Source organism: Arcicella rigui, assembly GCF_034929435.1.
GTDB classification, from domain to species: Bacteria; Bacteroidota; Bacteroidia; order Cytophagales; family Spirosomataceae; genus Arcicella; species Arcicella rigui.
Genome location: NZ_JAYFUM010000017.1, coordinates 57,672 through 115,342, shown reverse-complemented (window position 1 = coordinate 115,342; position 57,671 = coordinate 57,672). Strand labels below are relative to the sequence as shown.

Annotated in this window: 45 protein-coding genes (2 of these 45 cut by a window edge); 18 read left to right on the top strand and 27 right to left on the bottom strand. The window is 36.3% G+C overall.

The features are described from left to right. The 7 genes from VB248_RS14775 to VB248_RS14745 form a co-directional block, all read right to left on the bottom strand. Positions 1–533 carry the 5' portion of an RluA family pseudouridine synthase gene (locus tag VB248_RS14775; RefSeq protein WP_323297568.1) on the bottom strand. 187 nt of this gene lie to the left of the window's left edge, so only the first 533 of its 720 coding nucleotides appear in the window; its start codon is at positions 531–533; its stop codon lies beyond the left edge, outside the window. Between the two features lie 53 nt (positions 534–586). Beyond that, on the bottom strand, positions 587–1,471 hold the full coding sequence (locus tag VB248_RS14770; protein ID WP_323297567.1) for a PPK2 family polyphosphate kinase: 885 nt from the start codon (positions 1,469–1,471) through the stop codon (positions 587–589). Beyond that, positions 1,446–2,477 carry a ComEC/Rec2 family competence protein gene (locus VB248_RS14765; RefSeq protein WP_323297566.1) on the bottom strand — a complete coding sequence of 344 codons (1,032 nt, stop codon included), beginning with the start codon at positions 2,475–2,477 and terminating at the stop codon, positions 1,446–1,448. The genes VB248_RS14770 and VB248_RS14765 overlap by 26 nt, the downstream gene beginning before the upstream one ends. Before the next feature lie 16 nt (positions 2,478–2,493). Then, positions 2,494–3,030, bottom strand: a complete 537-nt coding sequence (locus tag VB248_RS14760; RefSeq protein ID WP_323297565.1) for a hypothetical protein — start codon at positions 3,028–3,030, stop codon at positions 2,494–2,496. Between the two features lie 147 nt (positions 3,031–3,177). Continuing rightward, entirely contained in the window at positions 3,178–6,015 is a 2,838-nt protein-coding gene (uvrA, locus tag VB248_RS14755; RefSeq protein WP_323297564.1) for an excinuclease ABC subunit UvrA, read from the bottom strand. 111 nt (positions 6,016–6,126) lie between these two features. Then, on the bottom strand, positions 6,127–6,642 hold the full coding sequence (locus tag VB248_RS14750; protein ID WP_323297563.1) for a PIN domain-containing protein: 516 nt from the start codon (positions 6,640–6,642) through the stop codon (positions 6,127–6,129). Between the two features lie 13 nt (positions 6,643–6,655). Next, positions 6,656–7,702 carry a helix-turn-helix domain-containing protein gene (locus tag VB248_RS14745; RefSeq protein WP_323297562.1) on the bottom strand — a complete coding sequence of 349 codons (1,047 nt, stop codon included), beginning with the start codon at positions 7,700–7,702 and terminating at the stop codon, positions 6,656–6,658. A gap of 202 nt (positions 7,703–7,904) precedes the next feature. Here VB248_RS14745 and VB248_RS14740 point away from each other — a divergent pair, with 202 nt between their 5' ends. After that, complete coding sequence (locus VB248_RS14740) at positions 7,905–8,564, top strand: hypothetical protein (protein WP_323297561.1); 660 nt, start codon at positions 7,905–7,907, stop codon at positions 8,562–8,564. Here the strand turns inward: VB248_RS14740 and VB248_RS14735 are convergent, their stop codons facing one another. Beyond that, on the bottom strand, positions 8,565–9,260 hold the full coding sequence (locus VB248_RS14735) for an AlbA family DNA-binding domain-containing protein (RefSeq protein ID WP_323297560.1): 696 nt from the start codon (positions 9,258–9,260) through the stop codon (positions 8,565–8,567). It abuts the gene before it with no gap. A gap of 299 nt (positions 9,261–9,559) precedes the next feature. On the opposite strand from VB248_RS14735, the gene VB248_RS14730 reads away from it, so the two are divergent. From VB248_RS14730 to VB248_RS14700, 7 genes are all read left to right on the top strand, one after another. Then, positions 9,560–10,249, top strand: coding sequence for a phosphoadenylyl-sulfate reductase (locus VB248_RS14730; protein WP_323297559.1), 690 nt, complete (start codon positions 9,560–9,562; stop codon positions 10,247–10,249). Positions 10,250–10,570: 321 nt separating this feature from the next. Next, complete coding sequence (gene cysD, locus VB248_RS14725; protein WP_323297558.1) at positions 10,571–11,512, top strand: sulfate adenylyltransferase subunit CysD; 942 nt, start codon at positions 10,571–10,573, stop codon at positions 11,510–11,512. A gap of 128 nt (positions 11,513–11,640) precedes the next feature. Next, on the top strand, positions 11,641–12,000 hold the full coding sequence (locus VB248_RS14720; RefSeq protein ID WP_323297557.1) for a four helix bundle protein: 360 nt from the start codon (positions 11,641–11,643) through the stop codon (positions 11,998–12,000). 76 nt (positions 12,001–12,076) lie between these two features. Next, on the top strand, positions 12,077–13,321 hold the full coding sequence (locus tag VB248_RS14715; RefSeq protein ID WP_323297556.1) for a sulfate adenylyltransferase subunit 1: 1,245 nt from the start codon (positions 12,077–12,079) through the stop codon (positions 13,319–13,321). Between the two features lie 84 nt (positions 13,322–13,405). Further along, entirely contained in the window at positions 13,406–13,636 is a 231-nt protein-coding gene (locus VB248_RS14710; RefSeq protein WP_323297555.1) for a hypothetical protein, read from the top strand. 205 nt (positions 13,637–13,841) lie between these two features. After that, on the top strand, positions 13,842–14,831 hold the full coding sequence (locus VB248_RS14705) for an AAA family ATPase (protein ID WP_323297554.1): 990 nt from the start codon (positions 13,842–13,844) through the stop codon (positions 14,829–14,831). Continuing rightward, positions 14,818–17,292 carry a S8 family peptidase gene (locus VB248_RS14700; RefSeq protein ID WP_323297553.1) on the top strand — a complete coding sequence of 825 codons (2,475 nt, stop codon included), beginning with the start codon at positions 14,818–14,820 and terminating at the stop codon, positions 17,290–17,292. Before VB248_RS14705 ends, VB248_RS14700 begins: the two co-directional genes overlap by 14 nt. Before the next feature lie 108 nt (positions 17,293–17,400). Here VB248_RS14700 and VB248_RS14695 read toward each other — a convergent pair whose 3' ends face one another. The 3 genes from VB248_RS14695 to VB248_RS14685 form a co-directional block, all read right to left on the bottom strand. Beyond that, positions 17,401–18,114 carry an endonuclease/exonuclease/phosphatase family protein gene (locus tag VB248_RS14695; protein WP_323297552.1) on the bottom strand — a complete coding sequence of 238 codons (714 nt, stop codon included), beginning with the start codon at positions 18,112–18,114 and terminating at the stop codon, positions 17,401–17,403. A 144-nt stretch (positions 18,115–18,258) separates the two neighbouring features. Continuing rightward, positions 18,259–19,488 carry an MFS transporter gene (locus VB248_RS14690; protein ID WP_323297551.1) on the bottom strand — a complete coding sequence of 410 codons (1,230 nt, stop codon included), beginning with the start codon at positions 19,486–19,488 and terminating at the stop codon, positions 18,259–18,261. 118 nt (positions 19,489–19,606) lie between these two features. Then, a complete protein-coding gene (locus VB248_RS14685) occupies positions 19,607–20,599 on the bottom strand; it encodes a toxin-antitoxin system YwqK family antitoxin (RefSeq protein ID WP_323297550.1) in 993 nt (330 codons plus the stop codon). A 193-nt stretch (positions 20,600–20,792) separates the two neighbouring features. On the opposite strand from VB248_RS14685, the gene fcl reads away from it, so the two are divergent. Next, positions 20,793–21,734, top strand: coding sequence for a GDP-L-fucose synthase (gene fcl, locus VB248_RS14680; RefSeq protein WP_323297549.1), 942 nt, complete (start codon positions 20,793–20,795; stop codon positions 21,732–21,734). 48 nt (positions 21,735–21,782) lie between these two features. On the opposite strand, the gene VB248_RS14675 is transcribed toward fcl, so the two are convergent. The 7 genes from VB248_RS14675 to VB248_RS14645 all read right to left on the bottom strand — a co-directional run bounded on the left by VB248_RS14675 (position 21,783) and on the right by VB248_RS14645 (position 30,932). Continuing rightward, positions 21,783–23,321, bottom strand: a complete 1,539-nt coding sequence (locus tag VB248_RS14675; protein WP_323297548.1) for a YifB family Mg chelatase-like AAA ATPase — start codon at positions 23,319–23,321, stop codon at positions 21,783–21,785. Positions 23,322–23,381: 60 nt separating this feature from the next. Further along, positions 23,382–24,914 (bottom strand): M20/M25/M40 family metallo-hydrolase, encoded by a 1,533-nt coding sequence (locus tag VB248_RS14670; protein ID WP_323297547.1) that lies wholly within the window; start codon positions 24,912–24,914, stop codon positions 23,382–23,384. 479 nt (positions 24,915–25,393) lie between these two features. Then, on the bottom strand, positions 25,394–26,386 hold the full coding sequence (locus tag VB248_RS14665; protein ID WP_323297546.1) for an aspartate-semialdehyde dehydrogenase: 993 nt from the start codon (positions 26,384–26,386) through the stop codon (positions 25,394–25,396). A gap of 34 nt (positions 26,387–26,420) precedes the next feature. Then, positions 26,421–26,918, bottom strand: coding sequence for a hypothetical protein (locus tag VB248_RS14660; protein WP_323297545.1), 498 nt, complete (start codon positions 26,916–26,918; stop codon positions 26,421–26,423). A 190-nt stretch (positions 26,919–27,108) separates the two neighbouring features. Then, positions 27,109–27,681 carry a 5-formyltetrahydrofolate cyclo-ligase gene (locus VB248_RS14655; protein WP_323297544.1) on the bottom strand — a complete coding sequence of 191 codons (573 nt, stop codon included), beginning with the start codon at positions 27,679–27,681 and terminating at the stop codon, positions 27,109–27,111. 167 nt (positions 27,682–27,848) lie between these two features. After that, the gene (locus VB248_RS14650) at positions 27,849–30,431 is read right to left on the bottom strand and encodes a M14 family metallopeptidase (protein WP_323297543.1); all 2,583 of its coding nucleotides are present in this window, start codon (positions 30,429–30,431) and stop codon (positions 27,849–27,851) included. Between the two features lie 120 nt (positions 30,432–30,551). Beyond that, positions 30,552–30,932, bottom strand: coding sequence for a TraR/DksA family transcriptional regulator (locus VB248_RS14645; protein WP_323297542.1), 381 nt, complete (start codon positions 30,930–30,932; stop codon positions 30,552–30,554). Positions 30,933–31,361: 429 nt separating this feature from the next. Between VB248_RS14645 and VB248_RS14640 the strand changes: the two genes are divergently transcribed. Then, the gene (locus VB248_RS14640) at positions 31,362–32,636 is read left to right on the top strand and encodes a Glu/Leu/Phe/Val family dehydrogenase (RefSeq protein WP_323297541.1); all 1,275 of its coding nucleotides are present in this window, start codon (positions 31,362–31,364) and stop codon (positions 32,634–32,636) included. A gap of 56 nt (positions 32,637–32,692) precedes the next feature. On the opposite strand, the gene VB248_RS14635 is transcribed toward VB248_RS14640, so the two are convergent. The 3 genes from VB248_RS14635 to ettA all read right to left on the bottom strand — a co-directional run bounded on the left by VB248_RS14635 (position 32,693) and on the right by ettA (position 36,462). After that, complete coding sequence (locus VB248_RS14635; RefSeq protein WP_323297540.1) at positions 32,693–33,352, bottom strand: hypothetical protein; 660 nt, start codon at positions 33,350–33,352, stop codon at positions 32,693–32,695. Further along, positions 33,339–34,685 (bottom strand): ATP-binding protein, encoded by a 1,347-nt coding sequence (locus VB248_RS14630; protein WP_323297539.1) that lies wholly within the window; start codon positions 34,683–34,685, stop codon positions 33,339–33,341. Before VB248_RS14630 ends, VB248_RS14635 begins: the two co-directional genes overlap by 14 nt. Before the next feature lie 106 nt (positions 34,686–34,791). After that, on the bottom strand, positions 34,792–36,462 hold the full coding sequence (gene ettA / locus VB248_RS14625; RefSeq protein WP_323297538.1) for an energy-dependent translational throttle protein EttA: 1,671 nt from the start codon (positions 36,460–36,462) through the stop codon (positions 34,792–34,794). Positions 36,463–37,122: 660 nt separating this feature from the next. Between ettA and VB248_RS14620 the strand changes: the two genes are divergently transcribed. Next, positions 37,123–38,403, top strand: a complete 1,281-nt coding sequence (locus VB248_RS14620; protein ID WP_323297537.1) for a DUF349 domain-containing protein — start codon at positions 37,123–37,125, stop codon at positions 38,401–38,403. A gap of 100 nt (positions 38,404–38,503) precedes the next feature. Here VB248_RS14620 and VB248_RS14615 read toward each other — a convergent pair whose 3' ends face one another. Beyond that, positions 38,504–39,880, bottom strand: coding sequence for an ethanolamine ammonia-lyase subunit EutB (locus tag VB248_RS14615; RefSeq protein WP_323297536.1), 1,377 nt, complete (start codon positions 39,878–39,880; stop codon positions 38,504–38,506). A gap of 203 nt (positions 39,881–40,083) precedes the next feature. Here VB248_RS14615 and VB248_RS14610 point away from each other — a divergent pair, with 203 nt between their 5' ends. Together VB248_RS14610 and VB248_RS14605 are read left to right on the top strand one after the other, a co-directional pair. Next, positions 40,084–42,894 (top strand): M16 family metallopeptidase, encoded by a 2,811-nt coding sequence (locus VB248_RS14610; protein WP_323297535.1) that lies wholly within the window; start codon positions 40,084–40,086, stop codon positions 42,892–42,894. Between the two features lie 93 nt (positions 42,895–42,987). Continuing rightward, the gene (locus VB248_RS14605; RefSeq protein ID WP_323297534.1) at positions 42,988–43,725 is read left to right on the top strand and encodes a LolA-like protein; all 738 of its coding nucleotides are present in this window, start codon (positions 42,988–42,990) and stop codon (positions 43,723–43,725) included. Positions 43,726–43,792: 67 nt separating this feature from the next. Here the strand turns inward: VB248_RS14605 and glpK are convergent, their stop codons facing one another. The 3 genes from glpK to VB248_RS14590 all read right to left on the bottom strand — a co-directional run bounded on the left by glpK (position 43,793) and on the right by VB248_RS14590 (position 48,068). Next, complete coding sequence (glpK, locus tag VB248_RS14600; protein ID WP_407652912.1) at positions 43,793–45,283, bottom strand: glycerol kinase GlpK; 1,491 nt, start codon at positions 45,281–45,283, stop codon at positions 43,793–43,795. Positions 45,284–45,342: 59 nt separating this feature from the next. After that, positions 45,343–46,710: a sigma-54-dependent transcriptional regulator gene (locus VB248_RS14595; protein ID WP_323297533.1), complete on the bottom strand. Its 1,368-nt coding sequence runs from the start codon at positions 46,708–46,710 to the stop codon at positions 45,343–45,345. A 158-nt stretch (positions 46,711–46,868) separates the two neighbouring features. After that, positions 46,869–48,068 (bottom strand): MFS transporter, encoded by a 1,200-nt coding sequence (locus tag VB248_RS14590; protein WP_323297532.1) that lies wholly within the window; start codon positions 48,066–48,068, stop codon positions 46,869–46,871. 245 nt (positions 48,069–48,313) lie between these two features. On the opposite strand from VB248_RS14590, the gene VB248_RS14585 reads away from it, so the two are divergent. After that, entirely contained in the window at positions 48,314–48,508 is a 195-nt protein-coding gene (locus VB248_RS14585; protein WP_323297531.1) for a hypothetical protein, read from the top strand. A gap of 71 nt (positions 48,509–48,579) precedes the next feature. Here VB248_RS14585 and uvrA (VB248_RS14580) read toward each other — a convergent pair whose 3' ends face one another. Further along, positions 48,580–51,465, bottom strand: a complete 2,886-nt coding sequence (gene uvrA, locus VB248_RS14580; RefSeq protein ID WP_323297530.1) for an excinuclease ABC subunit UvrA — start codon at positions 51,463–51,465, stop codon at positions 48,580–48,582. 268 nt (positions 51,466–51,733) lie between these two features. Between uvrA (VB248_RS14580) and VB248_RS14575 the strand changes: the two genes are divergently transcribed. From VB248_RS14575 to VB248_RS14565, 3 genes are all read left to right on the top strand, one after another. After that, on the top strand, positions 51,734–52,348 hold the full coding sequence (locus VB248_RS14575; RefSeq protein ID WP_323297529.1) for a hypothetical protein: 615 nt from the start codon (positions 51,734–51,736) through the stop codon (positions 52,346–52,348). A gap of 73 nt (positions 52,349–52,421) precedes the next feature. Then, a complete protein-coding gene (locus tag VB248_RS14570; protein WP_323297528.1) occupies positions 52,422–53,624 on the top strand; it encodes an anhydro-N-acetylmuramic acid kinase in 1,203 nt (400 codons plus the stop codon). Between the two features lie 196 nt (positions 53,625–53,820). After that, positions 53,821–54,528 (top strand): head GIN domain-containing protein, encoded by a 708-nt coding sequence (locus VB248_RS14565; RefSeq protein ID WP_323297527.1) that lies wholly within the window; start codon positions 53,821–53,823, stop codon positions 54,526–54,528. A gap of 53 nt (positions 54,529–54,581) precedes the next feature. Here the strand turns inward: VB248_RS14565 and VB248_RS14560 are convergent, their stop codons facing one another. Further along, complete coding sequence (locus tag VB248_RS14560) at positions 54,582–55,640, bottom strand: PorP/SprF family type IX secretion system membrane protein (RefSeq protein ID WP_323297526.1); 1,059 nt, start codon at positions 55,638–55,640, stop codon at positions 54,582–54,584. A gap of 513 nt (positions 55,641–56,153) precedes the next feature. On the opposite strand from VB248_RS14560, the gene VB248_RS14555 reads away from it, so the two are divergent. Then, on the top strand, positions 56,154–57,671 hold the start of the coding sequence (locus VB248_RS14555; RefSeq protein ID WP_323297525.1) for a T9SS type B sorting domain-containing protein. Its footprint extends 2,610 nt past the window's final position; only the first 1,518 of its 4,128 coding nucleotides appear in the window; it begins with the start codon at positions 56,154–56,156; its stop codon lies off the right edge, out of view.

Sequence of the window (57,671 nt, the reverse complement as noted above, 5' to 3'; positions counted from 1 at the left end):
TAAATGTATTCGCCACCATAAGTCGGATCGCAAACAATAGGAGCTTTCAAGCATACCAAGTGAATCCTGATTTGGTGCATTCTACCCGTGATAGGCATACATTCTACTAAGGTATGGTTACGATATACTTTGATAGAATTGAATATTGTTTCAGCCTCTTTTCCTTTCTGACGGTCAATCATTACTTGCGTTCCGTCTCTTTTCTGAGCGATAGGCAAATAAACAGAAATCATTTCAAAATCATGAGCACCATTTACGACAGCATGATAGCGTTTTTCTACTTGACGGTGTTCAAATTGCATGGCTAAATGACGGTACGCCGCAGGATTTTTGGCAATTGCCAAAGCACCAGAAGTTTCTTTATCCAAACGGTGAGCCAACTGAGCGTCGTCTGAGTACTCTTTTGCCAATCGCAAAATACTCTGCGAATTATCAGCCTGACGCTCGTCTAATGAAGCAATGTATGGAGGTTTGTTGATAATAATATAATCTTCGTTCTCAAATATAATTAAGTCCTTGAAATTCAGTCGCATGGTAATCTTTTTGTATTTAAGCCTGCAATTTACCAAAATAGTTTCACATTCGCCTATTCATTTTGTTGCTCGATTACCTTGATGAGTTGAAGCAAAGTAGCCTGTCGAGCTAAATCCGCCTCTGGAAACTGAATATCTAATTCCTTGATATGATGTAAAATAATACTGCTAACGATGAGTCGCATATTCTTTTTATCATCTGCTGGCACAACATACCAAGGAGCGTGTTTGGCGGCAGTTTGGTTTACCATTTCTTCATAAGCCGCTTGATATTCGTTCCAAAACTCACGCTCTTTCACGTCGCCTTCTTCAAATTTCCAGTTTTTAGTTGGGTCTTTGATACGTTCAATCAAGCGTTCAGCCTGTACTTTTTTAGACACATTTAAGTAAAATTTCAACACTACTGTACCATTTCTGTTCAAGTATTTTTCATAATTCCGAATATCTTCATAGCGTTGTTCCCATACTTTATCTAAATCTTTCGTAAATTCTTTGGGTATTTTTTGTGAATTTTTCAACAATTCAGGATGAACCTTTACCACCAATAATTCTTCATAATACGAGCGATTATGAAAAACCATTTTTCCTCTTTCTGGCATTTTCAAGACATTTCGCCACATAAAATCATGGTCCAATTCTTCCTGAGTTGGTCTTTTAAAACTATGTACAGAAATACCCGCAGGATTAATTCCCGAAAGTACCGCACGAACCGTTCCATCCTTCCCTGCCGCATCCGAAGCTTGAATAATCATTAACATTGCATAACGACTATCGGCATACATCATACTTTGGCGTTTATCAATTTTATCTTTAATCTCCGCCATCATCAGCTCATACTCCTCCGCAGATTCATAATAATCCTTAATTTTTGTAGGCGAGTTTTTGATTTTAAACTTCTTTTCACCGTTGTACTCAAAGTCTTTGATGTCTATTTTCATGATTGTTTTTTTGGGGGGTTTGGGACAATAAGTTGATTTCACCACTTTGACTAATCTTAAAGCAAACGTCCTTAGCTTGAATGGCAGCTCTTTTTTTACTAAAAATATCTAAAAGTTGACTTGTATGAATTGTACTACTGGATAGTATTTCTCCTTCTTGTGTAGTCAGTACCTGAAAACCTTTGGAAGTAAAATACTTCAATGTTTCCTTGGAAGGATGTTGATACGAATTTTCACCTACTGAAATGACGATTTTACTACCATTACTTGGTATGAATTGTTTCCAAAAAGCTTTACTGTGATTTCCTTTAGCTCCATGATGAGGGCTTTGAGCTAAAAATAATTGTTGACTTGCAAACTCCGTAGGATTATTTTTCCAACGATTTAATACTTTCTTTTCAACATCAGAAGTCAATAAAATTTGCCATTCAGAGGTGTATATTTTCAGAAAAGTTGACAGCCAATTAGCATTGGCATTACTATGAATATTTTCTTCATTACTTGTTACATTGATATTCGAAATATATGAATCGAATTCTAATGTAGTGGGAGCAAGAATTTTGAGATAAATATCAGTGTTCAAGGCTAAATCCCTTGTCATGTCGTCAATATAGCCTTGTTGTAGAATAATCTTATCCACTTTCCATAATTGCCGAACGTTTTTGAATAAAGTGGCTAATTCTCTTTGTGCAATAAAGGTTTTGTTAGCTGCTTTTAAATAGTCAGGAGTTTGCTGAGAGGTATGCAAAAATTTATGAATAATGATACGATGGGCAAGACAATAATCCAATAATTGATTAAAGCCCGAAAAATGGTCATAGTGAGGATGTGAAAGTATGATAAAATCAATTTCTTGATAATTTGAAGCTTTGATATGGTCAAGAATTGGGTTTTGATGATTGAATAAATTGCAATCAATAATTCCGACTTTTGTTTTCTGATTATCTTCCCACTCTATGATAATTGAATCTCCTTGTCCAACATTTTTAAAAGTTACAGATAACATCTAATAGGGTATTATTTTACTGAAAGTGTATATTTTCAAAATCTTCTAAATCGTCGAAGAGCTTAGATGTATCAAACAAAGCTTCCAAAGACGAATCGTTTAAATCACTGATTTCTATATGGATATTATTTGGTAATTGGTAGATGTTCAAATTAAATATTGAACCTTCTTTTAATCCTTTATACTTTTCGAAAAGGATAATAGGAAATTCTCTAAGCTCATAAATTTCATTGCTTTTATCAATCAAACATTCCATAACAAATTTTTGCTGATTGATTTCTACAATTTTTGAAGGAACAATCGTTGCAATACTTTTTTGATTGACACCCGAGTTATTTTTAAAATTAGATATTGAACTTTTAGAAACAGTAAAAGGCTTTCTTTTCCGCCCTTTGAAAATACTTGGTTTAGCAATAAAGTTGAGGTCTGGCAAATCATTTCTTGAAATTACTCTTTCAGTAACTTCAATAGAAGTTTTGGAGAGATTGTCTCCATGAGAATAATGGCGACCTTTTCCATTTGCCCTTTTATCTAAAACTCGTGAATTTCTCATTTGATTCTCAGATGATTATGTACATAAACATAACAAATCTTATTGAAAATTAAAACTGTTATTTATTTTAAAAATAGATGTCTGAAATAACAAGTTCTTGTTCGGCTGCGAAGACACAGCCGAACAAGAACAGCGAACACTTCTCCCTCAAACCAATTCATCTTTCAAAAACCTCGCTGTGTGGCTGCCTTTTACTTTGGCTACTTGTTCGGGTGTGCCTTCGGCGATGATTTGTCCACCTTTTTGACCACCTTCTGGACCAACGTCAATGATGTGGTCTGATACTTTTATTACATCTAAATTATGCTCAATAATCAATACAGTGTTGCCTTTATCCGCCAAACGGTCGAGTACTTCCAGTAATGCTTTAATATCTTGAAAGTGTAAACCTGTGGTAGGTTCATCCAAAATATACATGGTTTTGCCCGTATCTCTTTTTGAAAGTTCTTCGGCTAATTTTACTCTTTGTGCTTCGCCACCCGAAAGTGTTGTCGCTTGTTGACCAATTGTAATGTAGCCCAGACCTACTTCTTTTAACATTTGTACTTTTCGAGCAATTTTTGGCTGATTTTCAAAGTATTCTACGGCTTGTTCTACGGTCATGTCCAATACATCTGCGATAGATTTTCCTTTGAAACGTACTTCTAAAGTCTCACGATTGAAACGTTTTCCTTTACAGGTTTCGCAAGCTACGTGTACATCTGGCAAAAATTCCATTTCTATTTTCTTCATGCCTGCTCCTTCACAATCTTCGCAGCGACCGCCTTTTACGTTAAAACTAAAACGCCCAGCTTTGTAGCCTCTGATTTTTGACTCAGGCAATTCAGCAAAAAGTGTACGAATGTCCGTAAACATTCCTGTATAAGTAGCAGGATTTGAACGTGGCGTTCTACCAATTGGCGACTGGTCCACTTCTATTACTTTATCCAAATGCTCTAAACCTTCTACCGATTTATGAGGCATCGGCTCACGTTTTGCATTGAAAAAATGGCGATTCAAAATCGGGTACATGGTATCGTGAATCAACGAAGATTTCCCAGAACCACTTACACCCGTTACCGAAATCATTTTTCCAAGCGGTAATTTTAGCGTGACATTTTTTAAATTATTGCCTGTTGCTCCTTTGATTATCAAGAAATTACCATTGCCTTTTCTGCGTTGTTTGGGTACTCCTATCCCAATTTCTCCGCTCAAGAATTTAGCCGTTGTTGAATTATTCTTTAAAAATTCTTCAGGCGTTCCTTGTCCAACAATCGAACCACCATGACGACCCGCTCCTGGTCCAATATCAACTACATAATCAGAAGCCAACATCATGTCTTTGTCGTGTTCAACTACTAAAATTGAATTGCCCAAATCTCGTAAATCTTTCAAGGCTTGAATCAATTTTACATTGTCTCGCTGATGCAAACCAATACTTGGCTCATCCATGATGTACAAAACGTTGGTCAATTGCGTACCGATTTGCGTTGCCAAACGAATACGCTGTGCTTCGCCACCCGATAATGTTCTTAGTGAACGATTGAGCGTTAAGTACTCCAATCCAATGCCTGTTAAGAAACCAATTCTTTTTCTGATTTCTTTCAAAATCTCTTTGGCAATTACATTTTGGCGTTCGTTCATGCGGTCTTCTAAACCTACAAACCACTCCGCCAATTCAGCGATGTCCAATTCTGCTAATTGGGCAATATTTTTTTTATCAATCTTAAAATGAAGCGATTCTTTTTTCAAACGTAGCCCTTTACAATCTGGACAAGTATTCACGACCATAAAGTCTTTCAGCCACTCTTGAATTTTTTCTGAACCTGTTTCTTGCTGACGCTTCAAGAAAACAATAATGCCTTCGTACTTGGTATTCCAGTCTGTTCCTTCGTATTTTTTTGAAGGAACTGGCACGGGTTCATCTGTGCCATACAACATAATTTTGATGGCTTCTTCTGGAAACTTTTCTAAGGGAGTCGTCAGATTTACTTTGTATGGTTTCAGTAATACTTCTAATTGCTTGAAAATCCACATATCACGGTACTCGCCCAAAGGTGCAATTGCTCCTTTGCTGATACTGAGTGTTTTATCTGGCAAAATAGATTCTTCGGTAATTTCTTCTACTTTCCCCAAGCCCTGACAAGTAGAACACCAGCCATAAGGCGAGTTAAACGAGAAATTATTCGGCGAAGGTTCGTCGTAAGAAATACCCGAAATTGGGTCCATCAAGTACTTTGAAAAATTTCGTACTTCTCCTTTTTCATCACGAGTCATCATCAAACCTTTTCCTTGATTCAAGGCAGTTTGAACGGATTGCGACAAACGAAAACGTTCTTCTGTTTTTACGATAATTCTATCAACAACAATTTCAATATCGTGAATTTTGAAACGGTCGAGTTGCATTTTTGGCTGAATGTCCATCACTACGCCATCCACTCTTACTTTGGTATAACCCAATTTGGCAATTTGTACGAAGAGTTCACGGTAATGACCTTTTCTACCCTTTACGACTGGAGCGAGCAAAATCAATTTCTGATTTTGATAATCTTGCAAGATTACTTCAATGATTTGGTCGATAGACTGCTTAATCATTCTTTCGCCCGTTACGTAGCTAAAAGCCTCCGCCGCACGAGCAAACAATAAACGCATGAAATCGTAAATTTCCGTAACCGTACCAACCGTAGAGCGAGGGTTTTTAGAAGTAGTTTTTTGTTCAATAGAAATTACGGGCGAAAGTCCATTGATTTTATCCACATCGGGGCGTTCCATATTACCCAAAAAGCTACGAGCATAAGCCGAAAAGCTTTCCATATAACGACGCTGCCCTTCGGCATAAATGGTATCAAAAGCCAAAGAAGACTTTCCAGAGCCAGAAATTCCAGTGAAGACTACAAGTTTATTGCGAGGAATGGTTAAATCAATATTTTTAAGGTTATGTTCTCTTGCACCGAGAATCTCAATTTGTTCGTAACCTGTAATATCAGAATGTTTGTTGTCGGGCATAATTGTTGAAAATCGTGATATAAATTTAACACGGAATACAAGAGTAAAGTTACCAAAAAAGCCCATGTTTTTGGCATGGGCTGAGTGTTGTTATTTTCCTTTGATTTAAAACTAATCAATGTGTTGTCTTTTAGACCAAAATTCAATCCGCTGATTTTTAGGTACAGTCGGTAGTCTTGTATTCAACTGGTATAACTGATTTAGTTTATCAATTGCATCCTCAAAAGTAATTTTGTTTTGAAGAAGTAATATATCGAAAACAAATAAGATACCTTTTACTTCTACTCCATTTAAACTTGATTGTCGCCTAAGTTTTCCGTCTCCAGTGAGAAGAATACCATTCAATTTTTCTGCAAAATACCAAACCGAGCAGTCTTCAAAACTTAAACCAGATGTTCGAGCTTGAATATCCATTATTTGTAATAAATCATCCTCAAAAGATTCTAAAATTTCAAATTTTCCATCATTTATAAATATAGAAAAGACTAATTTCTGTTCTTCAAATAGCTCTTCAAAAACAAAGTCGGTAGTCTTTAAAGCTAAATTTTCTAATTGAAAAAATACATCAATAAGTTCTAAGCGTATCAAATCTATTAAAATATTGGTATCACTAATGATTAACTTCATTTTTGTAGAATTATTAGATTAATGACCGCTCTTTGATTACGTTGATATTTACATTCAATAATGATGATGCTTTGCTTGAACTTATTAATTCCTGCGATAATGCTCTATATACTAATTGTTCAAAGCGATTAGAGTTTTCAGGAGTTTCAAACCTTTCTTTATAGACTTCTCTTTTGAGGTCGGGGCTAAAATTTATTTTTTTGTAAAACTCTGCCTGCCTACCTTCTGAAAAAACTCCTGCGTCAACTAACCGATAAACAATAGCTGAAATACTGATTCCATACTTTTTCTGTACTTCTATCAACTCTGTTAATGAGATATTATCTCTTTTTATTCCAAATTCTTTGATTACTGATTTCATTGGAAATAAAAACTCTGCTGCAAATCTATTACAATAAGCTTCAATGGTTTTTACATCACATTCTGGTAAATCAAGCAACAAATGACCTAATTCATGAAGAAGAGTAAACCGCTTTCTTTCTACATTAAAGTTTTTATTAATGACAATAACAGGAAATTTGTCATTTACAATAGTCGCTAAACCATCAAATAAGTTTTCCTCTTCATCTATTTCAAGCACTTTAATTTCATTATCTTCTAACAATTGAATAATGTTGTGAATTGGGTCTAAGCCTATTTGCCACACATTTCTCAATGCAAATACTACAGTTTCAACTTCTTCAAGACTATTGACTTGTTGAGATTTTAAAGGATTTACAAACGAGTAATCAATTTGAAGAATTTCTTCTGTTTCAATATAACTTTCTAATTTTAACTTTATTAATTCTTTGAGAGCATTTTGTTTTTTAACTGAAAACTTACTCTTTTTTCTAAAATTAATTGTTCCTAATTCAATTTTATTAGTACTGAAAAAATAATCGACTTTCACATTCAGTGACTTAGCCAACTTAATTAGTGACGAACTTGCTGGAATAGAATCCCCATTTTCGTATTTACTAATCATTTGTTTTGAAACTCCAATCATATCCGCCAAATCTTGTTGAGATAGAGCGTTTATCACTCTGGCATTCTTTATTTTTTGCGACACGATTTCTTTCATCTTTATAGCTTATTGGTTGACATTTTTTACAAATTTGCAAAAAATGTCAACCAATCTCAAAAGAACTGCATATTAATTTTCATTTATAGTTCTTTAATACATCAGTCTTTCTAAAGCAAAAATATTTAAGCTAAAGAACTGACAAACAAACAACTAAATTTAATAAAAAGATGTATATTCGTTATGTATAACCCAAAACGATATGAAAAAACTACTACTGCTGTTGATTTTTTTTCCTTTCTGCATTAATGCACAGATTCAAGTGGGTACTGGGTTTAGTTATGTTACTGAACATTTTTCGAGCGATGAACCCGATTATACAGGTTCGGGCTTTGATATTAGCCTTCGCCAATATGTTTCTGAACGCTTCAAAATTGTGGCAAGTACTGGCATAAACGATATGCGTGTATCCTTGGCGGTGAAATCAAGATTCGATTATAGCACGATAATATATGGCTATTACTTCAAAAGAGTTATTCCTGTTTCTTTTGGCGGGGAGTATTATTTGTGGAATAAAAAGTTTATTAAACCTTTTGTGGGTTTAGAAACGGGTGTGTACTTTACCCAATATGGCAGTAAAGTTGACCCAGACTATCTTCGCTATACCCCAAAAATGCCTTCTGGAAATAGTATAAATTGGGGATTTTCGCCAACTGTGGGGATACATTTTCAAGATAATGCCGATAGAATGGGACTGTTTGTGAAGTTGAAACAAACGGGTATCATCTATGGAAAAGATGGATTTTCGAGTATAATCGGATTAAGTGCTGGACTTACTTTTAAATTTGGCAAGAAAATCGGTTGGAAACCGCCTGTAATCGAAGTACCTGCTGAAATTCCTTATTATGAGAAAAAGGAATAACTATGCTTGAATATAATAATCAGTCAGTTCGTTGGGCTGAATTTTCAGTACATTCGCCAATACCAACAAAACAAGTGTACGTGAAGCTAACCACAGTGGAATATTGGCAACTTTTGCAAATTCTGGAAGTGTAATTTTCTTGTTTTCAGCAAGATATGTCAGTAATACTTTTTCTTTTTCTCCAAACCTAAATTGGATTCCTTCTTCGTTCTCTCGCCTCAAAATTTGTTTCATTTCTTTACTTGCCTGTACCGAACGGTCGGCAACTCTTACGTAAGCTTTTGGATTATCGTCGTTATCAAGCTTTACATAATGTGGTTTTTCCAAGCTCATCGGAATCGAAAAAATCAATACTTCTCTTTCGTCAGTAATGTTAATTCTTTCAATTTCATAAAGAATGGGCGGAAAACAGTTTCTTTCAATAGCCCTTACCAACATATATTCTTCTTCATCGGCAAATTTCAATCCGGGAATACTTTTATCGTCGCCCACACCGATTAACAAAATACCGCCTTTGGTATTGGCAAAAGCTACAATTTCACGAACGATTTTCTCTGGGTGATTTGCTTTCAGCTTAAACTCAAGTTGAATACTCTCACCTTGTCGAACAAGGCTCTTTAAATCCTTCAATTTCATTCCCGACACACGACTGTGGCTTTCAGTCTTCTCAAAATAGGATACAAGTCCCTGATTCATACTATTTTATGATTTAGGTATGCTTATAAACAAAAACGGATTGATTTAAAGATAATAGAATTATAAGAACAAATCCTTTTTAGTAAAAAAAATATTTTAATTACAATCTACTCAATTAATAGACTTAATATGATTTTTTTAATAGACTTTGCCTAACTTTGTAGTCCTAATTACTTAGCTACCAGTTAAAACGTGTTGGTGAATGATAAACTTGTACGAAAGACAAACTGTTTATCGTGTGTAATTGTTAAAGATGAAATTTTACCAGAATCCGCAAAGGATAAAATTCAGGATTGCTTATGTCAGATTTAAGTCAATTAAAACAAGCCTTAGAAGGTCTTTCACTTAAAGAAGGGCTTAGTTATATGGCTGAAAACTACGGGAATGTAGTTTTTTCTTCATCTTTTGGTCAGGAAGACCAAGTTATCACGGATGCCATTTTTAAGAATAATCTTAATATTAAAGTCTTTACACTTGATACTGGTCGTTTGTTTCAAGAAACTTACGAGTTGATGGATACTACCAAAAACAAGTACGGAAAAGAATTTGAAACCTACTTCCCGAATACAGCTAAAGTAGAAGCTTTAGTGAAAGAAAAAGGTTTTAACAGTTTTTACTTTTCTGTGGAAAACCGTAAAGAATGTTGTGGAATTCGTAAGATTGAACCTTTGAAAAGAGCTTTGGCTGGTGCTGAAATCTGGATTACTGGTTTGCGTGCTGAACAATCTGAAAACCGTTCGGACATGGAAATTGTAGAATGGGATGCCAACAACAATGTGATTAAATTCAATCCATTGATTCACTGGACTTACGAAGAAGTATTGGCTTATATCAAAGAAAACAGAGTACCCGACAGTCCTTTACACAGAAAAGGTTTTATTTCTATCGGTTGTGCCCCATGTACCAGAGCTATTCAAGAAGGCGAACATCCACGTGCTGGTCGTTGGTGGTGGGAAGCTTCACAAAAAGAATGTGGACTACATAGTTAGTGATGAGTTTTGAATTATGAATTATGAGTTAAGGCTGTACGAAGGATTATAAAAACTATTTCTTTCGGATTTCAGATGTCGGATTTCTGCTCAACAAAACGCATTTTAGGAAGTATTTTATCCAATTTCCGAAATCAGAAATCCCAAATCAGAAATTGCTTTAAAACTTTCGTACACAAATAATTTTGAGTCATCTGTCATTGTAGTTTTAATTCATATCTCACAGAATAAAGATATTCTTTACAGTAAAAGTAAAAATCTCATAGCTTAAAGCTCAAAGCTCACAGCTAATAATCAAAGAGTTAATAAATATTTAGAAATATGGTTGATAATTTAAAAAATCCGAGTTCTGAAGTTTCTGTTCCGAAATTCGGTTTTTTCCCTCGTGAGTTAGAAGACGAAGCAATCTATATTATGCGTGAGGTGGTTGCTCAGTTCGAGAAACCCGCATTGTTGTTTTCTGGTGGGAAAGATTCAATTACTTTGGTGCGTTTAGCCCAAAAAGCTTTTTACCCCGGAAAAATCCCTTTCCCATTACTCCACGTTGATACAGGACACAACTTCCCTGAAACCATTGAATTTCGTGATTGGTTAGCCAAAGAAACAGGTGCAGAACTAATTGTACGCTATGTACAAGATTCTATCAACCAAGGAAAAGTAAAAGAAGAATCTGGAAAATATGCTTCTCGTAATGCTTTACAAACCGTTACTTTATTAGATGCTATCGAAGAATTCAAATTCGATGCTTGTATCGGTGGAGCAAGACGTGATGAAGAGAAAGCTCGTGCAAAAGAACGTATTTTCTCAGTGCGTGATGATTTTGGTCAGTGGGATGCAAAACGCCAACGTCCAGAATTATTTGATATGTTGAATGGTCGTATTGCAATTGGCGAAAACGTAAGAGTATTCCCAATTTCAAACTGGACAGAATTAGACGTTTGGAATTATATCAAAGAAGAAGAAATGGCAATTCCTTCGATTTATTATTCACACAAACGCCAAGTAATCCAACGTGATGGTATGTTGTGGGCAGATTCTGAATACTTGAATAAAGATGCCGACGAAATTCCATTTGAAGCCACAGTACGTTTCCGTACAGTTGGAGATATGACTTGTACCGCTGCCGTAGCTTCTGAAGCAACAGAATTAGACGATATTATCGGCGAAATTCTTTCCGCAGAAATCTCAGAACGTGGTGCCAGAATCGACGACAAACGCTCGGAAGCAGCTATGGAAAAACGTAAGCAACAAGGATATTTCTAAGTGATGAGTTGTGAGTTTTGAGTAATGAGTAAAATAAATACTGATTTACAAAACAACTCCTCACTCAAAACTCGACATTCAACACTTAAATAAACTCAGCATTCAGCACTCAAAACTCTTCACTCAAAATGGGATATGATAATCTTAAAAATAGAACAAAATCGTTCGCTTTGAGAATTATCAAGCTTGTTGAAAGTTTACCTAATAAACCAACTGCACAAGTAATTGGAAAACAATTACTTCATTGTGGAACATCGGTAGGAGCAAATTACAGAGCATCTTGTAGAGCAAAATCACCCGCTGATTTTATAGCAAAGATTGCAATTGTTGTTGAGGAAACTAATGAATCATTATTTTGGATGGAATTATTAGTAGAATCTGGAATTGTGAAAGAAGAGTTATTAAAAGACCTTATGAAAGAGGCGGACGAATTGACCGCTATTTTTATCTCGTCAAGTAAAACGGCAAAAGAAAATAATAAGAAATAAAGTGAGAGGTAGAAGAGCATCAATATTGATGAAAATTTTACTCCTCACTCCGCACTCAAAACTCCTCACTCAGTAGATGGATATTTTAAGAATAGCAACAGCAGGTTCGGTGGATGATGGGAAAAGTACCCTCATCGGACGACTTTTATACGAAACTCAATCAATTACTCGTGATAAAATTGAAGCACTTGAGGCAGCTTCAAAACGTAAAGGTTTAGACTTTTTAGACCTTTCTTTATTAACGGATGGACTTATCGCCGAACGTGAACAGGGTATCACTATCGACGTTGCCAATATTTATTTCTCGACACCAAAACGTAAATACATCATCGCAGATACGCCCGGTCACTTTGAATATACTCGTAACATGGTTACGGGTGCTTCTAACGCAAAGGTGTCGATGATTTTAGTAGATGCTCGTAATGGTGTGTTGGAACAAACCTTCCGTCACTTCTTCATTTCATCAATGCTTCGTATTCCGAAAGTAATTGTATGTGTAAACAAAATGGACTTAGTGGCTTATTCGGAAGAACGTTTCAATGCTATCAAAGCTGATATTCAGAAATTAGCAGATAAAGTAGCTTTTGAAGGACAAGAAATTACGTTCATCCCAATGTCTTCTTTGTACGGACAAAACCTTTCGACGAAGTCAGATAAAATGCCTTGGTTTGAGGGCTTGCCTTTATTGGAAGAATTAGAAGAAACTAATTTCGACGAAATCAAAAAGCCAGCACGTTTCCCTGTACAGTTTGTAGTTCGTCCAAAAACAGAAGAATTCCACGATTACAGAGGTTATGCAGGTAAAATTGCCAGTGGTTCTTTCTCGGTGGGAGATGAAATTACAGTTTTACCAACAGGACAAAACTCCAAAATTGCTACGATTGAAAAATTCGGTACGCAATTAGCAAAAGCAGGAGCAAAAGAATCAGTAGTAATTACTTTAGAAACTGACGTTGATGTTTCTCGTGGTAATATGTTGGTGAAGTCAACTTCAACACTTGAACCATTGAAAGAAATCACTGCAAGGATTTGTTGGATGGATTCAAAACCATTGATTTCAGGCAAAACATATATTCTTCAACACGGCATTAATGATTCAAAAGCAAAAGTAGTTGCTTTGAATAATAAGATTGACGTAGTGAATCAAGACACAATTGTAGATGCAGTTTCTGAATTGAAATTGAACGAAATTGGAGAAATCGTATTAAAAACTGCGAAGCCAATTTTTGCAGATAAATACGAATATAACCCTGCAAATGGTGCCTTTATTTTAGTGGACGACCAAACAAACTCAACCGTTGGTGTTGGTTTTGTTTTGTAGGAATAACATATTACATTTGTTTATAAATCACTCTTTCAATGGTTTGGAAGAGTGATTATTGTTTACGATAAATCCTTTTGTGAGATGTTAAGAACAAGTATTACTCCAGAACAAAGAGATATTCTTTTATCTGTACCACAAGAATATGTAGGGAAGAAAATAGAAGTACTTATGTACGCTATTGAAGAAATCGTAGAAGAATTGCCCAGAAAAGTTACGATGGCTGATTTTTGGGGAAAACTTTCAGACGAATCTGCTCAAAAAATTCATGATAATGTTAAACAAATGCGTAGTGAATGGGAACAAGATATTTAATCTCAATCATTGACTTTGGTTATAGAAATAAAGATTTAATGATAATGAAAAAGCCCCAATCTCTTGGGGCTTTTTTTTATAGACTGTATAGTTTTCAGCATGATGGTAATACTCCTGATTAAAAATATTTATACCCAAGTTTAAATCTAAAACCAATTTTTAGTAATATAGGCTATATATAAGTAATTTTGTAAAAAAAACTCTGATGGCTGCCGCTGACCAAATAAAAACCTTAATAAAATCATTTGGAGACGAAGATGAAGCTCGTTTCTTTGCCACTGCTTTGCAAATAGCGGCTACTGAAGCTAAGCAAGGGCATACTACTTTTGCTCAAGAGCTAAAAAAGCTTATTGATTTAGCTAAGAAGGAAAGAACGCTAAATGTTATTCAACAGAAAGCAGTCCCTCTCAATCTACCCAAAAGAGAACTTCAAGAATTGATAGAGGTATTTCAGCCTAAAATTAATATGAATGATATGGTTTTAGATGAAAATATAAAGAATACGCTATCAAAAGTTATCAAGGAACAAGAAAAGTGGCAATTACTAAAAGCTCACAATTTAGAGCCTAAAAGAAAATTATTACTGACAGGTTCACCTGGAACGGGTAAAACAATGACAGCACAGGCAATTGCAGGAGAACTTGGCATAGCTGTTTATATAATTCGCCTTGATGGTCTAATGTCAAAATATTTAGGAGAATCAATAGCAAAGCTTAGATTGATTTTCGATGCAATGAATGACCATAGAGCAGTTTATCTATTTGATGAATTTGACTCTATTGGTTCTCAAAGAAATCAAGGTCAAGATATTGGAGAAATCAAAAGAGTTTTAAACTCCTTTTTAATTAATATTGAAAAAGACCAGAGTAATAGTATTATCATAGCTGCAACGAATCTACCAGAGTCATTAGATAAAGCTCTATTTAGAAGATTTGATGAAATCTTAGAATACCCTCTACCAGATGAAAAGCATATAATTGATATTATCAAGAAACATACAAGAGCTTATACTTTTTCCAGTAAAGTAAATTATACAGAGCTTGCTAAAATTGCAAAGGGTTTAAACTATTCAGAGATTGTAAGGATTTGTAAGGATACAATAAAAGAAATGATTCTTAATGACTCTTCTCTTCTCGAATTATCAACATTAAAAAGCTTATTAAATTCAAGAAATGCTGTAAATGAAAAAGAATAAGTCACACCTTAAAGTCAATGGGTATTACAGCGAAAGCCCCTACAAAACACCTCATAAAAGTCTTAATAATCCTCTGTTAATCGAAAGAGATAGGTGGTTTGGTAATTATTTGCTTGAAAAATTAGTGAAAGTAAAAGAGCATTACAATCTTCAACTACTTGAAAATACAAACTTTGCCAGAGATAACTCAGTCTATGTTGAGTTTACATCAGAATGGGGTACAAAATTAGATTTTGATAAATTTGATAAAGATGGGGTTAAAAAGAATAAAGTTTTATTCCAACTTTTAAAAATTGAAAATGAAGAGAGAAGAGTTGAAGGTAAAATAGAATTTAGGAGTACTGTATTAGTGGTTGTAAATGAACGAGGTATAACTGAGTTTATTCAAAAAATTAAAAACTTTTTAGACCCTCTTAAAGACACAGAGAAAGGTAAATTTAGTAATCAAGCTTTACTGAATAATATAAGTAATATAGAAATTGCAACGTTAAAATCTTTCTGGGCTGATTCTCCTGAAATTCCATTTCCTAATGAAAAAGAAAATATCTGGTGGGAGGTTTGGTTTAGGAAAACGGACAATTACAAAGATAAGTTAGCAGAAGTTTCTCAAAATTTAGAGGGGGTAGGATGTCAAATTGGAGTTTCTCAAATTGAGTTAGCTGAGTATGTTGTTAAATTAGTAAAAGGAAGTGCAAAGCAGCTTTCAAGTTCTCTATTACTGCTTGACAACTTAGCAGAACTTCGTAAACCACAAGAAATTGCAGATTTTATTTTAGATAAGAATGTTACCTATGGTGATAAAAAGGCATGGTTAGAAGATTTACAACAAAGAACTAACTGTAAATTTGATGAAAATAGCATATTAGTTTGTTTATTGGATTCAGGAGTAAATAATAAACATCCGTTAATAAATCCCTTTCTTCCTGATAGTCACTTATATACTTATAATTCTTCTTGGGGTACTGAAGATAGTCATCCTTTTGATGGACACGGAACAGGTGTAGCGGGACTTGCTCTATATGGAGATTTAACCGATGCTCTAAGCTCAAAAGATAAAATTGATATTTATCATGGGCTTGAATCATTTAAAATTTTGTTCCATAATAAGCCTAATGACCCTGAGTTATATGGTGCAATTATGGAGAGTGCTGTGGCAACTCCCTCGATAGATAGACCTACAAATCAAAGAATTTTTTGTTTAACAGTTACAGACCATAATTTCAGATTTAATGGTCGTCCTTCCTCTTGGTCATCTTCAATTGATAATTTATGTTTTGGGAAATATTCTGAACCTCAACTATTTATTATTAGTGGGGGTAATGTATATATTACAAAGCGAGAGGACTACCCAGCCTTAAATGAAACAGAATGTATTCACGATCCAGCACAAGCATATAATGCCTTAACGATTGGAACTTATACAAGAAAAGTAAAGATAGATATTTCAACAGGCTATAAACCTCTGGCAGAATATGGAGCTATGGCTCCAAGTAATTCCACATCTTTACTTTTTGATAAAAATTGGAGTATCAAACCAGATGTGGTATTTGAAGGAGGAAATTTAGTCTATGACTCCAATGGAGATGTAACAGGGTATAATAGCTTAGATGTTACTTCATTGAGCAAAGATTTTAATTATAAAAAATTTACAAATTTTGGTGATACAAGTGGAGCCGCAGGTATAGCTTCAAAAATGGTCGCTGAATTAAGGACAATATATCCTAATTATTGGGTCGAAACGATAAGAGGATTACTTGTTCATTCTGCTGATTGGACTCCACAAATGATAACTGGAAAAAGCAAGTTTGAAGTTTTAAGAACCGTAGGATACGGTGTTCCTAATCTTCAAAAAGCAATGTTCAGTGCTAATAACTCTTTAACACTTATTATAGAACGAGAAATACAACCTTATAAATTTGAACAATCAAAAGGACAATACAATGAATATCACCTTTTTAAACTTCCTTGGCCCAAAGAAGCATTAGAGTCATTAGAAGAAAAAAATGTTAAATTAACCGTTACATTATCGTACTATATAGAGCCTAATCCTGGGAGTAGAAGATTAGCAACGCATTATGCATATCATTCTCATCAATTAGATTTTGACATAAATAAGCGAAATGAAACCGAAGATGAATTCAAAATTCGTATTTCAAAACCTGAAAATGAAACAAAAGAAAATAGACCTGACAGAAAAGGGGTAGAATGGGAAATTGGAAAAAATAGTAATTCAAAGGGTTCTATCAGAAAAGATTTTATTACATCAACGGGCAGAGAAATGTCTAAAAGAAATATTTTGGCTGTTTTTCCTAAGAATGGATGGTATAAAAATTTGAAGAGACAGAAGAAATTTAATGAAAAAGTACGTTACAGTTTAATAGTTTCATTAGAAACAGAGGAAAAAGAAATAGATTTATACACTCCTGTATTCAATGAAATTGAACAGAAAGTATTAGTATGATAAGCGAAAAATACAGAGAATTCAGTACAACTAAAGGGAAGGTGTCTATATCTTCCTCAATCCATTTTTAATTTTCCTCTGAGCATTAATATTTTTAAAGAGCCTATTTTACTTATCGCTAAACACAATTATCATCGGTGAATGGTCGCTTAAATGCTTCCATTTTTCAAAAGGTTCTATGGTAACATTATTAAGTTTATCAACAAATTGCATGGAAGCAAAGCAATAATCTATGTGATATGGCTTTAGCGTATTGCGATGTAAGAAAAAAGTAGGTTGGGATTCTTTACCTTGTTCTTCTTTAGTAAAAGTATGATAAAGGCTCTCAATATTGACTGCTTTTAACTCCTTTACTACATCTGAATGATTCCACCATCTGTCCCATTCATCCCAAATAGTATTACTATTAAAATCTCCAGCGATGATAGTATTGGTTAGATGGCGTTTATTTATCTGTAAATATTTCCAGAACTGTCCGATATAACCAAAGTTTGGTGAATTATTTTGATGTGTCCAAACTGCAAGTAATTCAAATTGTTTATTTACAGAACAAGGAAGGAAGTATTTGACTTTGTGTCCGCTATAAATATCTGACCAATTTAGTCGCTGTAAATCAATATTTTGCTTTGCAAATACACCAATGCCTTTACTCTTAGTATCCCCAACCCATAAATAGTTTACAGCCCAATCTACGTATTTTTTATCTTTGGTTTCGGCAGGATTTTCACATTCTTGAACAATAATCAAATCAGCGTCGAAATCTAAAAGACTTTCAAACTTTTTTCTAAAAGCTCCATTACAGTTCCAAGTAATAATTTTCATTTTGTTTATAAAGTATTTTATTTCTTAATTCCCATAACTATTTCACAACTGTAAAAACATTTATAGTAGAACAAGCAAAATGGCTGCCCAAAAACAGACAGCCATCTTGCTTATTTATCAATAATATGAGAGGTACTTTCATTCCTACACCTGCTCTTCTGCGTTAATTTTTAGCCAAAGGAATGCTCCGATAATGACGACGATTCCTAAAAGAAGTACTGGAAAATTATAGCCAAAGTTGGTGGCTAAATAACCGAAACTTACAGTACTGCAATAAGCCGCCAATAAACCTGCCGAATTCATCGCTCCTGAAATTGAGCCGCTTCTTGTACCACCAATATCCATTGAAACCGCCCAAGCTACGGGTGCAGTAACGTCCATAAATGCCATTCCTACTGATAGTAAAATGATGGCTACGGTATTGTTGACAGTAAGTGCCGATACAATCAAAAATACGCCTGATACTCCTAAACCTACTATCGGGACAATTCTTCTTCCCCATTTCTTGCCATATTTTTTCACTAAAATATCACTCAAAAAACCGCCTAAAAAACAGCCGATGGTGGCTAATAAAAACGGAGCTGCACTAATGTATTTCAATTGGTCTTCACTTATTCCTCGGCCTTGTTGCAAGTATTTGGGTAGCCAACTTTGGAAAAAATATACTCCTGTGGCATAACAGGCATACATTGCCATGAGATACCATAAGTTTTTATTATTCAATAATTTAAAAATAGAAATATCTCCCGAATGACTGCTCAATTGCCTATTTTTTAAAATATCGGCAAGTTCATTTTCGGCAATATCTTTTGCTTCAGTTGGGTCTTCTTTATGCCAAAGTTGCCAGAAAATCACCCAAATCACTCCTACTCCACCCAACACGTAGAAAGAAGCTTGCCAACCAAATTTTTGCTGAATGGGTATTACTAAAAAGGGCGTAAGTCCCGCTCCAATGCGTGATGCCCCCCAAATAATGGCTTGAGCTTGTCCACGTTCGTTGGCAGGAAACCACTTGGCAACGGTAATTGCCATGTTGGGATACGCTCCTGCTTCGCCGATACCAAATAAAAAACGAATGACCAATAAGGATACAAAACCCGTAGCAAAACCTGTAAGAATGGTAAAAAATGACCACCAAAGTACTACTCTAATCAGCACCGACTTTGCTCCCATTTTATCGCCAAGCAAGCCCGTCGGTATTTCAAAAAGAGCGTAAGCTAAAGTGAATGAACCCAAAATCCAACCCCATTGAACGGCTGATAAGTCTAATTCTTTCGTAATCCGTTCGCCTGCGGTGGAAAAGGCGATTCGGTCAAGAAAGGTAATTATCGAAAGAATAGCAAGTACCAATAGTACTTGATGACGTTTTTTCATAGTAAGTGGTTAAGTAGTGATTAGTAAAAAGTGATTGGTTATTAGTATTTTAGGCATTTAATAATCAGCTATTTACATAAATAAAAGACATGCTTAAATGTGTTTACCTAATAGTATTTTAATTTTCATCTATTTCTTCATTTTTCTTTTTTACTTGTTTGGGAGCTTCATAAATAAGCTTGCCTTGTGCGTCTCTTTCCTGTAAAACAACAGGTTCAAAAATATCAAATTTATCTTTGGCATAAAGTGTTTCTTTTTTCAAACGCCCCATCGAACCAAATTGATGATACTCTCGCCAACGTCCTACTTTTACGCTATCATCAAATTTACCTTCTTCTTTCAGTTGTCCGCCTTCGTAAAAGGAGCGATAATCGCCCGTTACTTTATTGAATCTTACAGGAATAACTTCTTTTATTTTAGTTTCGGCTTTATCGTAATAACTAATTCTTGCATCGGCTAAAAAACCTTTTTTATATTTTTCCTTACTTTGCAATATGTACTGTTGGTTGTAGGTTTCCCAACGTCCGTCTTTTACGCCCACATAAAAAAAGCCTTCTTCTATCAGTTCATCATTGACATATTTTTTATAAGGCCCGTGACAAACTTCTCCGTAATCTTTATCTTTCCGAGGTACGTTTGTGATTTTCCTAAGTTTAGGGTCGTACCACCAAATTTCTTTGGCATAAATACTCGGTTCGGCTTCGTCTGGATTCCGCAAAACGTGAATTTCTTCAAAAGTCAGCCTTGTTCCCGAACCATATTCCCCGATACGCAATTCAAACTTTATGCCCTCGTATTCATCTTTGGGCTTTTTCTTGCCTTTATTTTTCTTTTTTGATTTATTAATTTTCAATCCTAAATCAGCCGCCAAATCTCCCGCATCAGTTCCCAGTCGTTTGAATTCATCTTGGTTTTCTTTGATGTTTTTTTTCGCATTTTTCAAATTATCTAATAAATCCGACTGTATTAAACCGCCTAAAATTCCGCCTTTTTTCTTTGCAGAAGTATCTGTTTGCGGTTTGGCGTTCGTCTTAAAATCCTCGTTTTGTGCAAAAACGACATTCAGAGAAAGCCCCAACATAAAAAGAAAAATGAATAAAAAAGACTTCATTGCTATTGGATGAAAGATAAGTATTGAATCAAAAGAATTGTAAATCAGGATGTTTCAAACGTGGAGTTTTTCCAGTTATACACTTGAAAGTATTACCTTTGTGAACGAAAATTTGATTTATTTATTTTTATAAGTAAAGATAAGGATTTTCACTCTATCACACGAACAGCGTAAACTATACTATATTTTAATCTTGGAAAAAAACGCAAAAATTTACATTGCTGGCCACAGAGGAATGGTGGGTTCGGCAATTCTTAGAAAACTACAAGAAAAAGGTTTTAGCAATTTTGTACTAAAAACCTCGAAGGAACTCGACTTACGCAATCAACAAGCAGTAGCCGATTTTTTTGAACAAGAAAAACCAGACTATGTATTTCTGGCAGCAGCTAAAGTAGGAGGCATTATTGCCAATAATACTTATCGTGCTGATTTCTTGTACGAAAATTTATCTATCCAAAACAATGTCATTCACAGTGCTTTTGTGAATAAGGTAAAGAAGTTGATGTTTTTGGGTTCTTCTTGTATTTATCCAAAATTAGCTCCTCAACCTTTGAAAGAAGAGTACTTGCTAACAGGTTTATTGGAACAAACCAACGAGCCTTATGCCATTGCGAAAATTGCAGGTATTAAAATGTGTGAATCGTACAGACGCCAGTACGGCTGTGATTTTATTTCTGTAATGCCTACCAATCTTTATGGTCCAAATGATAATTATGATTTAGAAAAATCGCACGTAATGCCTGCGATGATTCGTAAATTTCATGAAGCCAAATTAGCAGGAAGTACTTCTGTTACCCTTTGGGGAACAGGTTCGCCAATGCGTGAGTTTTTACATGCCGACGACTTGGCAGAAGCTTGTGCTTATTTGATGGAAAATTATAGCGAAGAAGAATTTATCAACGTAGGAACTGGTACAGACGTAACCATCAAAGAATTAGCCGAAACGGTGAAAAAAGTAGTTGGTTTTGAAGGCGAATTAATTTGGGATACTTCTAAACCAGACGGAACACCCAGAAAGTTAATGGATGTTTCAAAACTCCATGCCAAAGGCTGGAAACACACCATCGAGCTGGAACAAGGAATTGCTTTGGCTTATCAAGACTTCTTAGTTCATCATGATAGTTTAAGATTATAGTTTTAAGGCGTTGGAAGCTTTCCGAACAAAGCTTCCAACGCCTTAAAATCAACCTGCCCAATTTTCTCTGTCTAAACTTCTGTACTGTATCGCTTCGGCGAGGTGTTCTGTACGAATCTCCTCTGTGCCTGCTAAGTCTGAAATCGTGCGAGCTACTCGCAAAATTCTATCATAAGCTCTTGCTGATAATTGAAGTCTTTCCATCGCTCTTTTCAATAAAGCAATTCCTGCCGTACTGATTACGCATACTTCTTTTACCATTTGCGAGGGCATCATGGCATTGGAGTAAATGTTTGGGTGGTCTTTAAAACGAGCGGTTTGTATTTCTCGGGCTTTAATTACCCTCTCCCGAATTTCTGCCGAACTTTCTGATTTTCTATTAGAAGACAATTGTTCAAATTTTACGGGCGTTACTTCTACGTGCAAGTCGATTCTATCTAACAAAGGCCCTGAAATTTTATTTAAATACTTCTGCACTACACCCGGGCCACAAACGCACTCTTTTTCTGGATGATTGTAATAGCCACAAGGACAAGGGTTCATGGAAGCAATCAACATAAAACTTGATGGAAATTCTACCGCCCATCTTGCTCTCGAAATAGATACTTTTCTTTCTTCCAAAGGCTGACGCATTACTTCTAATGCCGAACGCTTGAATTCGGGTAATTCATCCAAAAACAAAACGCCATTGTGGGCTAAGGAAATTTCTCCAGGTTGTGGATTTCCCCCTCCTCCTACCAAAGCCGCATCCGAAATCGTATGATGTGGCGAACGGTACGGACGAGTAGCAATTAAAGTAGCTTTCGCTCCCAGTTTTCCTGCTACTGAATGGATTTTAGTGGTTTCGAGTGCTTCTTGTAAAGTTAAAGGAGGAAGTATCGAAGGAATTCTTTTTGCCAACATGGTTTTCCCTGCACCGGGAGGCCCAATCATAATGGCATTATGTCCGCCAGCAGCGGCAATTTCTAAAGCTCTTTTGATATTTTCTTGTCCTTGTACATGTGAAAAATCAGCTTCATAATCATTTTGAGAATGAAAGAAAATATCACGAGTATCCGTTACCAAAGGTTCAATTTGTAATGTTCCCTTCAAAAAATCGACGGCTTCTTCTAAAGTATTTACGCCTATAATATCTAAATTATTGACGATAGAAGCTTCCGAAGCATTTTCGGTAGGAAGAATAAAGCCCTTTAGTCCTTTTTTTCGGGCTTCAATCGCAATGGGAAGCACGCCTTTGATGGGTCGCAAAGTTCCGTCCAATGCCAACTCACCCATGATAACGTAATTTTCGAGCATCTTCAAATTCGCCTGACTTGAAGCGTGAATAATCCCTAAAGCAATGGGCAAATCGTAGGCAGAGCCTTCCTTGCGAATATCTGCGGGAGCAAGATTCACTACTACTTTGGTACGAGGAAAGAAAAAACCCGTTTGTTTAATGGCGGATTCTACTCGGTGGGTAGATTCTTTAACAGCTCCGTCGGGAAGTCCAACAATAAAAAAATGTTGTCCTTGCCCTTCGCTCACTTCTACGGTGATAATGGTGGCATCAACCCCATGAACAGCACTACCGAAGGTTTTTGCAAGCATAAAATGATACAAGTTTATGGTGGTAGATTCAAAAAAAATCAGCTAAACAAAGATAAACATTTATTGAATACTCATCAAGGCTACGTAAGTTTCGAGTCCACTCCACAGATTTTGTATTCTAATATTTTCATTTTCAGCGTGTTGATTATTGTCATGGTTGGCAATTGGAACGGTAATCGTAGGCGTTGATAAATGTTTATCAAACAAGTACAAAGGCAAACTTCCACCCGAACTTGGCATCAATACAATCTCTTCTTTTGAAGTACTTTGCACAGCTTTGATGACTAATTGGGCAATTGGCAAATCCATTTTAGTTCGTTGGGCATTGTAGCCTTCTTTGGCTTGAACACGAGCAATGAGTGGGTATTTCAGTCTTTCTTCATCTGTAATACTTTCATTGGTGGTTACATAATAGCCTTGTGCTTTGATGTGTTCAATTACTTTTTGTACTTGTCTTTGAGCGTCGTTGCCCAATACCAATCGTAAATCTAAAGCCGCCGTAGCCGAAGTTGGGATAATATTCGCAACCATTTTGCCCACATTGGCACTGGCAATACCATTAATATTCAGCGAAGGCAAACTGATGAGTTCTGCCAAAGATTTTCCGTTTCCTTCCGAACGAACAAAACCTAATTCATTTTTCATTTGCTCGTCTGGTGCTGGAATATTGGCTAAAGCTTGTTTTTCTAAAGCGGTTAGTGGCGTAACATCATCATAAAAACCTTTAATCAGCACATTTCCCTTCTCATCTTTCATACTTGCCAATAGATTTACTAACAAGTTTGCTGGATTCGGTGCCCAGTTTCCATAATGTCCACTATGTAATGGACGCTTCGAAGCAAATACTTTTATTTCCATATTTACATCGCCACGAACGCCAAATACTACTTGTTTTCGTCCAGATTGATGAACGGGGCCATCGCAAATAATCCAAAGGTCAGCTTTGAGTTTGTCTTTATGTTTGTCTAAAATTTCTTCTAAATGTGTTGAACCTGCCTCTTCTTCGCCTTCAAAAAAGAATTTTAAATTTACATTGGGCTTTATCCCCATTTTGCTCATGGCTTGGTAAGCAGTCAAAATTGTAAATACGCCCGCTTTATCGTCTGAAGAACTTCTTCCATAAATTCGCCACTCAGGATTGATACTTTCTGGAGCTTTTGGATTGGGAATAATCTTTCCTCCTTTTTCTAAAGAAGCGTTTAAGAAAACAGATTCAAAAGGTTTTATTCCCTCCGCCCATTGGTTGGGGTTTACGGGCTGACCGTCGTAATGGGCATAAAACACCAAGGTTTTTGTCGCATTCGGATTGATTACTTCTCCAAAAATTACAGGAGGTACGCCTTTGGTTTTGGCTTCTAACTTTTGCGTTTTTATCCCTCTTTCCTCCATCATTTTTACGATATAATTTGCCGTTTTTTGAATGCCAACAGTATCATAAACCACATTTGGAATAGACAGCAAAGCCATGAATTCATCTAAGAGTTGATGTTCATTAACTTTACGATAAGCCCGAGTTTTTTCCAACAAAGCATTTTGAGAAAAAGCAGGTAAAATATTGGCTAACAATAAAATAAGTAAAAAATATCGTTTCATGGATGAAGTAGTATAATGATGAGTGATTAATGATAAGTTGGTACTTTACAACGGTTTGAAAATGGCATTTTATCCAATTTTTTACAATCCGACAAATATAAATTTTAGTTTATCAAACTTACACGCTACAAGGCATAAAACAAAATAGAATAAACTCCAAAAACCAAAGTCATCAAGTCCAAAATCATTAAAGTCTAAAAAACAAAAGTCTTATCTCTTGCTTCTTGTATCTTGTATCTAAAAATCCTAAAGTCATCAAGTCCTAAAATCTCAAAAACAAAATCTTACCTCTTGCTTCTTGTATCTTGCATCTAAAAATCCTAAAGTCATCAAGTCCAAACTCTTAAAGTCAAAAAAAACTAAAGTCTTATATCTTGTCTCTTGCGTCTTGCATCTAAAAATCTTAAAGTCCCCAAAAAATAAAAAGCCGAGATAAACATCTCGGCTTTCATTTTACTATCAAACAAACCTGTAAACTACTAAATAAGATTGTTATTAGCCAAATACTCTGCAATTTGAACAGCGTTCGTAGCAGCACCTTTACGAAGGTTGTCAGCTACAATCCACATATTGATGGTATTAGGTTGAGTTTCGTCACGACGGATACGACCAACGAAAACTTCATCCTTACCATGAGCATTAATTGGCATTGGATAAACAAAATTCTTAGGATCATCTTGTAAGATTACACCCTCTTCATTTGCTAAAATATTTTTCACTTCTTCAACATCGAAGTCGTTTTCAAATTCAACATTTACTGCCTCAGAGTGTCCACCAATGGTTGGAATACGAACAGTAGTTGCCGTTACAGCAATCGAATCATCCAACATGATTTTCTTGGTTTCGTTTACCATTTTCATTTCTTCTTTGGTATAACCATTGTCCAAGAATACATCAATGTGAGGTAAAACGTTCAAGTCGATTTTATGTGGATATACAGCTTTTACATCTGTACGTCCTTCACGTTCAGCAAATAATTGGTCAACCGCAGCTTTACCCGTTCCTGTTACCGATTGGTAAGTAGAAACAACTACACGTTTGATTTTATATTTTTTATGTAAAGGATTCAACACTACCACCATCTGAATCGTCGAACAGTTAGGGTTAGCGATGATTTTATCTTCTGCTGTTAATGTAAAAGCATTGATTTCAGGAACGATTAATTTTTTAGTAGGGTCCATTCTCCAAGCCGAAGAGTTATCTACTACTGTAATTCCTGCCGCTGCAAATTTCGGAGCTAATTCCAAAGAAGTACTACCACCTGCCGAGAAAATAGCGACATTTGGTTGCATCTTAATAGCATCATCAAAACCAACAACGGTGTATTGTTTACCCTTAAACTCAACCTGTTTACCTACTGAACGCTCAGAGGCAACTGGAATAAGTTCTGTTACTGGGAAATTACGTTCCGCTAACACTTTAAGGATTTCGCCACCGACCAAACCAGTGGCTCCGACTACTGCTACTTTCATTTTTGAAATTGATTATGAATTAATTAGTAAAAAATTAAAAATTATGAATTAAACCTACGCCCAAAATCGCCTGTTTATCGGCAGTTGTTTGTACGTTTAAGCCAATTTGGTTACTGCTGATAACTTCATTGTAGCGATTAATGGCTTTGGATAAATGCGTGTTTGACTTGATATTCAAATACGAAGAAACCAAAAGTGTCGTTCCGACAGTCGTCCAATAAAAGCCACTTGATACTTTGTCTCGATTAAAAATCGTATAAAGTGAAACTCCAGCAGGTATAATATTTATCAACTTAACAAGTTTTTGTTGTTGCTGATAGGTCAAAAACTCAACACTTACTTTAGGGTCTTGAGCCTGTAACATCGGAATTTGTAAAGCCGAAGCATGGTCTATCGTTTGTCTATCATATAAAAATTTCACGCCCAAAAACGTCCTTTTTATATAAATCGGATAAAGTGTTTTCTTTACCTCTTGAGCGAATGAATTCCCCGCTAACATCAACAATAAAAACAACAACATTTTATTTTTCATAAATTAAAAGCGAAATAGATTCTTTAAACATTAAGATTCTGATGAATTGGCATTAAGAATAATTTCTTGAATCCAAGAAAAATAAAAAGTTTGCAAAATTACTTGATAAAATTGGAAGAGAAAAGGAATATCTTGGGAATAGTAGAGCAAAATTGTAGATTTTTTTGTTTTTCATAAAAAAACTTATTTATTACAGGGTATAAAGCCCATTTGGCGTAATACAGTAGTCTAATTTTACGTCAAATTCGTTCAAATCGCCAATCGTCTCAATGGCTTCTTCGATACACAAACCAACCTTCATAACATCCGAATTACACTCTTGAAGAAAACGGTCGTAAAACCCTTTTCCATAACCGACTCTGTTTCCTGCTTTGTCAAAAATCAGTAAGGGAACAAGTACCAGCGACAGCTTTTTTGGCGGAATCAATTCGCCAAAAACGGGTTCTGGAATTCCCCATTTATTTTCTACAAGTGCTTCTTTATTGTACAGAAAATGTTCCATTTGGTATGTGTCGGGAATACTCTTTGGCACAACAATTTGTACTTGTGGAAATTCAGTTTGGAGTCTTTCAATCAATAAAAAAGTATTGATTTCATTTTGCTTGATGATTGGCAGAAAAGTATGAAGATATTTTACAATATCAAGCTTGAAATGCTGAAAAAAAAGCTCGACAATCGCCTGACTTTTTGCCAATACTTCTGTTTGGGAAAGGGCTTTTCGTTTGGAAAGATAATATTTTCTGAGAGCTGGCTTGGTCATCATAAAAGCTTTGAGTAATGAGCGATGAGCTTTTGTATTTCAATAAAAATTTAATCAAAAAAAGCCCTTAAATTTCTAAACTACATTAGAAAATTTAAGGGCTAAATTGATAAGAAATCTTAAGCTTTCAAAAACAGATTCCGAAATCCGAAATCATAAATCCAAAATCGTTAGTCTTCCTCTCCTCCACGTACTCCAGAAAGTATCGTTGAGCCAAAGAAAATAGCATTCAAAAACAATTTATTTGTGCCGTACCAAAATGCTCTGAAATTTGGATTATCCGTCATCACGATTACTTTTCCGCCACCAAAAGCCGTTGCTACTACCGAAGGCGTATTTTTCATCAGTTTTTTGTTTCTTTCAGTTATGTAGCCACTCACCAATGGTTCATTTGTATAAATCAGTGGAGCAATGTATGGGTCTTTAACTTTTTCTAAGTAAATATTATTATCTCTGAAAACACTCAAAGTTTGGTCTTTGTAACCATAACCAATCGGATGCGTAGGGTCTAATTTTACTTGGAAAATCGCACCACTTGTTTGCTGTGCTCCTTTGTAGCGTTCAGCTAAAGCATAAGGTTTAAACGAAGCAGTGTCATTAGGAATATTCTTGATTTTTACTGGCGACAGCCCTTTTGCAGAAGCCCATTCAACAGCGTCCGTCAAAGCAATCAATGTTCCGCCATTGCGTACCCAAGTTTTGATTTTGTCTTCGTTCAAAGTAGCGTACTCACCACTTGAAAGAATCAACGTATTATATTTCTCTAAATTCATGCGGTTTACTTGCGTAATATCCGACATCGTGAGAGGAATATTTACTCTTGTATCCAACAAATGCCAAATTTCGCCAGCATCGTTTGGATTCACGCCTGCACCCGTCAGCATCAATATTTTAGGCTGACGCATCGGTGCGAAGTAACTACTTCCTAAATCAATTCCCGAAGGCGTTAAGCCCGTTTGCAAAGCATAAAAATCAATACCATCACGCTCGGCAAGGCTTTGTAAGAGTGTTTTCAAAGCCGCAAAATCTGCTTGCTGATTTGAACCAAAAGTAACTTCTACCGTTCCGTAGCTAAAGTTTTTCGTTCCACCTTCAAAAATACCTGTGAAAGGCTCAGTAGCAACTTTCAATTTATAGCCTTTTTTCTGTAATTCATAAGCCGTTCTTGGGGCAAAATATCCATCCCACTCAAAAACATAACCGTAAGTAGTATTGCCTATAATTTTTCCTTTTGGGAAAGGATTGTCCGTCAGTTTATCGCCTAAAGTAATAGGCACTTTTACTTCTGAATACGGTACATTGAAACAATGTGGCATCGACCAAGCCGAAATATCATAGAAAAGAGAATCTTCAAAAGTGGTTCTTTTTTCAAAAATACCTTGTACTAAACGATATTGTGGTTGGCTTAATGGCACAACGTAAGCTTCGCCTTTTTTGAAAGTTTTGCCTTCAAATACTTCATCTTTCGCCATATTGAAAACATCAATTTCATGCTGACGAAGAATTCTAATCATTTCAGAAACTTTTACTTTGTCGTTTCCTCCGCCAAAAACAAAAGCTTTGGTTGCCGAAGTAGATTTTTCTTGATAAAAACTTCTTTGATAATCTAACAAATCCTGACGCAAAGCTTTAGCCGCACGCAAAGTAGAAAGTGTTGTGACGAACTGGTTTCTCACGGTAAAAGCAAAACTCATATTGCCATTTTGCGTTTCCTGCAAATGTCCACGAGAACTTGCTTGTTCAAACAAAATTCCGATACTTCCTTGCACGTCAGGAAAAGTTGAACCTTTTCCGTAATAAAAATCATCATAACCTTCTTTTGTGAAGTACAACGAACCGATTTTGTCTAAAGCCGTAGCGTGGAATTTTCCGATTAATTCTGTCAGATCAATATTCTTTTTTGGAGTAAGTGGATGCGTTCGAGCAGGAATACCGGGCTGAAAAAAGAAAGATGAATTCGGTCCCATTTCATGGTGGTCGGTCAGAATATTTGGTTTCCATTCATGGAATTTCTGGATTCTACCTTTACTTTCTGGATGTTGCGTGTAGAGCCAATCACGGTTCAAATCAAACCAGTAGTGATTGTATCTTCCGCCGGGCCACATTTCATTTAACTCACGGCTGTTGGGGTCAGATACCAAATTGTTACTTTTATTAGCATTTACCCAGCTTGAAAAACGTTCGCCACCGTCGGGATTAATTCTTGGGTCAAGTAAAATTACGGATTCATTCAAAAGCGAATCTATTTCTGCTCCTTGTGCGGCAGCCAAGTAATACAATGCTAAAACCGAGGCATTTGTTCCGCTGGCTTCGTTTCCGTGTACCGAATAACCCATCCAAACTACGATAGGCATATTTTTGGTATCTAAACTCGACGATTTTTCTGGTTCTACTAATTTGTGGTGGTCGGCTTTTATTTTTTCAATATTAGCAAGATTCTTTGGCGAAGAAATCGTCAAGAGTAATAATTGACGATTTTCATAAGTACGTCCGTACTCGCTAAGTTCTACTCTGTCTGAAAGTTCGGCTACTTTTTTCATGTAGCCTAAAAGTTGTTCGTGCTGAATGTGCCAATCGCCTACTTGATAGCCCAAGTATTGTTGTGGTGTTGGAATTTTTGGGTCATAGCTAATATTCTGTGGCAAATAATAGCTATTGGGAACTTGTGCAAAAGCCGTTTGTACAAGTATAAAAAACAAAAAAGCGGCTAACCGCTTTTTCTGGAATATTGTAAAGGGTAAGTTATTTTTCATGTTTGTGTTTGATGAAGATAGGAAAGGCACGCTAATTTTCAGAGCTATAAAAATATAGCCTAAAATATGTTGTTTAATACTGAAACAAGTTTCAAAAGATAGTTTGGTAAATCTTTTGGACTAACGTTGTCTCATTAATTTTGCTTCAATGGTTTGCTGAGTATGAGGAACTGCTCTCAAACGTTCTTTTGGAATCAATTTGCCAGTATCAATACACACACCATACGTTCCGTTTTTGATACGGATTAAAGCATTTTCTAATTGTGTCGAAAACTTCTGTAAACGAGCTGCCAATTGGCTCATACTTTCTTTTTCAGAAGTATCTGCTCCGTCTTCCATTGGTTTCGAACTACCCGCAGTTACGTCAGTACCTGGGTCGTTACGCTTGTGAAGAGCCTCACGAATGTAATTTAATTCACCACGTGCATCTTCTAATTTGTTAGTGATTAACACTTCAAACTCTTTGAGTTCCTCTTCTGAGTATCGAGTTTTTTCTTCCATAATTGTGTTCATATCCAATAGGGTTATTTGGGTTGAAGAATGAAATTACACCGAGTAATAATTATGCAAAGATAACTTGCAAAGAATTTATTTTGCAATATTTCAAGAATAAATAAAATTTTTCCAAAATTTTATAATTCCTTAATTTCTGATTTTAACCAATGATTATTTGGCAAAATCATGTATGCTCCATAAAGTTAAAAAGCAAAAAGCAAAAACACTTCAAATTTATGTTTTTTGATTGAAAATCAGGTATTTCTACTCAAATCAAAAGTACTTGTTTTTGTCATTTCCACTGTGTTATGTTTGCGGACAATCAACAAAAACAATTCTCAACAATTGATTACCATTTTTCAAGTAAAATGAAGAAATAGTATTTTCCTAATATTTCAATTTTGCTGAGTTTGGTAATTCAAAGCTATAAAAACCATGACTTACTTAGAACCCGCTCCCATTAAGGATAAAGAAAATCCTTTGGAGTCAATGATGCAACGCTTTGACAAAGCCGTAGAATTATTAGGCATTTCTGATGAAATGTACTATATCTTGAAAGTTCCTGCACGACAAGTAACGGTAGGCTTACCCATTACGATGGACAACGGAAGCATCAAAGTTTTTGAAGGCTACCGAGTAATTCACTCGAATATTTTAGGGCCATCAAAAGGTGGTATTCGTTTTGACCCAGACGTGAATATTGATGAAGTAAGAGCTTTGGCTGCTTGGATGACTTGGAAATGTGCCGTAGTGGATATTCCTTATGGCGGAGCAAAAGGCGGAATCGCTTGTAACCCAAGAGAAATGTCGGCAGGCGAAATGGAACGTTTGATGCGTGCTTACACAGTTTCGATGTTAGATGTTTTTGGCCCAGACCGTGATATTCCTGCACCAGACATGGGAACTGGTCCAAGAGAAATGGCGTGGCTCATGGATGAGTACTCAAAAGCAAAAGGCATGACGGTAAACGCTGTTGTTACGGGAAAACCTTTAGTACTTGGAGGCTCTTTAGGCAGAACCGAAGCCACAGGCAGAGGCGTGATGGTTTCGGCAATGGCTGGTATGGAAAAGTTGAAAATTAACCCTTACAAATCTACTGCGGCAGTACAAGGTTTTGGCAATGTGGGTTCGCACGCTGCGAGTTTACTCCATGAAAGAGGGGTAAAAGTAAAAGCGATTTCAGATATTTCAGGGGCGTATTACAATGAAAACGGTATCGACATTGAAGGGGCAATTAAGTTCCGAGATTTAAACAAAGGTACTTTAACGAACTTCCCCGGTGCTGAACTTATTTCAAATGAGGATTTATTGACTTTAGACGTGGACGTACTTGTGCCTGCGGCAAAAGAAGATGTTATCACGGTTGAGAACGCACCATACATTCAAGCAAAAATGATTGTGGAAGGTGCAAATGGCCCAACTTCGGCATCTGCTGATGATATTATTAATGACAAAGGTATTTTGGTTGTGCCAGATATTTTGGCAAATGCTGGTGGTGTAACCGTTTCATACTTTGAGTGGGTACAAAACCGCATGGGTTATAAATGGAATTTAGACCGCATCAACCGTCGTTCGGATAGAATTATGAATGATGCCTTTGACAAAGTATTCCTAACTTCTCAGCAGTTTAGAGTACCTATGCGAATTGCGGCTTACATCGTAGCCATCAAAAAAGTAGCTGATACTTATAAATTCCGTGGTGGATATTAATCTATAAAAAATAGAGTCGGATAAATTTCTTTATCCGACTCTATTTATGAATTTGATTACCATCCCAATAACTCCCTTTTACAAAACTCAAAGGCAGTAGGAAATTGTATAATCTCAATATTTTCCCATGTATTTACCTGAAGTAATACAGACCTGATTTTTGTCTCTATAAAATCTTTCCTAACTGTTCTTACTGGCTCGTGATTTACGCCAAGTGTAAACAACATTTCATTTATTCTATCTTGAACAGTTTCATCTAAATCCGTTTTAGCTATGAATATATGACGTTCAGAATCATATTCTAACAATTCAAATTCGTCATACAATAGTTTATCAAACTTTAAAATTTCATCTATACCGCTACTTCTTTTTATTTTTGTGTTTACATCCGTATCAACCATAAAAAAGTTATCCCAAAGCCAAGCTTTTTCTTTCTTTTTTAAAGCATCGAAATGTTCTAATTGCCCTTTTACTGCCCAGTTTTCTGGTTTTTGGTAAATACCATTTTGCCAATTAACAGCATCATAAAAAGAGGGAATACAGAGTAATTGCTCTGTGTAAGCACACAAACCCTTTTGGCAATGAAACAGATTCATCACAATATCATAGTAAAATTTATTTTTAGATGAATTGTATTCAGGGTGTTCCTCTGGTAGTGATTCTTCCCAAGTTTTATAAACAGTGGAAAGAATGATACTTTTATCAATTTTTCTCATAATTAAAACGTGTAGTCCACCCAGTCAACTTTGATAATTTCAAGTATTCTTCCCAAAGTTTTTCTCTTTCTTCAAGTGGAATACTATTCTTTTTTAATTTACTTTCCAGTGTCGCTAATTTCATAAGGGCTTTTACTCGCTTTTCATTACCTTCTGAATCTAAATCAAAAACTCTTTGTAAAATATCATCCCAACGTAAATATTGAGGATTGATAGTATAATTATCAACATGGCGTTCGCCTTCGTAGTATAGCTCTTGAAAGACTTTACCAGTTTCTGGATTAAATTTTAACTCAACAATTTCCCACGGTTCAAAAGAGGATGCAATTATTGGAGAATGTGTAGCATAAAAAAATTGGCAATCTGTTGTAAGTGAAGTATATAACTCTACAATTTCTTTTTGTATGTCTGGGTATAATGAACGCTCTGGCTCATCAAAAAAGATAGTTGCTTTATTAGGCTTGAGTGTGTATAAAGGAAGAACTGAAAGAAGTATTTGACGTGTCCCAGTACTCTGAAAATCATAAGGTACTTCTTGTCCATCTAATGTTTCTACTTTTATGGTTTTAACATCTTCTATTTTTTCAAAGTCTAATCTCGATCTTATTCTTAGATTAAATCGGTTTAATAACTTATCTAAAAACTTATCGGCTAATTCTTGAAGGGGATTAGGATTATTTTGTTCCCATTCTTGGTATTTTTTAGCAGCGTCCAAAATGTCCTCCGATTTAACACCGATTTTTTGGGTTACTTCTGAAATTGCAAGGCTATGTTGAATTTGATGTTCTCTATATGAAATAATTTGTTTGTTAATATTAAGCCATACAGAACTATAATCATTATAAGAAAAGTCTAAGAAAACAGGATATAAATTATCATAAACGTAATTGGGCTTATCAACCATTTTATGGTGTTGAAAATCAGCAGGGAAAAAGAAAGTTACATTTGAAGATTTTGAAAAATCGGCTTTAAAAATAGGCTTCAGTTTATCAGAATTTATAGATAAAATTTTGGCTGAATAGTTTTCAATACTTCCGATATTAATAATTAAATCATTTTCTGGAGAGTAATACTTTATTTCTGTTCCCTCATCAACTTTTATTTTTTCACCAAAATCAACGGATTCGTAAGGCTCATTACACAGGTAGTATAAATAAAAACTAAAATTATTAATTAATTCCAATAAGCTCGTTTTCCCAGTGCCACTTTGTCCAATAAAACAGACTTTATCCAACGGTTTTCCAGCCTTTGGATGCCCTAAAGGATAGGTAAGGTCTAATCTAAAATCTTCAAATTGATTATAACTTTTAATGTATAACTCTTTTACTTTCATGGCTTTGGCTTTGTTTGGAAAGGTTCAATTCTTTCCCATATCGAACATTACCTTATTCTTTTTTGATTCATTCTGGCGAGTATCTCTCGCCAGAATGAATTTATAACTACTCTCCTAACTTTTTATAACGAATACGTTTTGGAGTAGCATCGTTCCCTAAGCGTTTCTTGCGGTTTTCTTCATAATCAGAGAAGTTTCCTTCAAACCAATATACTTGCGAGTTTCCTTCAAAAGCTAAAATGTGCGTTGCAATTCTATCCAAGAACCAACGGTCGTGGGAAATAACCACCGCACAACCTCCGAAGTTTTCGAGGGCTTCTTCCAAAGCACGTAGGGTATTTACGTCCAAGTCGTTGGTAGGCTCATCCAGCAAAAGTAAGTTTGCACCTTCTTTCAACATCATTGCCAAATGCACACGGTTACGCTCACCACCCGAAAGATTCCCGATTTTCTTCTCTTGGTCTGCACCGTTGAAGTTAAACTTACTTACATAAGCACGAGCGTTTATTTGTTTTCCACCCAATAACGTATGCTCTGTTCCGCCAGAAATGGTTTCAAAAACAGATTTGTCTGGTTTCAACTGGTTATGTTCTTGGTCAACATAAGCCATTTGTACGGTTTCTCCTACTTCAAAAGTACCAGAATCTGGTTTTACTTGTCCTGTAATAAGTTTGAAAAGCGTAGTTTTACCAGCACCGTTTGGCCCAATTACACCCACAATACCCGCAGGAGGCAAAGAGAAAGTAAGATTATCAAACAATAACTTATCGCCATAGGCTTTGGTTACATTGTTTACTTCTATTACTTTATTTCCTAATCTCGGCCCAGCAGGGATGAATAATTCTAATTTATCTTCTTTTTGGCGGTTTTCTTCCGACATCAATTTATCGTAAGCTTCCAAACGTGCTTTAGATTTTGCCTGACGTGCCTTTGGTGCCATGCGTACCCATTCTAATTCACGCTGTAAGGTTTTCTGACGACGAGACTCTGTCTTTTCCTCCATCGCCAAACGGTTTTGTTTCTGCTCTAACCAAGAAGAGTAATTTCCTTTCCACGGAATACCTTCGCCACGGTCTAACTCTAAAATCCAACCAGCTACGTTGTCTAAGAAGTAACGGTCGTGAGTAACAGCGATTACCGTTCCTTTATACTGACGAAGGTGTTCTTCTAACCACAAAACCGATTCAGCATCCAAGTGGTTGGTAGGTTCATCTAATAAAAGTACGTCTGGTTCTTGCAACAACAAACGGCATAAAGCCACACGACGTTTTTCACCACCCGAAAGATTAGCCACGTTGGCTTCAGAAGGTGGACAACGCAAAGCGTCCATCGCTCTTTCTAAACGAGCATCCAATTCCCAAGCATTGTAATGGTCAAGTTTTTCTTGTACTTCCCCTTGGCGTTCTAATAATTTATCAAAATCAGCATCTGGGTCACCAAAAGCTTCGTTGATTTCATCAAATTCTTTTAACAAAGCTACAATTTCAGCTACGCCTTCTTCCACAACTTCTTTTACAGTTTTAGTTGGGTCAAGTTCAGGCTCTTGTTCGAGCATTCCCACAGAGTAACCCGCCGAGAAAACGACATCACCCGTATAGCTTTTGTCTTTTCCTGCAATAATTCTTAAAAGAGAAGATTTTCCAGAACCGTTTAGACCTAAAACACCAATTTTTGCTCCGTAGAAAAATGAAAGGTAAATATTCTTGAGAATTTGTTTTTGTGGCGGAACGGTTTTAGAAACACGCTCCATTGAAAAAATAATGGTTTCCTGACTCATTTGTTAATGTTATCGTTTTGAATATGGTTACTTATCGTTTGAAGAAATGTAACAAGTATCTATTTATTTTTGAATAATTTAATGTCTAAAAAACATTAATAATCAAACATTTAAAGTATTTATCAACTATAAATTACTTTTGTATTGTAAAGTTGATAACTTTCTTGATAGACAAATGTATAATCGTTCTTTCAAAGATAATATTTTTAGATGAAAGGTAATTGAGATTTTTGTGAAGGCATACGTTTGAAAATAATATTTAAGCTTGAAAAAATAATATAAACTATTTTTCAAGAATAGCGTTAGAAAAGAAAAAGGCATTCTTATTCTACGTCCAAAGGCATTTATCTCTATTTTTAGCCTATATTTTAGCATTAAAATAAAAAAAAAGGCAAATAGTGGATTATATTGATAATACATTAGATTTTTTGCAGAAAATCAGTAAATTGCGGAAAATTTAGGTCATAGAAGCGTTTTCATTTTTAAAATTCATTAATTTTAGAATTTTGAAAATTAATTATAAAGATAATTCGTTGCTTAATCAATAACTTTAGATAATTTTAAATAATCACAAGAACTACTAAATACATTCAACCTAAACCATGAATCTCTTAGAGTTATGAGCCTTGCCAGACACTCTAATCATGCGATGTAAACCAAATGGAAAACACAGTTAAGAACTCAGCCGAATATGGCTATTGTAAAGAGGGTAAGGTCTTTTTGAAAGGATACGCAGATTATCCAGACCGCCAAATAGGTGTTGTAAGAAATACCGAAGAAGAAGCCCTACAATATTTCGTAAATCGTTTTACGATTGCTGAAAATAAAGTAGCTCTACTTTTTGAACAAGTAGAAGAAGCACAAAACAAAGGCTCGTATCTAACCAAGCTACTTCAGCTTCGTAAAAACCTTGTCGAATTTGATGGCTTAGGAAACTTCATGCCATTACTCCAACGCTTAGATGGCTTAGAATTAGAGCTTAGAGAATTGATTCTCCACAACCAAATCAAGAACCTCGAAATCAAAAGAGCCTTGATTGAAGAATTAAGAGAAGCAAGTAAAAGTGAAGATTGGGTGGCTACTACCGAAACCATTATGGAAATCAAAACCAAATGGTTGAAAACTGGCCCTGTTGATAAAGCACTTCAAGACAGTGTTGAGGAAGAATTCAATGCGATTGTGGACGATTTCTTCGTGAGAAGACGTGAGTACTATGCAGAGAAAAACCGTATCATTGACGAAAAATTAGCTACGCTACAACGCCTTGTGGACGAAGCTCGTAATTTACGATACGAAAAAGATGTTGATGCTGGTTTTGCTAAAATCAAAGAATTGCAGCGTGAGTGGAAAACTATTAGCCAAGTTCCACCAAAAAAACAAAGCCAACTTTGGAAGCAATTCAAACGCTCTAACGATTTCTTCTTTGAACGCTACAACAAAGAGAAAGGTATCGTTACGATGCCAAGAATTGACCCTCGTGTTCAACAAATGAAGGACATGACTACTGAACTTGAAGGATTATTCAAACAACAAGAATTGATTCCTCAGACTTCGGAGAAAGCAAAAGGCTACTTGGTGAAATGGAAAGAATTATCAACACAAACTAAAAATGTTGATAGAAGCCTTGCCGAACGTTTCAGAAATATCTGTGATAAGATTTTTGAAATGAATTACCTTTTACGTGTAATCAGTTATCGCCATCCTTCATTGCACAATAAACCAAGAATTGAGCAATTGAAGATTATGATTAACCAAATGGATTACATGACCAAAAAAGAGAAAAACGAATTAGATGCGTTTATTTCTGATGCTAATTACAATGGTCAAATGGGTGATAAATTGGTAATGAACAAAATCAATACGCAAAAACGTAAGATTTCAATGAAAGAAACATTGTTGATTGAATTCAAGAAAGAACTTGAAATTTTATTAGATCAATAGTTTTCTGATACTCATAAAGAAAAACCTCAAGATTTACACCTTGAGGTTTTTTTATTTTTGATAACTCCTCACTCTACGCTCAAAACTCATCCCTCCAAAACTACTCTATCCGAAACATTTCGCTGATTAAATGTTGGTTTCCCGTAGTCAAACTCATTTTTTCATCAAAAATATTCATTCTTTTTAACCAAGCCTCAAATTCTGGAGCTGGACGCAAGCCTAACAAATGCCTAACGTAAAGGGCATCATGAAAAGAAGTACTTTGGTAATGAAGCATCACATCGTCTGCTCCGGGAACGCCCATGATAAAATTACAGCCTGCCGTTGCCAACAAAGTAAGTAAAGTATCCATGTCGTCTTGGTCGGCTTCGGCATGATTGGTATAACAAACATCAACGCCCATTGGTAAGCCCAAAAGTTTTCCACAAAAATGGTCTTCTAAACCTGCTCTGATAATCTGTTTGCCATTATACAAGTATTCAGGGCCAATAAAACCAACCACAGTATTTACCAACAAAGGATTGAAATGTCGGGCTACGGCATAAGCACGTGTTTCGCAAGTTTGCTGGTCGAGTCCGTGATGAGCATTGGCAGAAAGCGAACTTCCTTGTCCTGTTTCAAAGTACATCAAATTATTACCAAGTGTACCCCTGCCCAACGAAAGCCCAGCTTCGTAGCCTTCTTGCAAAATATTCAGATTTACGCCAAAAGAAGTATTGGTAGCTTCTGTTCCGCCGATAGACTGAAAAACTAAATCCACGGGAGCGTTTTGTTCGATGGCTTTGATAGTTGTGGTAATGTGGCTAAGAATACAAGATTGCATCGGAATATCGAAACGTTGGCGAACACCATCCAACATTTCGAGTAAACGAATCACGGTTGGAACATTATCTGTTGCGGGGTTAATTCCAATAACGGCATCGCCACTCCCGTAAAAAAGCCCATCTATCATACTGGCTGCAATTCCCTTGAAATCGTCGGTAGGATGATTGGGTTGCAGACGAGTAGAAAAGCGTCCTTTCAAACCAATGGTATTTCTGAATTGAGTAATTACTTCACATTTTGAAGCAACAGTAATTAAATCCTGAATTCTCATCAATTTACTTACAGCAGCTACCATTTCGGGAGTTATCCCTTTCTGCAAAGCTTGAAGAGTAAAAGTATCTGTACTTTCTTCGAGTAAAAAGTTTCTGAAATCACCAACGGTTAAATGACTTATCGAAGCAAACGCCACTTCATCGTGCGAATCAATAATCAAGCGAGTAATTTCATCTTGCTCGTAAGGAATCAGATGTTCAGTCAAAAATGTTCGGAGCGGCACTTCAGCCAGAGCCATTTGTGCCGCTACTCTTTCTTCAGCAGAAGTAGCCGCAACGCCTGCAAGTTCGTCACCCGAACGTTGAGGACTTGCTTTCGCCATCAAAGTTTTGAGGTCGGAAAAATAATAAACCCGATTGCGGATAGAATGTTGATACATAGAAGGCTTCTTTTAAAATCTATTAATGATATTTAACGAGCATTCAAATACAATTTTTGATTTTACTCCCGTTATTCTCATCAGTAATGCTATATTGCAATTCAATTAATTACTCTACTTTTTGTATCTGCGTTTGCAGCTCCAAGATACAACAATCTTAAACAAATTTACTCTCGCTGGAGCAAGAGAGTCCTCTTTTTAACATGAAAAAAGTTACTACCCTGATTGCCGTGGTAGCCCTGAGTTTTATCTCAGGATTTTCGGCGATGGCTCAAGAAGATTTGAGCAAAAAACTCCTTCCAATGGACCCAAAGGTAAAAACGGGTGTTCTTCCAAACGGTTTGAAGTATTACATTCTCAAAAACGCTGAACCTAAAAATAGAGCTCAGTTGCGTTTGATGGTGAAGGCTGGTTCTGTTTTGGAAAACGACGAACAACAAGGCTTGGCTCACTTCATGGAACACATGAATTTTAATGGAACGAAAAACTTCCCCAAAAATGCTTTGGTAGATTTTCTCCAAAAATCTGGGGTTCGTTTTGGAGCAGATTTGAACGCCTACACAGGTTTCGACGAAACGGTGTATATGTTGCCTGTGCCGACCGATTCTATCGAAGTATTCAAAAAAGGAATTCAAATTTTGGAAGATTGGGCTCATAACGCTACGCTTGACCCAGCTGAAATCGACAAAGAAAGAGGTGTCGTTTTAGAAGAATCTCGTACAGGAAAAGGAGCTGAATCTCGTATGAGAGACAAGTTTTTACCTGTGATTCTTAAAAATTCACAGTATGCCAAACGCCTACCTATCGGAAAAGACGACATCTTGAAGAATTTCAAATATGATGTTTTAAAACAATTTCATCAAGACTTTTATCGACCAAATTTAGAAGCCGTTGCCGTTGTGGGTGATGTAGATGTAGCGATGGTCGAGAAAATGATTATCGAAAAATTTAGTGGCATTCAAAATCCTGCGAACGAAAAACCAAGAACAAAGTACAGAATTGAACTTACTGGCGGAACAGACGTAGCCATCATTACTGACCCCGAACAACCCAACACGATTGTTCAAGTAATTGGGAAGCAAGAAAAACGCAAAGATGTAACTTACAAAGACCGTCGTGATGGTATCATTCGTTCTTTGTACAACCAGATGTTATCAGCTCGTATTCAAGAACTTACACAAAAAGCTGACCCACCATTTCAGTTTGGCTTTGCTGGATATAGCGGTTTTTTAGGCAATTTAGATGCTTTTACTTCGGCTGTTGTGGTGAAAGGTGGCAATGTAGAAAAAGGTTTAAAAGCCATTTTGGAAGAAGTAGCTCGTGCTAAAAAGTTTGGTTTTAATGCTTCTGAATTGGAACGAGTAAAAACTCAGTACATGGTTGGGCAAGAACAAGCTTTTAAAGAAAAAGATAAAACAGATTCAGAAAGTTTGATTGAAGGTTTGGTCGGAGCATTTTTAGAAGATGAAAACCTTACTTCTACCGAATTTGGTTATGAGTTTGCCAAACAATATTTGGCAGGAATCAAGTTGGAAGAAGTAAATGCTATGGGCAATTTATTAATTACCGACGACAACCGTGCGGTAATTGTGTTAGCTCCAGAGAAAGATAAAGCAACTTTGCCTTCGGAAGCTCAAATTAAAGAATGGTTAAACACAGCAGGAAAAGACGCAACGGCGTACATCGACCAAGCTGTTACCAAACCTTTAATTGCCAAATTACCAACAGGTTCAAAAGTAATTGCGACGAAACAAGTACCAGAATTGGGACTTACTGAATTTACTTTTGCCAATGGTGTAAAAGCAGTTTTGAAACCAACTGATTTTAAAAACGACGAAATCTTAATCAGCGGTTACAGTTTTGGTGGTTCAAATTTATATCCAGACAAGGATGCAGATAATGCTCGTTTAGCTTCAACTGTGGCGAATATCAGCGGTTTAGGAGAGTTTTCAACCATTAATCTTCGTAAATTATTAACAGGAAAAGTAGCCCGAGTAAATCCATTCATTACGGGTACTTCTGAAAATATCAATGGAGAAAGTAGTCCAAAAGATTTGGAAACGGCTTTACAGTTATTGTACAGTTACTTTACTCAACCTCGTTTTGATGACGAAGTGATTAAAGGTTTCATGGCAAACCAACGTGATGCTTTGGCAAATCAGCAAAAAACACTTACGCCAGAAAAGGTTTATAACGATTCGTTAAGTGCAATTCTGAGCAATTATGCAACCCGCAATTTACCGATGACGGTAGAAAGAATGGAAAAAATTGATGCTAATCGTGCTTTCCAGATTTATAAAGAACGCTTTGCAGATGCTTCTGACTTTACGTTTTTCTTTGTCGGCAATTTCAAAAATGAAAGTATTAAACCTTTGTTAGAGAAATACTTAGGAGCTTTGCCAAGCACCAAACGCAAAGAAACTTATAAAGATTTAGGAATTCGTCCACCAAAAGGAAAAGTAGAAAAAACATTGTACAAAGGCACAGAACCTAAAGCAAGAGTAACGATGGTTTGGACGGGCGATTTCGACGGAAGTACCGAAAGTGAAACACAAGTAGAAGCTTTGGCAGAAGTATTAGAAATTAAATTAATCGAAAAACTCAGAGAAGAAGAATCAGGAGTGTATGGTGTTGGTGTAAGTGGAATTACTGGAAAAATTCCTGCCAAACGTTATAATTTCCGTATTGCTTTTGGTTGTGCTCCCGAAAATGTCGAGAAATTAGTAAATCGTACTTTAGCCGAAATTCAGAAAGTACAAGAAAAAGGAGCTGAACAAACTGATATTGATAAATTTAAAGTAGAAACTAAACGCCAAACCGAAGTACAATTAAGAGATAATGGTTTTTGGTTGAACTACCTTCAAGCTCAATATCAAAATGGCGACGATTTAAAATATATTTTGAAAGAAGAAGAAGCTTTGAAAAAAGTAACCGTAGAAAGTACCAAAGCCGCAGCCAAAAAATACTTTGCCGACAATATGGTGAAAGTAATAATGTTGCCTGAGAAAAAGTAATAAATCGTAGTACGAGTTTATCAATTTTAATCTATCCAAAGGCTGTCTTGAATTATCATTTAAGGCAGCCTTTCATCTTAATAATACACACAAATGATTCATAAAAAATACTTTATCCTATACTTTTTGCTATTCGTTTCAAGCATTTCACAGGCACAAACGGCAAAAGAGATTTATAAAAAATACATGGATGCCATTGGTGGAGAAGATAATTTTAAAGCTATCAATAGCCTCAAAATAGAAGAAAATAGTAAAAACTTCAATGCTGAAACAGATAAATCAATTAGATATAAAAAACGAAAAGACCTATTTCGTGCTGAGTATTATGAAGATTCTTCTACTTATGGGTGTTCGTGTTACGATGGTAAATTCTTTTGGCGTTTAGGGAAAAAATCAACAAAACCTAAAAATGTAAGTAGAAGCCAAAACGAAGATAAATCTTGGACAATAGATGATGAAGCAGGAGGTGAACCACTTTTTAATTCATTAATTGAATATCAGTCTTATGGCAATACGATTCATTTAGAAGAAAGCATAGAAGAAGACGATAAAGCTTACTTTGTAATTCGGGTGACATTGAAAAAACTTTCAAGCACTGATTTTTACATTAATAAAGCTACTTATTTATTGGATAAAACCGTTGAAATTAGTCAGTCGGGAGATAAAGGGGTTATGACTTTTATTAGCGATTATAGGCAAGTCGGGAATCTATTATTACCACATAAAAGAGTATCGCATCTAATGGGTCATATATTTTCAACTACAATGGTTGACAATATCACATTGAATCCAGAAATATCTGATGAGCTTTTTAAATGTGAAAGAAAATAAAGAATTGTAGCACGAGTTTCCAACTCGTGTCATATTAATTTGACGAGTTGGAAACTCGTGCTACGGTTTACTCTTCCCACTCAAAACTACGAGTAACGGCTTTTTTCCAATAATGATATAATTTCTCTCTTTTTGAAGTTTCAATATTGGGTTTCCAAGTATGAGATATTCCCCAATTTTGTTTTAAATCATCCAAATCTTCCCAATAGCCTATTGCCAAACCTGCGGCATAAGCAGCACCCAAAGCGGTAGTTTCTATCATGGCCGGACAAACCACTGGCACATCAACCATGTCTGATTGAAACTGCATTAAAGTTTCATTCACTACCATTCCGCCATCTACTCTCAACGAAGATATTTTTATGCCTGCGTCTTTTTCCATGGCTTCCAATACTTCTAAGGTTTGAAAAGCCGTAGCTTCCAATGCCGCACGAGCAATGTGTGCTTTGGTGACATAACGAGTAAGCCCAACAATTACACCACGAGCATCCGCTTGCCAATAAGGTGCGTACAAACCCGAAAAGGCTGGTACGAAGTAACATCCGCCATTGTCTTCAACAGAATTGGCTAAAGTTTCAATTTCCGAACTGGTTTTTATGATTTCTAAATTATCACGAAGCCATTGTACCAAAGCTCCTGTAATGGCAACCGAACCTTCTAAAGCATATTGTACAGGCTGATTTCCGAATTGATAAGCCACGGTAGTTAATAGACCAAAAGTAGAAGGCGTGATTTTTTCGCCTGTATTCATCAACATAAAACAGCCCGTTCCATAAGTATTTTTGGCTTCGCCTGCTGCAAAACAAGTTTGTCCGACCAAAGCTGCTTGTTGGTCACCCAAATCGCCTGCCACAGGTACGCCAGAAAGTACGCCACGTGCTTCACCATAAATTTCACTACTTGATTTTATGGCTGGTAACATGATTTTCGGGATGTTCAGTTTTTGAAGTATTTCATCGTCCCACGACAAAGATTTTAGGTTCATCAACTGCGTTCTGCTGGCATTGGTAACGTCTGTAATATGAATACCGCCATCTGTTCCGCCCGTCAAATGCCAAATGATAAAAGTATCCATATTGCCAAAAATCGCCACACCATTTTCAGCATCTTCACGCAAACCTTCTACGTTTTCTAAAAGCCATTTTAATTTTAAACCACTAAAGTACGTAGCCAAAGGCAAACCCGTTTTTTCTCTAAAACAATCTGATCCGCCTTCACTTGCCAATTCGGCTACCATATTTCCGACACGAGTATCTTGCCAAACAATGGCGTTATAATAAGGCTGACCAGTAAAACGATTCCAAACTACCGTAGTTTCTCTTTGGTTGGTAATGCCCACCGCCGCAATGTCTAAAGGTGAAAGATTGGCTTTACCCAATGCCAAACCGATTACTTCTTGTGTATTACTCCAAATTTCGTCTGAATCGTGTTCAACCCAACCAGCTTGTGGATAAATCTGTGCATGTTCTTTTTGTCCGACGGAAATTTGATTGCCTTGTTTGTCGAAAATGATGAAGCGGGTACTGGTAGTCCCTTGATCAATTGAGCCAATATACATTTTTATATGATTGTTTTTGATAGTTAAATTAGAGAGTAGTGGTGAATAAAATGACTTTTTTATAAATCATATTTCCCCAAACGTCTGTACAAGGCGGTTCGGGTTAAGCCTAATTCACGGGCGGCTTTGGTAATGTTTCCATCGTGTCGTTCGATTGCCTTTAAAATGGTTGATTTTTCCATTTCATCAATTCTTAAAGTACTGGGTTCGCTACTGACAGCAATCGGATTTTCGATAGAGGAACTTAAATCTAAATCTCGTGCCGTTAATACCTGTTCATCCGACATAATGACGGCTCTTTCGATAGCGTGTTGCAATTCTCGAATATTACCCGGAAAAGCATATTTTCGTAATTTATCTTTTGCCTTTTCGTCAATTTCGTAGAGATTTTTATGATACTGTTGTGCGTACATTTTGGTAAAATACTCTGCCAACAGCACCACATCTTCGCCACGGTTACGCAAAGGAGGTAAAGTAATTTCTATGGTATTGAGTCGATAAATCAAATCTTTCCGATATTGATTTTGTGCCGACATTTCTTTAATGGCTGCATTGGTAGCAGAAATCAAACGAATGTCAATCGGTATTGGCGAATTTGTTCCCAAGCGAGTTACTTCTCGATTTTGCAAAACTGTCAGCAATTTGGCTTGCTGAGGCAATGAAATATTTCCGATTTCATCCAAAAACAAAGTACCTTTATTGGCAGACTCAAAACGCCCAGCACGGTCTTCACGGGCATCCGTAAATGCTCCTTTTTTATGCCCAAATAATTCAGATTCAAACAAACTTTCGGTAAGCGAACCCAAATCTGCATGAACAAAAGGTTTACCTGCTCGCAATGATTTTTGGTGAATCAGTTTGGCTACTTCTCCTTTTCCTGTTCCATTTTCGCCCAAAATCAAAATATTGGCATCCGTCGGAGCAATTTTCTCGATTTTGTAGAAAATATCTTGCATCGCTTCGCTTTTGCCAAGTAAAGAATTGATGCTCGTTTGGTTACTCGTTTTTTTATTTTTATTTGAAACAGAATTTTCTACCATTGTTTTTTCAATGGCTTCTTCGATGGCAAGTAGGAGTTTTTCATTTCGCCAAGGCTTCAACACAAAATCGGTTGCTCCTTCTTTCACCGAACGCACCGCTAAGTCAATATCACCATAAGCAGTAATCATGATTACAGCCACGGATTTATTGATTTCTCTGATTTTTCGTAGCCAAAAAATACCTTCATTGCCAGTATTCAAGGAACTTTTATAATTCATATCCAGCAAAATCAAATCGAATTGATTTTGAGCCAATAAAGATTGAATACGTTCGGGATTTTTTTCTGTAACGATTTCTTTTACTTCTGGACGAAGTAGCATTTTCACCGCAACCAGTACGTCTGGGTCATCGTCGATAGCTAATATTTTGGCGTTTTTTAGGGACATGTTAGAGATTTAAGCTATGAGTTTTGAGCTGCAAGCCTTTTTTAAACAGAGTGAGCGGTTATAATGAAAATTTCAAAAACTGATAGCTCAAAGCTCATGGCTGAAAGCTGACAGCATATCCAAAGATACAATATTGCCGACAAAGGTTGCATCAGATTTTACTTCAAAGTTTTTAAATACAAAAAGCCCAAAGTTGATAGCGTACAGAAAGCTCCCATCACATACCACAAAGTACTAAAACCAAAGTGTTCAACCAATTGCGAGCCTATGGTTGGCGAAGTAATTTGTGCAAAAGAATAACACATCGAATACATCGCAATATATTGTCCACGGTTAGATTCGTCTGAGCGTTCTATCGAAAAACTTTGCATAAAAGGCATCGCAAACATCTCTCCTACTGTATTCAGCAAAATAGAAACCCAGAGTACTCCTACAAAAAAATAGATATTAAAAACCCAAAAAGAAAAAGCCGTCAGGATTGTTCCGATAGCAATAAGGTTTGCTTTCGGAAATCTTCCGTCTAATTGATGTACCAAAATCATCTCTACAAAAGCAATCAGTAGCCCATTTGTTACCATCAATAAACCTATTTGCGATTCTGGCAAATGATAAATCGTTCGGAAATAAAGCGGTTCTAAACTAAATAATTGAAAAAACGAAATGGCATAAAGCGTAACACAAAATACAAAAAACCAGTAAACGCTATCTCTGTACGGTGACTTTACGAAGGGTTTTTCTAAGCTTTGCTCGCTCTTATTCAGTTTGTTTTGTTGAGGAGCTTTTAATAAAATTCTCAGTAAAATTGCGGCTACAATACAAGTAATACCGTCTGCCCAAAAGAGTAAGTCATAATCTATTTCGGCAAGTATTCCGCCCATTCCCCCACCTATCGACCAGCCTAAATTGATTGCCAAACGGTTTAATGAAAACGAACGAGTTCTGTTTTCTGCTTCGCTATAATGTGCCAAAGCTGCGGCATTGGCGGGTCGGAAACAGTCGCCGAATAAAGTAAAAATAAATACGCCCACACAAATCGCATAAAAATTTGTGAGGTGCATCAGTACCAACAAGATGATTCCTGCCAACAATAAACTAAAAAACTGGATGGGATAAAAGCCAATTTTGTCCGTCAGTTTACCCCCCAAGAAAGTACCACACAAAGCACCAACGCCATAAACCGCCATAATAATACCTGTATCGGCAACACTAAAATGGAGTTTTTGGGTAAGATACAATGACAAAAAAGGCAAAACCATTGTGCCACTTCTGTTCACAAACATCACACCCGAAAGCAACCATACAGACTTTGGTAAGCCTAAATATGCGTTACGGTAAAGTTGTATAGATTTACTTAACATGCATTTTTTGGGAGTACTGAGCTTTAAGATTAGGGATAAATTAGGGATATTAGACTTAAAAGCAGATTATTTTGTCTATTTTATATTGATATTTAGTACAATTTTCTTAAATAGTTTAAAAATTTCTATAAAAAGCCTTTTTTTCTAAAGTAAAAATACTAATTTGACTATAATTCGTACTAAGTACAATTACCTCCTTCCTATCAAAATATATTATTTTTTTACCATAGCCACCAATAAAGAATATGATCAAAGAACCCATCATCCTAACGGTTGACTCTATTGAAACCTTAGTGGCGAATATCGCCGAAGAGTTATTAAAAGGTCAGAATACCTACAAATTTGAAACAGCAGCTATTAAAAGAAAAATTAAGATTGGAATGCTCAGAACAATTTCTTTTCAAGAAGCCATGAGTAAGCCTCAGCAACAAACATCATAAAAAATACAAAGACATTACCAACCTTACCGCCATAAGGTTACGATGTTGCTTACTGGTTTGGCTTTCAAATATTAAAGTTTTTCTTTCAAAAAGTCGGCGGTATAATTGCCTTCCAATTTTACCATCATTTCGGGTGTGCCTTCAAAGGTAACAAAGCCTCCTTTTTCTCCACCTTCTGGGCCTAAGTCGATGATATAATCTGAAGATTTTATCACTTCCATATTATGTTCAATGATAATGACGGAGTCTCCTTGTTCTACCAAAGCATTAATGGCTTTCAATAATTTTTTAATGTCGTGAAAATGTAAACCTGTGGTAGGTTCATCAAAAATGAAAAGTGTTTTGCCTTTGTTCGGGTTTCCTTTTCCTAAGAAACTCGCCAATTTTACTCTTTGGGCTTCTCCGCCCGAAAGAGAATTAGACGATTGCCCTAATTTTACGTAGCCCAAACCTACTTCTTGGAGTGGCAATAATTTGTCGGCTAATCTTGGTTGGTCTTTTTGGAAAAGTTCAATGGCTTCATCGACTGTCATGTCTAACAAGTCGGCAATATCTTTGTCGTTGTATTTTACGTCTAAAATTTCCTGTTTAAAACGTTTGCCTCCGCAAGACTCACACTTCAATTTTACATCTGCCATAAATTGCATTTCAATTGTCACGAAGCCTTCGCCTTGGCAGGTTTCGCAGCGTCCACCTTCTACATTGAATGAAAAATGGGCAGGTTTATAACCTCTTGCTTTTGAAATGGGTTGTTCGGAATACAGCAATCTGATTTGGTCATAAGCCTTTACGTAAGTCACAGGATTTGAGCGGGACGATTTTCCAATTGGATTCTGGTCAACCATTTCTACGGCTTCAATCTTGCCAATACTTCCACTGATTTCAGCATATTTCCCTGCTTCGTCGGTATAAGTACCCAAATGACGACCCAAAGCTGGATATAAAATCTTACGAATTAAAGTTGATTTTCCAGAACCACTTACACCCGTTACCGCAATCAAAATGCCTAATGGAAATTTTACAGAAATATCTTTTAAATTATTCTCGTAAGCTCCTTTTACTTCAATAAAACTGGTTGATTTTCTACGGAATTTGGGTACTTCAATAGTATCTCTTTCCGTTAAAAAATTAATCGTATGCGAAAAGGCTTGTGCTGGATTTGCTTGATTTTCAAGCGAATTAATCGTTTCCCAATTGCCTTGAAAAACCAGTTTTCCACCATTACTTCCTGCATCTGGACCAATATCAATAATTTGGTCGGCTGCACGCATTACTTCTTCTTCGTGTTCTACCACGATTACGGTATTTCCCATATCTCGCAGCGATTCCAAAACAGAAACCAAACGCTTGGTATCTCTCGGATGCAAACCGATAGAAGGTTCATCCAAAATGTACATTGAACCCACCAAGGCACTTCCCAAAGAAGTAGCCAATTTGATGCGTTGAAACTCTCCACCCGAAAGTGTTGAAGATAAACGGTTGAGGGTTAAATAGCCCAAACCTACTTTCTCCATGTACTCTAAACGAGTTTCAATTTCCAATAAAATTCTTTTTGAAACACCATATTGATAATCGGGTAAATCAAGATTTTTGAAGAAATCACTTACATCACTCAGTGGCATAAGTACCAAATCTATGATTGACTTCCCTCCTATTTTTACATAACCTGCATCTTTACGCAAACGTGAACCTTTACAATCTGGACAAGTGGTGCGTCCACGGTAGCGTGAAAGCATTACTCTGTATTGAATTTTGTGCGTTTCTTTTTCGAGCATCACAAAGAAATCGTCCAGACCTTGAAAGTACTCATTGCCTGTCCAAAGTAATTCCTTTTGCTCATCGCTTAAATCTTTATAAGGTCGGTGAATCGGAAAATCGAATTTTGCTCCATTTTTCAATAATGGAATCAGCCATTCGTTCATTTTTTCACTTCTCCACGGAGCAATCGCTCCTTCATACACAGAAATGCCTTTGTCAGGAATGATTAAATCAGGGTCGAGTCCGAGAATTCTACCAAAACCTTCACAGCGTTTGCAAGCTCCATAAGGATTATTGAAGCTCAATAAATTCAAAGAAGGTTCTTCAAAAACAATTCCATCGGCTTCAAATCTATCAGAAAACGTTTTGGTTTCATCGCCTACAATTTCTACGAAACAAGTACCATTTCCTTCAAAAAAAGCGGTTTGGATAGAATCCGAAAGACGGAATTGTGTTTCCTCATCTGGCTGACCGTCAGCATCTTTTTTAATCACCACACGGTCGATGAGAATTTTATAATTATTACTGAATAAATCTATGGCAGGAAGATTTTTCAGTGCTTCTTTGTCTTCTAAAAGTTCTTCTAAAAATTTCGTTTCTTCATCAATGACAATACGAGTATAGCCTTTTTGAAGTAAAATTTTCATTTCTTCCGAAAGTTTCCGTCCTTCTTTCAAATACAATGGCGACAGCACCATTACCCTTTGTCCTTCGTCTTTTGTAAACAAATAATTCACAACGTCCGTCACCGTATCTTTTCGTACTTCATTACCCGAAATTGGCGAAAAAGTAGTCCCGATTCTGGCAAAAAGTAATTTTAGATAATCGTAAATTTCGGTAGTAGTTCCTACGGTTGAACGTGGGTTTTTACTCGAAACTTTTTGTTCGATAGCAATCGCTGGAGAAATTCCTTTGATATAATCGACATCAGGTTTTTCCATTCGTCCCAAGAATTGACGAGTATAAGCACTTAAACTTTCTACATACATTCGTTGCCCTTCGGCAAAAAGCGTATCAAAAGCCAAAGAAGATTTACCAGAACCCGACAAACCCGTAATTACGACTAATTTGTTACGAGGAATGGCAACGTCAATATTTTTTAGGTTATTTACTCTTGCCCCTTTGATAATAATAAAACGTTTAGGGTCAAGGTCTTCAAAAGCAGTAGGAAGCGAGTTGATGATTTCGGAATTGTTCATGAAACAAAGATAAGAAATTCTGGGCTGCGAAAATTCGGTGAAGTGATTCTATTCACCGTTGTAAAGCTTAAAATATGGTTTTGTTTATTAGAGACACCAATTCCGAAAAGATTGTTTCGGGCTTTGTAAGAAAATGGATAATCTTTGCGTTAAATTAGCGTTTTCTGTGAAAAGAAAACCTAAAATCTTTCAAAAACCTTGAATACTTTTTGACTAACCACTGTTCTTTTCAAAAAAGTATTCCCACAAAAATTTAATACTTACAACCATGCAAAAAATATTATTCATTTTATTTTTATCCATAGCCACTTACGCTGGTACTTTTGCACAAACTCCCGTAGTGATTAAGCAAGACAGTACTGTACAAGATTTAGACGAAGAGGAAGAAGTAGATGTACGAGATTTGCCTTTCCGTGAACGTATTCGTTTTGGTGGCGGTATCGGTGGCTTACAGTTTGGTAGCCCTACCGTTATTGCAGTATCGCCAATGGCTGGCTACCAAGTCACAAACGACTTAACAGTCGGATTAGCCGTTGATTATCAATATTATAAGTATCGCAATTCAGCAGCACAAAACCAATACGGGCCAAGAGTTTTCGGGCAATATCGTTTACATTTCTTGGATGTGATTGCTTCAAATATGTTTTTACAGGCAGAACTACAGAAATATTATTTTACTCAAGGAGCGATTGCAAATCAGCCCAGTATTTCTAATGAATATAAATTACAAACTTTGGCTGGTATAGGAGCTGGTTTTGGAGGGCTTCAGTTTACTGTCCTCTATAATCTTACTTATGACGATACTATTTCCCCGATAACAGGCTTTAGAAACTCTCCTTATGGAAGCCCTTGGGTAATCCGTATTGGTGGATTTTTCTTCTAAAAATATTTCAAACAAACGATTGTCTTAGAGGCGGATTTTTCAATCCGCCTATTTTTTTGAAAATCCAAAAACGATGAATAAAAATATACTCAAACTCTATCAGTTAGCAGAAAAACCTTCACGGAAAATCATCGGATTGATGTCGGGTACTTCTTTAGACGGCTTGGATATTGCTCTTTGCGAAATTGCAGGCAGTGGCGAAAACACCCAAGTAAAAGTATTGCATTTCACAACGGTAGATTATACGGAAAATATCAAAACAGAAATCCGAAAAGTATTTGCCAAACAACAAATTGATTTTCAACATTTGGCTTTGCTGAATGAATGGATTGGCGAATTACACGCTGAGATGATTCTGAGCAGTTTGCAAGAATGGAATATTGCTGCCGAAACGATAGATTTGATAGCTTCGCATGGACAAACAGTAATGCACGCACCCAAGATTTTACATCGACAAGCTATGTTTCCGAATGCTACTTTACAAATCGGCGACGGCGACCATATTGCGGTAAAAACGGGTATTATTACGCTTTCGGATTTCAGACAAAAACACCTTGCCGCAGGTGGTGAGGGAGCTCCTTTAGCCGTTTATGGCGATTATTTTATTTTCGGGAAAAAAGGCGAAAACCGTATTTTACTCAATATGGGAGGCATTGCTAATTTTACTTTTTTGCCTGCCAGTATGAACCCCGAAGAAGTATTTGTTACCGACACAGGCACTGGCAATACTCTGATTGACGCTTTTACAAGATTACATTTTCCTGATTTGGCTTATGATAAAGATGCCCAAATAGCCCAACAAGGACAAGTAAATTCTTCGCTTTTGAGTGAATTAAAAAATGACGTTTTCTTTACAGGAAGTTTTCCGAAAACTACTGGGCCAGAATTATTTAGTGTAGATTATGTAAAAAAAGCTCAGGCGAAAAGTAATACAGAAAGTATTTCAATCAACGATTTATTAGCTACACTTACTCGTTTTAGTGCCGAAACTATTTCCGAAGCGATTCATTGGGCGGTAGGTTCTCAAGCCTTATCGGATTTTAATATTTACCTTTCTGGTGGCGGAATGCACAATCCTTTGTTGGTTACTTGGCTAAAAGCGTTGATTCCTGCTAATTTCTTCAAAACGGATGATTTGGGCATTTCTGGCGATGCCAAAGAAGCAGTACTTTTTGCTATTTTAGCGAATGAAACCGTTGCAGGAGGAGATTCAGATTTTGGAACAAGAAAAGGCATTCCTTCTGTAACGATGGGAAAAATTTCTTTTCCGACTTAGTGCAACCTTTGATACTTTGCGTGCATCTAATGGTTTGGGAGTTGGGATTTCGGACATCGGATTTCGGGTATCAGACTTTGGATTTGGGATTTCAGGTTTCTGACTTATTATATAAATTAAAAAATCACTAAATCACCAATTCACAACTCACTCATTCACTAAATCACAATTGAAAACAATTAGAACAATAAATAACATGAAAAGTATCACTAAATCTCTTTTAACAATCTTATTTACAATCACTTGTGTTGTAAATGCTTCTTCGCAAATCACGAAAGAAAATCGTTCGATAACAGGTTTTAAAGCTATTCGTGTCACCAGCGGTATAGATTTATACATCAAACAAGGCAGTAGCGAATCGGTTACGGTAAGTGCCGAGAAAGACAAATTGGACAATATCATTACAGAACTAAAAGACGGAGCTTTGAGTATATCTGTTGAAAACTCAAAATGGGGCTGGTTTAATTGGAATACAAAACCAGTAAAAGTATATGTTACGATTAAAGATTTAACAGGAATCTCAGCTACGGGCGGAAGTGACGTTTATTCAGAAGGTAAATTAGATTTAATTAAACTCAACGTAAGTGCAACGGGCGGAAGCGATATTAAATTAGAAGTAGATGCTGACGAAATTATTTGTCATACTACTGGAGGTTCGGACGTGAGTTTATCAGGAACAACATCTGTTTTTAAAGCAAGTTCAACAGGTGGAAGCGATTTGAAAGCAAGTAATCTAAAAGCCAACTATTGCAGTGTTTCTTCAACGGGCGGTTCAGACGCTTATGTTTGGGCTGAAAAAGAAATCAGTATTTCTGCCACAGGCGGTAGCGATGTTTACTACAAAGGCAATGCAAGAGTAGTGAAATCAACTTCGACGGGTGGTTCGGATGTTCATAAACAATAAAAAAATGGGCTTGTGGAGATTATCCACAAGCCCATTTTTTTTATTAACAAATACTAAAATTTAGGACACTTCAACTCGCCTTTTCTTGAACGAACATTTTTGCGGGGTTCTATCAAATCACTAAAAATATATGAAATAGAAATTTCGTGTGCTCCACCTGTTGAACTCAATCTCGAAATCGTTACATCGTAACTATAACCAATCGAAAAATTATCTTGTCGATAACCCACCAAAAGTACCGCTGCATCTTGACTGACGATACTTACATTGTCTTTTTTATAACTTTTTAGAGGAATTCCTCTGTACCAAGCCCCAAGTACCATCGGAGCGTAAGTTAGGTACGCACCCACATCCAATTGGTCTGACTGCCCTTGTTTTTTATAGTGAATGACAGGCGTAATACTTTTCTCACGGTCGATGGCGTCGCCCAAATTATTTCCAATCATATAATCTTCCAAGCCAATTCTAAAACCTGCTTGAATCCCAAATTTCATTGGCAAACGAGCATCATTGTTATTGAAAGACTGGTTTGGTCGATTGATGTGATGCACTGATGCACCAATCCAAAACTGTTCTGAATACACCAAAGCTCCTGTTGAAAAATCAGCATATTTCAATTGTGGACTACTATTATTGCCTTGTAAAATCGGGTCAGAAGAGAGCGTTGGATAATTTCCTGTTTGTAAGTAATTACTAATTTGGTCGCCAAAAGTATAATCTGCAAAATTGATTCTTCGGGTTACATACGAGCCTTGCACACCCAAATTTGCCCGTAAACCTTCATTAATTTTTAAATGATATGAGTAAATCGCTCCAATATCCGTAGTGGTTAAATTGGTAAACTGGCGGTCGGTTGTCAATAAAAGCCCGACACCGCTATTGAATTTATCCAAATACAAATCTGTTGATAAAGATGAAGTAACAAAATTTGCACTCAATGATGGCCATTGATTTCTATGGTTTAGGCTTACTCTCGGAGCTTTAGCTGCCCCCGCAAAAGCAGGATTCAAAAACAAAGGAGAAGCATAAAATTGAGAATATTGAGGGTCTTGAGCTTCCGCATATAAGCAAGAAAACAGACTCAAAATCAATATAAAAATTCTTTTCAACATATTTTAGAAATGCTTATTTAGTGGTTTTAAATCTATCTTCTTTACCTTAGTCAAGCTTATCGTCAAAAGGGTTGCTTTCATGCGTACCAGCTTTTGCATTAAAACTAAAAATGCCATTACTTTTATACAATTTTATTGAATTTTTATCAAAAAACTGTACCCTGCACATATTGTATAGTACTATTCTGAACAGCTTCTGAAATTTTTAAGCGTAATTTACGTTTATTTATGGCTAATTGTCATAAAAATACGTTTATATCAATAATACCTATCTAAAATATTATCTGTATCATTTTTGAGTAAATCAGGTAATCTATTTCAAATAATAACCTCACTAAAAACTTGACGCTAAAGGCTAATTTGGGTATTTTTCATATCCAACCTTTTGAAAAGAATACCTGTCTATATTAATAAACAAAGAGTATTTTCAATTTTTATAACGAACGAATGTTTAGAATTAGTAGCATACAACGATTTTTTTTGATTTTCTCTTGTGTTTTACTCACATGGGTAATGTCAAATACCGCTCATGCACAGTTCAGCGTTTCAAAAACTTGCTTGTCGGAATGTTCAGATACAACGGCTGCTACCGTTTTCAAAGACCTTGTGGCAACACCCGCTACGGCTTGGCTTTGGGATTTTGGTGACCCCATCAGTGCAACAGCCAATACTTCTACTCTAAAAAATCCTACTCACTTATACAGCACGCCCGGCACAAAAACCGTTACGCTTACTCGTACCGAAGGGGGCGTTCCTGTGGTTTATACCAAAACTTTTGAAATTTTCGCTCCTCCACAAGCATTCTTTTTAGGAAAAACAGCCGCCCAACAAGATACCACCATTTGTAATGGAGGCTCAATCGTATTGAATCCTTATCCCAATGGCGGAGCGATGCCACAGTATGAATACCGTTGGTTTCCTAAGGGAGATTCGCAACAAACTTTAATTGCAGACACTACCAGTTGCTATTCTGTACAAGTAACAGATCCAATTACAGGTTGTTCGGCACAAAATAAAATCAATGTTCAGTTATGCGTTCCGCCTCCACCAAGACCCCCAGAAGATTTTTGGTACTTTGGGAATAATGCAGGCATTAAATTTTCAAACGGTTCTGCTTCTGCTGATACACAGGGAAAAGTAAATACAGTAGAAGGGGTTTCGTCTATTGCTGATGCCAACGGAAACCTTTTGTTTTATACAGACGGACGAAGAGTATATTATAAAGATGGTACAGAAATGGGAGCTATCAATCCCACGGATACCCTGAAAGGTAGTTCGTTTTCTACCCAAGCAGCCGTAATTGTCCCACAGCCAAGCTGTCAGGGCTGTCAGTCTATTTATTATATTTTTACAACAACAGAAATCAATGGCGAAAAAAAGCTTACTTATTCAGTCGTTGATATTCGTTTGAATGAAGGAAAAGGAAAGGTGATTCAGAAGAATCTTCCATTAGATGATGTGTCTTCAACAGAAAATTTAATTTCAACTTTTGTGCAAAAAGACTCTACCTATTGGGTGATTTCGCACGACTATGGTACAAATACTTATCGGATGTATCGTGTAACCAAAAACGGTATTTCTATTTCAAAGACGATTGATATTGGTTCAGCAATAGATTCTACACAAAAAGCAGAAGGCTATTTAAAAGTATCGCAAGACGCTACAAAAATGGCGATAGCGATTCCGGGCGGAGCAAGGAATTTAGTAGAAGTATATGATTTTGTAGATTCTACGGGAGCAATTCTAAACAAAAGAGTTATCGACTTGGGGCCAGCACCGCCAACAGTATATGGAGTAGAGTTTTCGCCCAATAGTCAAAACTTATTTGTAACGATGAAAGCCGACACTATCAAAAAACCGGGGTCGTATTCATCATTACTCCGATTTGATTTAACACAAGGCGATTCTGTGTCTTTAGCAAAATCAAAAATTACTTTAGATTCTTCTAAAAAAGAATATTATGGTGCTATACAATTAGCACCCGACAATCGGATTTATTTAGCCGTACAAGGCAGCGATACTTTGGGTGTA

What these genes read in the sequence shown, in the direction of transcription:
- VB248_RS14770 (WP_323297567.1), bottom strand. Translation starts at nt 1,471, where the DNA reads ATGAAAATAGACATCAAAGACTTTGAGTACAACGGTGAAAAGAAGTTT.
- VB248_RS14765 (WP_323297566.1), bottom strand. Translation starts at nt 2,477, where the DNA reads ATGTTATCTGTAACTTTTAAAAATGTTGGACAAGGAGATTCAATTATC.
- VB248_RS14760 (WP_323297565.1), bottom strand. Translation starts at nt 3,030, where the DNA reads ATGAGAAATTCACGAGTTTTAGATAAAAGGGCAAATGGAAAAGGTCGC.
- uvrA (WP_323297564.1), bottom strand. Translation starts at nt 6,015, where the DNA reads ATGCCCGACAACAAACATTCTGATATTACAGGTTACGAACAAATTGAG.
- VB248_RS14750 (WP_323297563.1), bottom strand. Translation starts at nt 6,642, where the DNA reads ATGAAGTTAATCATTAGTGATACCAATATTTTAATAGATTTGATACGC.
- VB248_RS14745 (WP_323297562.1), bottom strand. Translation starts at nt 7,702, where the DNA reads ATGAAAGAAATCGTGTCGCAAAAAATAAAGAATGCCAGAGTGATAAAC.
- VB248_RS14740 (WP_323297561.1), top strand. Translation starts at nt 7,905, where the DNA reads ATGAAAAAACTACTACTGCTGTTGATTTTTTTTCCTTTCTGCATTAAT.
- VB248_RS14735 (WP_323297560.1), bottom strand. Translation starts at nt 9,260, where the DNA reads ATGAATCAGGGACTTGTATCCTATTTTGAGAAGACTGAAAGCCACAGT.
- VB248_RS14730 (WP_323297559.1), top strand. Translation starts at nt 9,560, where the DNA reads ATGTCAGATTTAAGTCAATTAAAACAAGCCTTAGAAGGTCTTTCACTT.
- cysD (WP_323297558.1), top strand. Translation starts at nt 10,571, where the DNA reads ATGGTTGATAATTTAAAAAATCCGAGTTCTGAAGTTTCTGTTCCGAAA.
- VB248_RS14720 (WP_323297557.1), top strand. Translation starts at nt 11,641, where the DNA reads ATGGGATATGATAATCTTAAAAATAGAACAAAATCGTTCGCTTTGAGA.
- VB248_RS14715 (WP_323297556.1), top strand. Translation starts at nt 12,077, where the DNA reads ATGGATATTTTAAGAATAGCAACAGCAGGTTCGGTGGATGATGGGAAA.
- VB248_RS14710 (WP_323297555.1), top strand. Translation starts at nt 13,406, where the DNA reads ATGTTAAGAACAAGTATTACTCCAGAACAAAGAGATATTCTTTTATCT.
- VB248_RS14705 (WP_323297554.1), top strand. Translation starts at nt 13,842, where the DNA reads ATGGCTGCCGCTGACCAAATAAAAACCTTAATAAAATCATTTGGAGAC.
- VB248_RS14700 (WP_323297553.1), top strand. Translation starts at nt 14,818, where the DNA reads ATGAAAAAGAATAAGTCACACCTTAAAGTCAATGGGTATTACAGCGAA.
- VB248_RS14695 (WP_323297552.1), bottom strand. Translation starts at nt 18,114, where the DNA reads ATGAAAATTATTACTTGGAACTGTAATGGAGCTTTTAGAAAAAAGTTT.
- VB248_RS14690 (WP_323297551.1), bottom strand. Translation starts at nt 19,488, where the DNA reads ATGAAAAAACGTCATCAAGTACTATTGGTACTTGCTATTCTTTCGATA.
- VB248_RS14685 (WP_323297550.1), bottom strand. Translation starts at nt 20,599, where the DNA reads ATGAAGTCTTTTTTATTCATTTTTCTTTTTATGTTGGGGCTTTCTCTG.
- VB248_RS14675 (WP_323297548.1), bottom strand. Translation starts at nt 23,321, where the DNA reads ATGCTTGCAAAAACCTTCGGTAGTGCTGTTCATGGGGTTGATGCCACC.
- VB248_RS14670 (WP_323297547.1), bottom strand. Translation starts at nt 24,914, where the DNA reads ATGAAACGATATTTTTTACTTATTTTATTGTTAGCCAATATTTTACCT.
- VB248_RS14665 (WP_323297546.1), bottom strand. Translation starts at nt 26,386, where the DNA reads ATGAAAGTAGCAGTAGTCGGAGCCACTGGTTTGGTCGGTGGCGAAATC.
- VB248_RS14660 (WP_323297545.1), bottom strand. Translation starts at nt 26,918, where the DNA reads ATGAAAAATAAAATGTTGTTGTTTTTATTGTTGATGTTAGCGGGGAAT.
- VB248_RS14655 (WP_323297544.1), bottom strand. Translation starts at nt 27,681, where the DNA reads ATGATGACCAAGCCAGCTCTCAGAAAATATTATCTTTCCAAACGAAAA.
- VB248_RS14650 (WP_323297543.1), bottom strand. Translation starts at nt 30,431, where the DNA reads ATGAAAAATAACTTACCCTTTACAATATTCCAGAAAAAGCGGTTAGCC.
- VB248_RS14645 (WP_323297542.1), bottom strand. Translation starts at nt 30,932, where the DNA reads ATGGAAGAAAAAACTCGATACTCAGAAGAGGAACTCAAAGAGTTTGAA.
- VB248_RS14640 (WP_323297541.1), top strand. Translation starts at nt 31,362, where the DNA reads ATGACTTACTTAGAACCCGCTCCCATTAAGGATAAAGAAAATCCTTTG.
- VB248_RS14635 (WP_323297540.1), bottom strand. Translation starts at nt 33,352, where the DNA reads ATGAGAAAAATTGATAAAAGTATCATTCTTTCCACTGTTTATAAAACT.
- VB248_RS14630 (WP_323297539.1), bottom strand. Translation starts at nt 34,685, where the DNA reads ATGAAAGTAAAAGAGTTATACATTAAAAGTTATAATCAATTTGAAGAT.
- ettA (WP_323297538.1), bottom strand. Translation starts at nt 36,462, where the DNA reads ATGAGTCAGGAAACCATTATTTTTTCAATGGAGCGTGTTTCTAAAACC.
- VB248_RS14620 (WP_323297537.1), top strand. Translation starts at nt 37,123, where the DNA reads ATGGAAAACACAGTTAAGAACTCAGCCGAATATGGCTATTGTAAAGAG.
- VB248_RS14615 (WP_323297536.1), bottom strand. Translation starts at nt 39,880, where the DNA reads ATGTATCAACATTCTATCCGCAATCGGGTTTATTATTTTTCCGACCTC.
- VB248_RS14610 (WP_323297535.1), top strand. Translation starts at nt 40,084, where the DNA reads ATGAAAAAAGTTACTACCCTGATTGCCGTGGTAGCCCTGAGTTTTATC.
- VB248_RS14605 (WP_323297534.1), top strand. Translation starts at nt 42,988, where the DNA reads ATGATTCATAAAAAATACTTTATCCTATACTTTTTGCTATTCGTTTCA.
- glpK (WP_407652912.1), bottom strand. Translation starts at nt 45,283, where the DNA reads ATGTATATTGGCTCAATTGATCAAGGGACTACCAGTACCCGCTTCATC.
- VB248_RS14595 (WP_323297533.1), bottom strand. Translation starts at nt 46,710, where the DNA reads ATGTCCCTAAAAAACGCCAAAATATTAGCTATCGACGATGACCCAGAC.
- VB248_RS14590 (WP_323297532.1), bottom strand. Translation starts at nt 48,068, where the DNA reads ATGTTAAGTAAATCTATACAACTTTACCGTAACGCATATTTAGGCTTA.
- VB248_RS14585 (WP_323297531.1), top strand. Translation starts at nt 48,314, where the DNA reads ATGATCAAAGAACCCATCATCCTAACGGTTGACTCTATTGAAACCTTA.
- uvrA (WP_323297530.1), bottom strand. Translation starts at nt 51,465, where the DNA reads ATGAACAATTCCGAAATCATCAACTCGCTTCCTACTGCTTTTGAAGAC.
- VB248_RS14575 (WP_323297529.1), top strand. Translation starts at nt 51,734, where the DNA reads ATGCAAAAAATATTATTCATTTTATTTTTATCCATAGCCACTTACGCT.
- VB248_RS14570 (WP_323297528.1), top strand. Translation starts at nt 52,422, where the DNA reads ATGAATAAAAATATACTCAAACTCTATCAGTTAGCAGAAAAACCTTCA.
- VB248_RS14565 (WP_323297527.1), top strand. Translation starts at nt 53,821, where the DNA reads ATGAAAAGTATCACTAAATCTCTTTTAACAATCTTATTTACAATCACT.
- VB248_RS14560 (WP_323297526.1), bottom strand. Translation starts at nt 55,640, where the DNA reads ATGTTGAAAAGAATTTTTATATTGATTTTGAGTCTGTTTTCTTGCTTA.